This is a genomic window from Bacillus sp. 17RED48, assembly GCF_019837545.1.
Taxonomy (GTDB): domain Bacteria; phylum Bacillota; class Bacilli; order Bacillales; family Bacillaceae_G; genus Bacillus_A; species Bacillus_A wiedmannii.
The window spans coordinates 1-57,671 of record NZ_JADAXG010000010.1 but is presented as its reverse complement, the minus strand read 5'-3'; the positions used below and the strand labels follow the sequence as shown (position 1 = coordinate 57,671).

At 35.7% G+C, this 57,671-nt stretch carries 57 protein-coding genes and 1 pseudogene (1 of these 58 running past the window's edge); 39 read left to right on the top strand and 19 right to left on the bottom strand.

Features of this window, described 5'->3' with window-relative positions:
• Positions 1-412, bottom strand: partial view of a pyridoxamine 5'-phosphate oxidase family protein gene (locus ILT06_RS27370; RefSeq protein WP_048559739.1) — the 5' portion only. The gene continues 5 nt to the left of window position 1, outside the view; the window shows 412 of its 417 coding nt (coding positions 1-412); it begins with the start codon at positions 410-412; its stop codon lies beyond the left edge, outside the window.
• A 179-nt stretch (positions 413-591) separates the two neighbouring features.
• Between ILT06_RS27370 and cax the strand changes: the two genes are divergently transcribed.
• Entirely contained in the window at positions 592-1,647 is a 1,056-nt protein-coding gene (cax, locus tag ILT06_RS27365) for a calcium/proton exchanger (RefSeq protein WP_064477247.1), read from the top strand.
• Between the two features lie 81 nt (positions 1,648-1,728).
• Positions 1,729-2,526: a YfkD famly protein gene (locus tag ILT06_RS27360; protein ID WP_033662157.1), complete on the top strand. Its 798-nt coding sequence runs from the start codon at positions 1,729-1,731 to the stop codon at positions 2,524-2,526.
• A 71-nt stretch (positions 2,527-2,597) separates the two neighbouring features.
• On the opposite strand, the gene yfkAB is transcribed toward ILT06_RS27360, so the two are convergent.
• Complete coding sequence (yfkAB, locus tag ILT06_RS27355; RefSeq protein ID WP_000156029.1) at positions 2,598-3,725, bottom strand: radical SAM/CxCxxxxC motif protein YfkAB; 1,128 nt, start codon at positions 3,723-3,725, stop codon at positions 2,598-2,600.
• A gap of 213 nt (positions 3,726-3,938) precedes the next feature.
• Here yfkAB and ILT06_RS27350 point away from each other — a divergent pair, with 213 nt between their 5' ends.
• From ILT06_RS27350 to truA, 6 genes are all read left to right on the top strand, one after another.
• Positions 3,939-4,121, top strand: a complete 183-nt coding sequence (locus tag ILT06_RS27350; protein WP_000513547.1) for an SE1561 family protein — start codon at positions 3,939-3,941, stop codon at positions 4,119-4,121.
• Positions 4,122-4,327: 206 nt separating this feature from the next.
• Positions 4,328-5,848: a class I fumarate hydratase gene (gene fumA / locus ILT06_RS27345; protein ID WP_088046941.1), complete on the top strand. Its 1,521-nt coding sequence runs from the start codon at positions 4,328-4,330 to the stop codon at positions 5,846-5,848.
• Between the two features lie 126 nt (positions 5,849-5,974).
• Positions 5,975-6,757, top strand: coding sequence for a delta-lactam-biosynthetic de-N-acetylase (pdaA, locus tag ILT06_RS27340; protein WP_064477249.1), 783 nt, complete (start codon positions 5,975-5,977; stop codon positions 6,755-6,757).
• 59 nt (positions 6,758-6,816) lie between these two features.
• Positions 6,817-7,680: a DNA-3-methyladenine glycosylase family protein gene (locus tag ILT06_RS27335; RefSeq protein WP_149173994.1), complete on the top strand. Its 864-nt coding sequence runs from the start codon at positions 6,817-6,819 to the stop codon at positions 7,678-7,680.
• A 10-nt stretch (positions 7,681-7,690) separates the two neighbouring features.
• Complete coding sequence (rlmD, locus tag ILT06_RS27330) at positions 7,691-9,070, top strand: 23S rRNA (uracil(1939)-C(5))-methyltransferase RlmD (protein WP_000615214.1); 1,380 nt, start codon at positions 7,691-7,693, stop codon at positions 9,068-9,070.
• 56 nt (positions 9,071-9,126) lie between these two features.
• On the top strand, positions 9,127-9,864 hold the full coding sequence (truA, locus tag ILT06_RS27325) for a tRNA pseudouridine(38-40) synthase TruA (RefSeq protein ID WP_149173993.1): 738 nt from the start codon (positions 9,127-9,129) through the stop codon (positions 9,862-9,864).
• A gap of 53 nt (positions 9,865-9,917) precedes the next feature.
• Here the strand turns inward: truA and ILT06_RS27320 are convergent, their stop codons facing one another.
• Both ILT06_RS27320 and ILT06_RS27315 read right to left on the bottom strand, forming a co-directional pair.
• Positions 9,918-10,115 carry a hypothetical protein gene (locus tag ILT06_RS27320; RefSeq protein WP_000063919.1) on the bottom strand — a complete coding sequence of 66 codons (198 nt, stop codon included), beginning with the start codon at positions 10,113-10,115 and terminating at the stop codon, positions 9,918-9,920.
• Positions 10,116-10,272: 157 nt separating this feature from the next.
• Positions 10,273-11,676: a sigma-54 interaction domain-containing protein gene (locus ILT06_RS27315; protein ID WP_064477252.1), complete on the bottom strand. Its 1,404-nt coding sequence runs from the start codon at positions 11,674-11,676 to the stop codon at positions 10,273-10,275.
• Positions 11,677-11,950: 274 nt separating this feature from the next.
• On the opposite strand from ILT06_RS27315, the gene ILT06_RS27310 reads away from it, so the two are divergent.
• From ILT06_RS27310 to ILT06_RS27300, 3 genes are all read left to right on the top strand, one after another.
• Positions 11,951-12,205 (top strand): biotin/lipoyl-containing protein, encoded by a 255-nt coding sequence (locus ILT06_RS27310; protein WP_000784766.1) that lies wholly within the window; start codon positions 11,951-11,953, stop codon positions 12,203-12,205.
• Between the two features lie 99 nt (positions 12,206-12,304).
• A complete protein-coding gene (locus tag ILT06_RS27305) occupies positions 12,305-13,726 on the top strand; it encodes an amino acid permease (RefSeq protein ID WP_149173991.1) in 1,422 nt (473 codons plus the stop codon).
• A gap of 108 nt (positions 13,727-13,834) precedes the next feature.
• Positions 13,835-15,109, top strand: a complete 1,275-nt coding sequence (locus ILT06_RS27300; RefSeq protein WP_149173990.1) for an acetylornithine deacetylase — start codon at positions 13,835-13,837, stop codon at positions 15,107-15,109.
• Positions 15,110-15,208: 99 nt separating this feature from the next.
• On the opposite strand, the gene ILT06_RS27295 is transcribed toward ILT06_RS27300, so the two are convergent.
• Positions 15,209-15,862 (bottom strand): DUF1232 domain-containing protein, encoded by a 654-nt coding sequence (locus ILT06_RS27295; protein WP_001136878.1) that lies wholly within the window; start codon positions 15,860-15,862, stop codon positions 15,209-15,211.
• Positions 15,863-15,992: 130 nt separating this feature from the next.
• On the opposite strand from ILT06_RS27295, the gene ILT06_RS27290 reads away from it, so the two are divergent.
• Positions 15,993-16,604 carry a manganese efflux pump gene (locus tag ILT06_RS27290; protein WP_149173989.1) on the top strand — a complete coding sequence of 204 codons (612 nt, stop codon included), beginning with the start codon at positions 15,993-15,995 and terminating at the stop codon, positions 16,602-16,604.
• Between the two features lie 122 nt (positions 16,605-16,726).
• Here ILT06_RS27290 and ILT06_RS27285 read toward each other — a convergent pair whose 3' ends face one another.
• Both ILT06_RS27285 and glsA read right to left on the bottom strand, forming a co-directional pair.
• A complete protein-coding gene (locus tag ILT06_RS27285; RefSeq protein WP_000766602.1) occupies positions 16,727-17,068 on the bottom strand; it encodes a DUF3969 family protein in 342 nt (113 codons plus the stop codon).
• A gap of 175 nt (positions 17,069-17,243) precedes the next feature.
• Entirely contained in the window at positions 17,244-18,173 is a 930-nt protein-coding gene (glsA, locus tag ILT06_RS27280) for a glutaminase A (protein ID WP_001149843.1), read from the bottom strand.
• Positions 18,174-18,242: 69 nt separating this feature from the next.
• Here glsA and ILT06_RS32950 point away from each other — a divergent pair, with 69 nt between their 5' ends.
• From ILT06_RS32950 to ILT06_RS27215, 13 genes and pseudogenes are all read left to right on the top strand, one after another.
• Positions 18,243-18,326, top strand: coding sequence for a transcriptional regulator (locus tag ILT06_RS32950; RefSeq protein WP_081257449.1), 84 nt, complete (start codon positions 18,243-18,245; stop codon positions 18,324-18,326).
• 171 nt (positions 18,327-18,497) lie between these two features.
• On the top strand, positions 18,498-20,000 hold the full coding sequence (gene nagE / locus ILT06_RS27275; protein WP_064477256.1) for an N-acetylglucosamine-specific PTS transporter subunit IIBC: 1,503 nt from the start codon (positions 18,498-18,500) through the stop codon (positions 19,998-20,000).
• 263 nt (positions 20,001-20,263) lie between these two features.
• Positions 20,264-21,502 carry a serine hydrolase domain-containing protein gene (locus ILT06_RS27270; protein ID WP_088046945.1) on the top strand — a complete coding sequence of 413 codons (1,239 nt, stop codon included), beginning with the start codon at positions 20,264-20,266 and terminating at the stop codon, positions 21,500-21,502.
• 135 nt (positions 21,503-21,637) lie between these two features.
• Positions 21,638-22,498, top strand: a pseudogene (locus ILT06_RS27265) (sugar ABC transporter ATP-binding protein).
• Between the two features lie 122 nt (positions 22,499-22,620).
• Positions 22,621-23,022: an LSm family protein gene (locus ILT06_RS27255; RefSeq protein WP_098102473.1), complete on the top strand. Its 402-nt coding sequence runs from the start codon at positions 22,621-22,623 to the stop codon at positions 23,020-23,022.
• A gap of 16 nt (positions 23,023-23,038) precedes the next feature.
• Positions 23,039-23,233, top strand: a complete 195-nt coding sequence (locus ILT06_RS27250) for an LSm family protein (protein WP_064477260.1) — start codon at positions 23,039-23,041, stop codon at positions 23,231-23,233.
• A 13-nt stretch (positions 23,234-23,246) separates the two neighbouring features.
• Positions 23,247-24,794 (top strand): glycosyltransferase family 2 protein, encoded by a 1,548-nt coding sequence (locus ILT06_RS27245; protein WP_103655511.1) that lies wholly within the window; start codon positions 23,247-23,249, stop codon positions 24,792-24,794.
• Positions 24,784-26,028: a nucleotide sugar dehydrogenase gene (locus ILT06_RS27240; protein ID WP_064477261.1), complete on the top strand. Its 1,245-nt coding sequence runs from the start codon at positions 24,784-24,786 to the stop codon at positions 26,026-26,028. The genes ILT06_RS27245 and ILT06_RS27240 overlap by 11 nt, the downstream gene beginning before the upstream one ends.
• The gene (locus ILT06_RS27235; RefSeq protein ID WP_103655469.1) at positions 26,025-26,990 is read left to right on the top strand and encodes an NAD-dependent epimerase/dehydratase family protein; all 966 of its coding nucleotides are present in this window, start codon (positions 26,025-26,027) and stop codon (positions 26,988-26,990) included. The genes ILT06_RS27240 and ILT06_RS27235 overlap by 4 nt, the downstream gene beginning before the upstream one ends.
• Positions 26,983-28,530: a glycosyltransferase family 2 protein gene (locus ILT06_RS27230; RefSeq protein WP_142387398.1), complete on the top strand. Its 1,548-nt coding sequence runs from the start codon at positions 26,983-26,985 to the stop codon at positions 28,528-28,530. Before ILT06_RS27235 ends, ILT06_RS27230 begins: the two co-directional genes overlap by 8 nt.
• A 339-nt stretch (positions 28,531-28,869) precedes the next feature.
• Positions 28,870-31,119 carry a formate C-acetyltransferase gene (gene pflB / locus ILT06_RS27225; protein ID WP_222655674.1) on the top strand — a complete coding sequence of 750 codons (2,250 nt, stop codon included), beginning with the start codon at positions 28,870-28,872 and terminating at the stop codon, positions 31,117-31,119.
• Positions 31,120-31,187: 68 nt separating this feature from the next.
• A complete protein-coding gene (pflA, locus tag ILT06_RS27220) occupies positions 31,188-31,919 on the top strand; it encodes a pyruvate formate-lyase-activating protein (RefSeq protein WP_000589742.1) in 732 nt (243 codons plus the stop codon).
• Positions 31,920-32,331: 412 nt separating this feature from the next.
• The gene (locus ILT06_RS27215) at positions 32,332-33,498 is read left to right on the top strand and encodes a diglucosyl diacylglycerol synthase (protein ID WP_064477264.1); all 1,167 of its coding nucleotides are present in this window, start codon (positions 32,332-32,334) and stop codon (positions 33,496-33,498) included.
• Positions 33,499-33,868: 370 nt separating this feature from the next.
• Here the strand turns inward: ILT06_RS27215 and ILT06_RS27210 are convergent, their stop codons facing one another.
• The 4 genes from ILT06_RS27210 to ILT06_RS27195 form a co-directional block, all read right to left on the bottom strand.
• On the bottom strand, positions 33,869-33,988 hold the full coding sequence (locus ILT06_RS27210) for a YfhE family protein (RefSeq protein ID WP_000358487.1): 120 nt from the start codon (positions 33,986-33,988) through the stop codon (positions 33,869-33,871).
• A 110-nt stretch (positions 33,989-34,098) separates the two neighbouring features.
• Positions 34,099-34,656, bottom strand: coding sequence for a GNAT family N-acetyltransferase (locus ILT06_RS27205; protein ID WP_000914737.1), 558 nt, complete (start codon positions 34,654-34,656; stop codon positions 34,099-34,101).
• A 241-nt stretch (positions 34,657-34,897) separates the two neighbouring features.
• Positions 34,898-36,028 (bottom strand): amidohydrolase, encoded by a 1,131-nt coding sequence (locus ILT06_RS27200; RefSeq protein WP_000698308.1) that lies wholly within the window; start codon positions 36,026-36,028, stop codon positions 34,898-34,900.
• A 140-nt stretch (positions 36,029-36,168) separates the two neighbouring features.
• Positions 36,169-37,074: a TIGR01777 family oxidoreductase gene (locus ILT06_RS27195; protein WP_064477265.1), complete on the bottom strand. Its 906-nt coding sequence runs from the start codon at positions 37,072-37,074 to the stop codon at positions 36,169-36,171.
• An 81-nt stretch (positions 37,075-37,155) separates the two neighbouring features.
• Here ILT06_RS27195 and recX point away from each other — a divergent pair, with 81 nt between their 5' ends.
• Positions 37,156-37,968: a recombination regulator RecX gene (gene recX / locus ILT06_RS27190; protein ID WP_103655467.1), complete on the top strand. Its 813-nt coding sequence runs from the start codon at positions 37,156-37,158 to the stop codon at positions 37,966-37,968.
• A gap of 10 nt (positions 37,969-37,978) precedes the next feature.
• Positions 37,979-38,296 (top strand): YfhH family protein, encoded by a 318-nt coding sequence (locus ILT06_RS27185; protein WP_001057030.1) that lies wholly within the window; start codon positions 37,979-37,981, stop codon positions 38,294-38,296.
• A 64-nt stretch (positions 38,297-38,360) separates the two neighbouring features.
• Here ILT06_RS27185 and ILT06_RS27180 read toward each other — a convergent pair whose 3' ends face one another.
• Together ILT06_RS27180 and ILT06_RS27175 are read right to left on the bottom strand one after the other, a co-directional pair.
• Complete coding sequence (locus ILT06_RS27180; RefSeq protein WP_000122093.1) at positions 38,361-38,513, bottom strand: YpzG family protein; 153 nt, start codon at positions 38,511-38,513, stop codon at positions 38,361-38,363.
• 46 nt (positions 38,514-38,559) lie between these two features.
• Positions 38,560-38,718 (bottom strand): small, acid-soluble spore protein K, encoded by a 159-nt coding sequence (locus tag ILT06_RS27175; protein ID WP_000517891.1) that lies wholly within the window; start codon positions 38,716-38,718, stop codon positions 38,560-38,562.
• Between the two features lie 123 nt (positions 38,719-38,841).
• Here ILT06_RS27175 and ILT06_RS27170 point away from each other — a divergent pair, with 123 nt between their 5' ends.
• Positions 38,842-39,108: a YfhJ family protein gene (locus ILT06_RS27170; RefSeq protein ID WP_000997857.1), complete on the top strand. Its 267-nt coding sequence runs from the start codon at positions 38,842-38,844 to the stop codon at positions 39,106-39,108.
• A gap of 25 nt (positions 39,109-39,133) precedes the next feature.
• On the opposite strand, the gene ILT06_RS27165 is transcribed toward ILT06_RS27170, so the two are convergent.
• The gene (locus ILT06_RS27165; protein ID WP_064477267.1) at positions 39,134-40,114 is read right to left on the bottom strand and encodes a metal-dependent hydrolase; all 981 of its coding nucleotides are present in this window, start codon (positions 40,112-40,114) and stop codon (positions 39,134-39,136) included.
• A gap of 149 nt (positions 40,115-40,263) precedes the next feature.
• On the opposite strand from ILT06_RS27165, the gene mutY reads away from it, so the two are divergent.
• On the top strand, positions 40,264-41,361 hold the full coding sequence (gene mutY, locus ILT06_RS27160) for an A/G-specific adenine glycosylase (RefSeq protein WP_064477268.1): 1,098 nt from the start codon (positions 40,264-40,266) through the stop codon (positions 41,359-41,361).
• Between the two features lie 35 nt (positions 41,362-41,396).
• Here mutY and ILT06_RS27155 read toward each other — a convergent pair whose 3' ends face one another.
• Entirely contained in the window at positions 41,397-41,621 is a 225-nt protein-coding gene (locus ILT06_RS27155) for a hypothetical protein (protein WP_000275431.1), read from the bottom strand.
• Between the two features lie 125 nt (positions 41,622-41,746).
• Here ILT06_RS27155 and ILT06_RS27150 point away from each other — a divergent pair, with 125 nt between their 5' ends.
• From ILT06_RS27150 to ILT06_RS27135, 4 genes are all read left to right on the top strand, one after another.
• Positions 41,747-42,028 carry a gamma-type small acid-soluble spore protein gene (locus tag ILT06_RS27150; RefSeq protein ID WP_000039038.1) on the top strand — a complete coding sequence of 94 codons (282 nt, stop codon included), beginning with the start codon at positions 41,747-41,749 and terminating at the stop codon, positions 42,026-42,028.
• Between the two features lie 188 nt (positions 42,029-42,216).
• Entirely contained in the window at positions 42,217-42,477 is a 261-nt protein-coding gene (locus ILT06_RS27145; RefSeq protein WP_000997573.1) for a YgaB family protein, read from the top strand.
• 250 nt (positions 42,478-42,727) lie between these two features.
• Entirely contained in the window at positions 42,728-43,258 is a 531-nt protein-coding gene (gene ntdP, locus ILT06_RS27140; RefSeq protein WP_000506626.1) for a nucleoside tri-diphosphate phosphatase, read from the top strand.
• 54 nt (positions 43,259-43,312) lie between these two features.
• Positions 43,313-45,073: an ABC transporter ATP-binding protein gene (locus tag ILT06_RS27135; protein WP_098102478.1), complete on the top strand. Its 1,761-nt coding sequence runs from the start codon at positions 43,313-43,315 to the stop codon at positions 45,071-45,073.
• A 15-nt stretch (positions 45,074-45,088) separates the two neighbouring features.
• Here ILT06_RS27135 and ILT06_RS27130 read toward each other — a convergent pair whose 3' ends face one another.
• From ILT06_RS27130 to hemL, 3 genes are all read right to left on the bottom strand, one after another.
• Complete coding sequence (locus ILT06_RS27130) at positions 45,089-46,177, bottom strand: aromatic acid exporter family protein (protein ID WP_064477270.1); 1,089 nt, start codon at positions 46,175-46,177, stop codon at positions 45,089-45,091.
• A gap of 259 nt (positions 46,178-46,436) precedes the next feature.
• The gene (locus ILT06_RS27125) at positions 46,437-50,873 is read right to left on the bottom strand and encodes a glutamate synthase-related protein (protein WP_098102479.1); all 4,437 of its coding nucleotides are present in this window, start codon (positions 50,871-50,873) and stop codon (positions 46,437-46,439) included.
• 199 nt (positions 50,874-51,072) lie between these two features.
• Positions 51,073-52,371, bottom strand: coding sequence for a glutamate-1-semialdehyde-2,1-aminomutase (gene hemL, locus ILT06_RS27120; protein WP_064477272.1), 1,299 nt, complete (start codon positions 52,369-52,371; stop codon positions 51,073-51,075).
• A gap of 127 nt (positions 52,372-52,498) precedes the next feature.
• Here hemL and ILT06_RS27115 point away from each other — a divergent pair, with 127 nt between their 5' ends.
• From ILT06_RS27115 to perR, 6 genes are all read left to right on the top strand, one after another.
• Complete coding sequence (locus tag ILT06_RS27115) at positions 52,499-53,512, top strand: ABC transporter ATP-binding protein (RefSeq protein WP_000843649.1); 1,014 nt, start codon at positions 52,499-52,501, stop codon at positions 53,510-53,512.
• Positions 53,505-54,296 (top strand): ABC transporter permease, encoded by a 792-nt coding sequence (locus tag ILT06_RS27110; RefSeq protein WP_000521517.1) that lies wholly within the window; start codon positions 53,505-53,507, stop codon positions 54,294-54,296. Before ILT06_RS27115 ends, ILT06_RS27110 begins: the two co-directional genes overlap by 8 nt.
• A gap of 4 nt (positions 54,297-54,300) precedes the next feature.
• Positions 54,301-55,086, top strand: a complete 786-nt coding sequence (locus tag ILT06_RS27105; RefSeq protein ID WP_000639385.1) for an ABC transporter permease — start codon at positions 54,301-54,303, stop codon at positions 55,084-55,086.
• Between the two features lie 72 nt (positions 55,087-55,158).
• Positions 55,159-55,563 (top strand): potassium channel family protein, encoded by a 405-nt coding sequence (locus ILT06_RS27100; RefSeq protein ID WP_000964347.1) that lies wholly within the window; start codon positions 55,159-55,161, stop codon positions 55,561-55,563.
• A gap of 44 nt (positions 55,564-55,607) precedes the next feature.
• Positions 55,608-56,063: a thioredoxin-dependent thiol peroxidase gene (bcp, locus tag ILT06_RS27095; RefSeq protein ID WP_222655673.1), complete on the top strand. Its 456-nt coding sequence runs from the start codon at positions 55,608-55,610 to the stop codon at positions 56,061-56,063.
• 298 nt (positions 56,064-56,361) lie between these two features.
• Positions 56,362-56,790 (top strand): peroxide-responsive transcriptional repressor PerR, encoded by a 429-nt coding sequence (gene perR / locus ILT06_RS27090; RefSeq protein ID WP_179876820.1) that lies wholly within the window; start codon positions 56,362-56,364, stop codon positions 56,788-56,790.
• Between the two features lie 197 nt (positions 56,791-56,987).
• Here the strand turns inward: perR and ILT06_RS27085 are convergent, their stop codons facing one another.
• Complete coding sequence (locus ILT06_RS27085; RefSeq protein WP_000025063.1) at positions 56,988-57,344, bottom strand: YgzB family protein; 357 nt, start codon at positions 57,342-57,344, stop codon at positions 56,988-56,990.
• Positions 57,345-57,671 lie beyond the last annotated feature (327 nt).

Here is a 57,671-nt window from a genome sequence, read left to right as displayed (position 1 = left end):
GTCGTAAAAACTCGGGCTCCGTCGTACCAGCACCATCGATGTAATAAATTGTGTCAGGATTGATTTTTATTAATACGTAATTAGGGTCTTCAGGACCAAGTAACCAGCGTTTTAAGCTATTATTCCAAAACTTGTTTTTTAATGTGGAGTCTTCCTCGATGGAAGCTAAGCCTTCAACTTCAATATAATCTTCATCTAATTTTTTTCCTTCTCGTCCAAGTAGTACATGGACATTTGGATTGTTTTCAATGTCTGTTATCTTTTTTGATTTCCGATCTGTTGCAACATATAACACAAAATCTTCGTGGAAAAACATCATAAAGGCGCTATGAGGTTTATTTTCACGTACAGTAGATAATACACCAGTTCGTTGACCACAAATAATAGTTTCAATTTTTTCTTTTAAATGCATGCTTTTAACCCCTGTTCATAATTTATTGTTTTCTCCGTTTAAACAAGATAATTTGAATATCTTTTATACTGTTTTCTTCAATCCGATTTTTTAAACGTAATTGTGATGAAATCGGACAAGTTAGGAGAAGAATAATAATAATATCGAGGAGAAATACATACGATGGAAGGATGAAAAGCATGTTTAATAAAATATTTCTTATAGTAGCGCTAATCGGGGTACCACTTTCTGTACTTGGAAAAACGCTTCATTGGCCTCAAACAATTATGTTCGCTGTGTATTGTATTACGATTATCGCATTAGCAGGCTTTATGGGCAGAGCGACAGAAAGTTTGGCAATTGTCTCTGGACCTAGAATAGGCGGATTATTAAATGCTACTTTCGGTAATGCTGTTGAACTGATCATTTCCATTTTTGCACTTCAGGCGGGATTAATTGAAGTGGTGTTAGCCTCATTAACGGGTTCTGTACTTGGAAATTTATTATTAGTAGGAGGGCTATCCTTCTTTATAGGAGGGCTTAAATACAAAAGACAAAGTTTTAATGTGTATGATGCAAGGCATAATTCAGCTTTATTAATCTTTGCTGTAGTAGTAGCTTTTGTTATTCCAGAGATTTTTTCAATGAAGATGGATGCTGGAAAGACGTATCAATTAAGTATCGGTGTGTCTATTATTATGATTATTATGTACCTTGCTGCATTGCTATTTAAGTTAGTTACGCATCGTGGTGTATATCAGCATAAAAGTGATGAAGTCGCTCATGAGGAAGAACCAGAGTGGTCGAAAGGTAAAGCACTACTCATTTTAGCAATAGCGACAATTGCGGTAGCGTATGTGTCAGAGGCGCTCGTGCATACATTTGAGACAGTTGCAAAGTCATTTGGTTGGTCAGAGTTATTTATAGGAGTTATTATCGTTGCAATTGTTGGGAATGCAGCGGAACATGCATCTGCAATTATTATGGCGTATAAAAATAAAGTAAATATTGCAGTTGAAATTGCAGTCGGTTCTACGTTACAAATTGCCATGTTTGTTGCTCCTGTATTAGTACTGCTTTCTATGTTATTCACGCAAAGGATGCCTTTAGTATTTACAATACCAGAACTTGTTTCTATGATTACAGCTGTTTTCTTAACAATTGCAATTTCAAATGATGGAGATACAAATTGGTTTGAAGGCGGTACGTTATTAGCAGCGTATGTCATTATGGGAATTGGTTTTTATTTATTATGAAAAATAGGCATAACAATTGTATTGAGAGAAAACAATAAACAAAGTAGTATATATACCTTTACGTAGGAAGGAGCCAGACAGGTGAAACGAGTATACAGCATATGTCTTTCAACTATGGTCTCGTTTATTCTATTATTTCCTAACATGAGTTTTGCAAAGACAACGGTAGAAACAAAAATGCCTTCATCTGTTTTAAATATTTCTAAAGACAATACGTTTCCAAATGATGCGCAAGATTTGCCGCGCTTACAACCGAGTAAGTTTGCTCAAGAACTATTGAAAACAGCAAATATTAAAATTGAAAATCCGGACTTAATTCGAATGTTTAATGAAACGACAATTTCGAATGCTCCGCTTGCGGTAGGGTACCGAGCGAAGATTTATTTAGGTCAATGGGCTTTAAATTATGAATCGGTTGATACATCGATTAATTGGGAATATAAACAAGTAAATCGTAATGTGTACGATAATCGCGGAGGGGATCGCTTATATCCGCTACGCTATAAGCAAGAAACGCAAAAGACGGTTGAAGGTGATTTAACAGCAGATATGAAAAATACTGCGGATGTGAAAAAAATGATGCTTCTCAAAGCACTTGAAAAAGTACAATTGCCGCTTTCATTTAAAACGACCATTGGTTATGGTACTGGACATGAGCGTGTGTATAATATTAGTCCGAGTCAACTTGGATATTTATACGCTTATACACCAGCAGTAAATGAAAAAGGAAAAGTAACGTTTGGAGAAGTGTACCTTGTGTTAAAAGGAAATCAAAAGAGGCTTGTAGTGAAAAATATTACCTCACAAGGAATTGGAGCGGCGATTCCAATTCATGATCATTTATATTTTAAATTCATTTCATCTTCTCACTCGCAATAATATGAAAAAAACGTCAGCTTATAAGCTGACGTTTTTATTTATCCCGCTAGTTGTGGGCAATTGGTTCAACTTTAAAATGTTATGTTTGCTGTTTTTGATAAGAAATCTTCTGTCGGATAGTAGCTATTTTTTACAAGAACATTTGGTCCAAGGCATTTTACTGCAGGACAGTGACAGCTTAATGATTGTGCTGTTTTTGAAGCACTCCATTTGTCATACGCTTCTTGTAGTGTGTTTGTTTGTACGTTACCTAGAAGGGGAACGTCACCGAAATCAGTTACAATAATATTTCCATCGAAAATGTTGACGTTTAAACGAGAACGACCATCTGGATCGTTACGAACTGTTACATTTTTGCTTTCTTGTAATTTCTTAAATGTGGCAATGTCTCGCTCGTCATCGCTACAAGCGTAGAAAGGTAAAGTTCCAAATAACATCCATACATTTTCATCGCGAATTTCTAGTAAATGCTCAATTGCATCACGAATTTCAGCTTTTGTTAAAATCTCTAGATTGCTCGCAAAATCACTCGGATACATCGGGTGAACTTCATGACGTTTACAGCCCATCTCTTCGACAATTTGACGATGAATATGTTCAATATGTGGTAGAGTTCTTTTGTTTAACATTGTTTCAGCTGATACGAGTACACCTGCATCTGATAGAGCTTTACTATTTGTAATCATTCGTTCAAATAGTTTTGCACGTTGTTCATAAGTAGGTTTACGTTCCATCATTGCAAATCCACCTTCAACGAAGTCATCAATTGTTCCCCAGTTATGGGATATATGCAATACGTCTAGATAAGGAATAATTTGTTCGTAACGTGCTAAATCTATAGTTAAGTTTGAGTTGATTTGAGTGCGAACGCCTCGTTCATGGGCGTATTTTAAGAGTGGTGTTACATAGTTGTCGACGGATTTCTTTGAAAGCATTGGTTCTCCGCCAGTAATACTTAAAGAACGTAAATGAGGAATCTCATCTAATCTTTTTAATAAAAGCTCCATCGGAAGCGGATTTGGATCTTTCGGCTGTAATGTGTAACCAACAGCACAATGCTCGCAACGCATATTGCATAACGTTGTCGTTGTAAACTCAACGTTTGTTAATAGTAGTTTGCCGTACTCTTCAAGGTCCATATACGCTTCCCATGGATCGTAAGAAGGAGTAATCGGCTTCATTTTTTGTGATATCGTCATATGAAATACTCCTTTGACTATTGAAATAACAATTTGTCCATTCTCTATAATAGAAGAATATGTACTTTTTATAAAGTGAAACTTTTTTGTGAAAAAAGAGAGAGGGCTTACATTTGAATGAATGACTGTGATAAAATTGATGAAATTTCATGCCCATAGCAATCATTTTTGCGGTATAATAAAAGCAACTCGAATTAAAAGGAGAGTGCCTTCATGGGAAAAGCAATTGAAGATAAAGATTCACAACTAGTATATTTAAAAGAACGTTTAAATATGTTCATTGAAGTAATTGATACAATTGAACCTGAAGAAGTAGAGTTAGAGGATGTAGATCGTCTTCTTGCGATGTTAGATGAATTAGAATTAAAATGTGAGCAATTTAAAAAAGACGAATAATATATTAAAAAGGCTGCCAATGCAAAATTGGCAGCCTTTTTCTGTATGGATAATAGAAGGACGGTAGAAAAAAAGGTATAATCAAGTTGTGAAAAATTTCATTTATGCTTTAATAGCGTGAAACAAATAAAAAGCTGAAGAGCATAACAATGGAATTTTCAGCTCATAACGTTTTGGTAGCGTTCACAATTGAGGGGGAAGTAACAATGGAAAAGCTTCAAGAAAGCATGTATCAACTAATTGTTGAAACGTCAACGAACTTACCGAAAGATGTTCGTCGTGCGATTCAACAAGCGAAAGAACGAGAAAATTCAGGGACTCGTTCTGCGATGGCACTTGGCACAATTACGAATAATATTAAAATGGCTGATGATAACATCTCGCCAATTTGCCAAGATACAGGGATGCCAACGTTTAAAATTTATACACCAGTTGGTGTGAATCAATTAAAGTTGAAGGAAGCTATCTATAATGCGCTTGAGCGGGCGACAAAAGATGGTAAACTTCGTCCCAATTCTGTTGATTCTCTTTTTGGAGACAATAGTGGAAATAATTTAGGACCAGGTACACCGGTTATTAAGTTTGAACAATGGGAAAAAGATTATATTGATGCACGCTTAATTCTAAAGGGTGGTGGCTGTGAGAATAAAAATATACAGTATAGCTTACCGTGTGAATTAGAAGGACTTGGACGCGCTGGTCGTGATTTAGAAGGAATTCGTAAATGCCTTCTTCATGCTGTATATCAAGCGCAAGGTCAAGGTTGTAGTGCAGGTGTAATTGGTGTTGGTATCGGGGGAGACCGCACATCAGGTTACGAATTAGCAAAAAATCAATTATTCCGTACATTAGATGATGTCAATCCAGTACCAGAGTTACAAAAACTTGAAGAGTACGTATTAGAAAATGCGAATAAGCTTGGCATTGGTACGATGGGATTTGGCGGAGAAACGACTTTACTTGGTTGTAAAATTGGCGTGTATAATCGTCTGCCCGCTAGTTTCTACGTATCTGTTGCGTATAATTGCTGGGCATATCGCCGCCTTGGCGTAACAATCGATCCTGAAACAGGTGAAATTATGGACTGGCTATATCAAGAAGGTGAGGATACACTTCAGCAAGAAGCGCAAGAAAAAACAGAGCAACGTGAGATTGTATTACAAGCACCAATTACAGAAGAGCAAATTCGAGAACTTCGCGTTGGTGATGTTGTAACAATTAATGGCATGATGTATACAGGTCGTGACGCAATCCATAAGCATTTAATGGATAACGATTGTCCAGTAGATTTAAAAGGACAAGTTATTTATCACTGTGGTCCAGTTGTCGTGAAAGATGAAAATGAAAACTGGCAAATTAAAGCGGCAGGTCCAACGACAAGTATTCGTGAAGAACCGTACCAAGGCGATATTATGAAGAAATTCGGTATTCGTGCTGTCATTGGAAAAGGTGGTATGGGTGCGAAAACATTAGCGGCTTTAGAAGAGCATGGTGGTGTATATTTAAATGCAATTGGCGGTGCAGCGCAATATTATGCTGAATGTATTAAAGAAGTGAAAGATGTTGATTTCTTACAATTTGGTATTCCAGAGGCAATGTGGCATTTACGTATCGAAGGATTTAAAGCGGTTGTAACGATGGATTCTCATGGTAATAGCTTACATGCAGATGTTGATAAAACATCACTTGAAAAATTAGCTAGCTTTAAAGAGCCAGTATTTAAGTAAACAAAAATGCATCTCGAATCATTCGAGATGCATTTTTTTGGTATATATAGAAAAACATGTTCAGCATGAAAGAATGCACGGCAACAGAAACTACAAGTACGATTATATATGGAAAGGAGACTATTTATGAAATATAAATGGTTATATATCGGTCTCATTTTTTCAATTATGATGGCACTTGTTCCAGTTTCAACATTAGCTTATACAAATACTCCACATAACTGGGGAATCCCGCGTCCTAAAAATGAAACAGTACCAGATGCAGGGAAGCTATATACAGAATTACTACAAAAAAATGGTGGGTTTTATTTAGGGGATACAAAGAAAAAAGATATTTATTTAACATTCGATAATGGGTACGAGAATGGATACACAGGGAAAATCTTAGACGTATTAAAAGAGAAAAAAGTACCGGCAACTTTCTTTGTAACGGGTCATTATATAAAAACACAAAAAGATTTGTTATTAAGAATGAAGGATGAAGGACATATTATTGGAAACCATTCGTGGAGTCATCCTGATTTTACAACGGTAAATGATGCGAAACTTCGTGAAGAATTAACGAGTGTAACGGAAGAGATTAAAAAAGTAACGGGGCAAAAAGAAGTAAAATATGTACGTCCGCCGCGCGGCGTATTTAGTGAAAGAACATTGGCTCTTACGAAAGAAATGGGCTATTATAATGTATTTTGGTCACTTGCATTTTTGGATTGGAAAGTGGACGAGCAAAGAGGATGGCAATATGCACATAATAATGTAATGACGATGATTCATCCAGGATCTGTTTTATTACTTCATGCAATATCAAAAGATAATGCAGAAGCACTTGCGAAAATCATTGATGATTTGCGCGAGAAAGGGTATCATTTTAAAAGTCTAGATGACTTAGTAAAAAGCAATCAACCGTAAGCATGTATGCTTGCGGTTTTCTCATGCTATAATGATGTGTAAAAAGGATGGGGAAACGTATGTGGAGCGAACATGTTACGTTAGAGTATCCGTATCATTTTGAAGAAGTATTAAAACGTTTATCTTTTGATCCTCTTAACGTCATTCAATTAGATGAGAAAGTCATTTATGTCCCGCTTTGTATAGACGAGGAACAGATTGTTGTTCGCTTGCAAGGGATTGGTACTGTTCAAAATCCACAGTTTTGGATCTCTAGTCAGGCAGGAGATCCGGAGAAAGTCATGAAACGAATGAGGGCCATTTTTCATTGGAATGAACCGTTTCAAGATATACAAAATCATTTTTTAAACACATCATTACGTCCACTATTTGAAACATATGCTTATACTCCAATTATTTTAGAGTTTGATTATTTTGCTTGTCTTCTTCGCTGTATCATTCATCAACAAATAAATTTGAAATTTGCTACTGTGTTAACAGAACAGTTTGTGAAACGGTATGGAACAGAGAAGAACGGTGTATTCTTTTTCCCCACTCCAGAAATATTAGCAAATATTTCAATAGAAGAATTGAGAGAGCAGAAGTTTAGTCAGCGAAAGGCTGAATATATAGTAGGGTTAGGTCGAAGTATTGTCAGCGGTACATTAAATTTAGCGAGTATAGAAACCAGGGCGGATGAAGAGGTTTCCGCACAATTGTTACCAATTAGGGGGATTGGTACATGGACAGTGCAAAATTTTTTAATGTTTGGGCTTGGACGGAAAAATATGTTTCCGAAAGCGGACATTGGGATTCAGCGTGCAGTGCAAGGTGTATTTCAATTAGATGATAAACCTGATGATGCATTTTTAGAAAAAGTGAAACAAGAGTGTGAACCATACTGCAGTTATGCAGCGTTATATTTATGGAAAAGTATAGAGTAGAGGTGTAATAATGATACAAAAGCAACATGAGAGTAAGTTGGAAGTTGGTCAAACGTTTCCTGTGACAATTAAACGTCTTGGGATTAACGGAGAAGGCGTTGGTTATTTTAAGAGACAAGTTGTTTTCATTCCAGGGGCATTACCAGGAGAAGAAGTTGTTGCTGAAACAACGAAAATTCAGCGTGGCTTCGCTGAAGCGAAAGTGAAAAAAGTTCGTAAAGCTTCACCACATCGTGTGAAAGCACCATGTCCGGTATATGAAGAGTGTGGCGGTTGTCAGCTGCAACATTTAGATTATAAAGAACAATTAAATCAAAAGCGTGATATCGTTGTACAAGCATTCGAGAAGTATATGAACAACAGTTTGGAAGAAAAAATTCGTCCAACGCTTGGTATGGAAAACCCATGGCATTATCGTAATAAGAGTCAATTACAAGTGGGACGTAAAGACGAAAAGGTTATTACAGGGCTGTATAAGCAAAACTCACATCAGTTAATTGATATTGCTCACTGTATGATTCAACATAAAGCAACGAATGAAGCGACAAAAGTTGTAAGACGTATATTAGAAAAATTAAATGTTTCTATTTACAATGAGAAAAAACAAAAAGGTTTAGTACGCACAATTGTGACACGTACTGCAGTTCAAACAGGGGAAGTACAAGTTACACTTATTACAACAAAAGAAGAATTACCAAATAAAGATCAATTTATCGCAGAAGTACAAAAACAGATGCCAGCTGTTAAATCAATTATGCAAAACGTAAACTGGCGTAAAACATCTGTTATTTTCGGTGATAAAACATTTAAATTAGCTGGAAAAGAAGTAATTCAAGAAACACTAGGTGATTTATCATTTGAATTATCAGCACGTGCATTCTTCCAGTTAAACCCAGAACAAACAGTTGTTTTATACGATGAAGCGAAAAAAGCAGCTGCTTTAACAGGCGATGAGAAAATTGTAGATGCGTATTGTGGTGTTGGTACAATCGGTCTTTGGCTTGCAAATGATGCAGCGGAAGTACGTGGTATGGATGTAATTCCAGAAGCGATTGAAGATGCAAGAAAAAATGCGAAGCGTCACGGATTTACAAATACGAAATATGAAGCAGGTAAAGCTGAACAATGGTTACCGAAATGGGTAAAAGAAGGATGGCGTCCAGATGTAATTGTTGTCGATCCACCTCGTACAGGTTGCGATGATAAATTACTGGAAACAATTTTAAAAGTGAAACCAAAACAAGTTGTTTACGTATCTTGTAATCCTTCTTCATTAGCACGTGATGTACAAGCATTAATGAAGAGTTATGAAGTGGAATATGTACAACCAGTTGATATGTTCCCACATACAGCTCATGTAGAAAATGTAGTGAAGCTTGTTAGAAAGTAAAGTGTATTCATATTCCCTCACGATATGAGGGAATATTTTCTATGAAGGAGAGTAAAATGAATAATTATAAATTAACGATTCAGTACGATGGTGCACGTTTTAAAGGATGGCAACGTCTCGGTAATAACGATAATACAATTCAAGGAAAAATCGAGAGTGTCATATCTGAAATGATCGGAAAAGAAATTGAAATTATCGGTTGCAGTAGAACAGATGCGGGTGTACATGCTTTGAATCAAGTTGCTAACTTTCAAAGTGATGAGAAGTTAGTGGAACATAAAGTGAAAAAATATTTAAATCAATATTTACCCAACGATATTAGCATTACGAGTGTAGAAGAAGTACAAGATCGCTTCCATGCTCGTTACAATTCTAAAGCAAAAACATATCTTTATAAAATTTGGAATGAAGAGCATACAAATCCATTTATGCGTAAATACAGCATGCATGTGAATAAAAAATTAAATATGAAAAGCATGAAAGAAGCTGCGAAACATTTAGTTGGTTCACATGATTTTACTGCTTTTTCAAATGCGAAATCAAAGAAAAAGTCTATGGTTCGAGAAGTATATACACTTGAAGTGATGGAAGAAGCAGGATTTGTACAAATTAGAGTAAGTGGTAACGGATTCCTTCATAACATGGTAAGAAAAATTGTTGGAGCATTAATTGAAGTTGGATTAGGACAATTAGATGCGGACACAATCCCAAATATTTTAGAGGAAAAACAACGTAATCAAATTAATTGTCTTGCTGAGGCAAGTGGTTTGTATTTGGAGAATGTTGAGTTTTAATAAACAGTAAAAAAATCGAGCTGTGTAAGCTCGATTTTTTTATTGTTTTGGCATTAAGAAGATTTTTCTTTCTTCATACGTATCTTCAAATTCCAAAAAGCAGCAAGCATAATAGCTGCAAAGGAGCCGCTAATTGTTGCTAATAGTTTTGCATAAGGATAAGCATTCATATCAACTAGTAACATCATACATACAATGGTAGGGAAGAAGGCTAAGTATTGTAATAACTTTAATTTGTTATCATTACTCATATATATCGTTCCTTTCTAGTATGTTATATGTTTATTGTAGCATATTTTTCCAATTTATATTTGCGCTTGGAAGCAGATTTATCCTGCATTAACAGGCAATAAAAGTCCAATTGGTGAGGGTAGACAAAACCTCCACAGATTAAAGCTTCACTTCATTTCATATGTGTAAATGCAATTTTTTAATTCGATATTGTAAGTTTTGCCTACTTAATCCTAAAAACTTTGCAGCCTGTGAGATATTACCGTGATACTCTGTCAGAATTTGATTGATGTAGTTCTTCTCCATTGCCTCTATTGTGTGCTTTAACGTTTTAGGTGCATCAGCATCGTTATTAGTTAGGGAAGGTTGCATATTGAATTCTTTTTTTATTTGTTCACGAAAGCGAGTGGGAAGATGAAAAGCTGTAATGATATTTTCATCTTCAACTAAATTCATTGAACCTTCAATGATATGTTCCAATTCTCGTACGTTTCCAGGCCAATCATATGCATACAAGAATTCTCTTACATGTACATCTAGATCCGTTACGCCAAGTCCAAATTGAATGTTGTACTTTTCGATAAAGTGCTGCACAAGATCAGGAATATCTTCTTTTCGTTCACGTAAAGGCGGGAGACATAAAGTAACGACGCTTAATCGGTAATATAAGTCTTTCCGTAATCGATTGTGTGTAATAGCTTCAAGAGGATCTTCATTAATAGTTGCTATAATACGAACATCAATTTCTTTTTCTTGTGTGCCTCCGATTCTTCGTATTGTTTTTTCTTGTATAGCTCGTAGTAACTTCGCTTGAAGTGCTGGACTTAATGAGTTGATCTCATCTAATAACAAAGTTCCTCCATTTGCTTCTTCAAATAAACCAGCTTTATCGATAGCTCCTGTAAATGCACCTCGGTTCGTACCAAATAATAAGCTTTCCATGAGTGTATCAGGTATAGCGGCACAGTTTTGTGAAATAAATGGTTTTGTTGAACGTTGACTTTCATTATGGATACTTTGTGCAAATAGTTCTTTACCGGTCCCTGTTTCTCCTACGAGAAGTATGGATGAGGATGTACGAATTACTCTCTTTGCTTCTGTAATGACAGATTGAAGAGCATTAGAATCACCGATTATGTGATCAAAGGTAAATTTATTATTTTGTTTTCGAGAAAGGTTCGTTTTCATCGTTTGTTTGAAATGGCTAATCTCTGTTGAAATTTCAATAGCGCCTTTAATTTTTCCGTTTTCTATTATAGGGAAAGTATTGTTAATCGTTGTAATTTCTTGCCCTTTATTGTTAAAATACGTTTGTTTTATATTTTTGTTTGTTTTTCCTAATTTTAATGCCTCTATAAGAGTACTATTTTTATTTTCTTCAAATGCGAATACTTCTATAGGACTTTTATATAGCACATCTGAGCGTTCCATTGATTCAATTTCCATCATTTTGCGGTTATAGATAATCGTTTTACTTTCCTCATTAATAATATGAATCCCGATATCGAGCTCATTAAGTAAAGTTTCATATAGCATATTCATTTCAATGATCTGTTTAAAATTAATTTCTTCTGTACGCATAGATTATCTTCTCCTCATTTCACCCTATGAAGACTGACTTTTTATAATTTTATTAAAATTCTTATAAAATCGCAAAATTTTTTTGCTATTTTCTCTTTAAAATTTCTCAAATGATAGAAAAATTTTGCGGTTATGAAGATTTTTTTTTGAGAAACCTTCATTTTAAATAGGAATTGGAGATTGGTACGCATTTTGCATAAATAATAGTTGAAATCTCTAAAGGAGGGATATGCAACGTTTCAGTACCAATTAATAAGAAGGAGGAGTTTATAAAGTGAAGATGGTTATAGAAGGCGTGTATAGTCCTTGTTATGGGAAAGTAGAGAAGTTATTTGTTACGGAAAGTTCTTACGTATACGAGTGGGAGAAATTAGCGTTAATTGAAACAATAGATAAACAGAAAGTAGAAATTAAAGTAGGGATCAGTGGATATATCGAATCATTAGAAGTAGTAGAAGGACAAGCTATCGCTGATAAAAAGTTATTAATAACAGTGAGGGATGATCTTTTAATAACAGGTAGTGATTGATACTATGTATTTTGCTCTTTTCAATAATTATTCTTATTATGAATATTTTTAAAAACGCTTACATGAAATGGGTTTCCAAAGGGAAAAGGGGGGATTTATATGATGGATCAAAACCAAGGGTTAAAACGGGAATTGAAAAGCAGGCACATATTTATGATTGCACTTGGAGGAGTTATTGGTACCGGTCTTTTTTTAGGATCTGGGTATACAATTCATGAAGCTGGGCCTGGAGGAGCGATTGTAGCGTATCTTGTTGGAGGATTTGTTATGTATTTAACGATGCTCTGTCTTGGAGAGTTAGCTGTTGCGATGCCTGACGCAGGATCTTATCAAACGTATGCTACAAAGCACATTTCCCCTGCAGCGGGTTATGTAGTCGGCTGGATGTCGTGGCTAAACTGGTCTGCTACGATAGGTATTGAACTGATTGCAGTTAGTATTTTAATGAAACGATGGTTTCCTGATGTACCGTCATGGATTTGGTGTGTAGTGTTTGCGGTGCTTCTTTTTGCTATCAATGCGTTATCTTCAAGAAGTTTTGCAGAAGTTGAATTTTGGTTTGCAAGTATTAAAGTAATTACAATCATTGCATTTATTATTTTAGGCGGGGCAGCAATGTTTGGTTTTCTAGATATGAAAGGAAACGAACCTGCACCGATGTTCTCTAGCTTTACTGATTATGGTGGGTTGTTTCCAAATGGATTATCAGCCATTTTAATTACGATGATTGCAGTTAATTTTTCCTTCCAAGGAACGGAACTAGTTGGTATTGCAGCTGGAGAGAGTGAAAATCCAGAGAAAACGATCCCGAAGGCAATTAATAATACAGTTTGGCGTATACTTGTGTTCTTTGTATTATCTATTTTCATTCTTGCAGGCTTATTCCCTTGGCAGCAAGCAGGAGTGATAGAAAGTCCATTCGTAGTTGTATTTGATAAAATTGGCATTCCTTATGCAGCCGATATTATAAATTTCGTTATTATTACAGCGGTTCTATCCGTTGCGAATTCAGGATTATATGCAACTTCTCGTATGCTATGGTCTATGTCTAACCAAGGCATGATTAGTCCAATTTTCGGTAAGTTATCTAAAAATGGTGTTCCTATTTATGCATTGATTGTAAGTACAATTGTAGGTTGCCTTTCATTACTATCAGGTATTTATGCGGAAGATACAGTTTATTTATGGCTACTTTCTATTGCTGGGTTTGGGGCGATATTAGTTTGGGCATCTATTGCTCTATCTAACTTATTGGCTAGAAGGTCATACATTAAGCAGGGCGGGGATGTGAAGGACTTGAAATTTAAAACACCGCTGTATCCATTTGTACCACTGCTTGCGTTAGTATTAAATGTAACAGTAATTGTTGGTATGGCTTTTATTCCAGAACAAAGAATGGCATTATATTGTGGTATTCCATTTATGATTGTTTGTTTACTGTTTTACCGTGCGACAAGAAATCAGGCACGTAAGGTAGAACATATTGAAAAAACAAATAAAACAGAGGCAGAAAGTTTATAAATATATTAGAAACTTATGCTAAAAAAAGAGACTGTAAAATTGTAAACAGTCTCTTTTTTTGTGACAATAAAGCTGGAAACATACTATGTATGCAAAGGGGAATTAGCGATGAATCAAGAAGTTTCACAGCTATTAGAACAGATTGATTTACGAAAAGATGAGTTACTAGAGCTTACAAAAACTTTAATTCGCTTTGAAACACCAGCACCGCCGGCGAGGAATACAAATGAGGTGCAAGAATTTGTTGCAGATTTTCTAAGAAAACGAAATTTTAGTGTTGATAAATGGGATGTATATCCGAATGACCCGAACGTTGTTGGGGTGAGAAAAGGGATAGAAAGTGACACACATAAAAGTCTTATTATTAATGGACATGTGGATGTAGCTGAAGTGTCAGCAGATGAGGCGTGGGATACAAATCCGTTTGAACCATTTATAAAAGATGGTTGGTTAGTTGGACGTGGTGCGGCAGATATGAAAGGGGGACTGGCTGGAGCGCTATTTGCTATTCAGCTTTTACAAGAAGCTGGTATTGAATTACCTGGAGATTTAATCTTTCAATCCGTAATTGGGGAAGAAGTGGGAGAGGCAGGTACACTTCAATGCTGCAAAAGAGGTTATGATGCTGATTTTGCAGTCGTAGTGGATACAAGTGATTTACATATGCAAGGACAGGGCGGCGTAATTACTGGATGGATTACTGTGAAAAGCCCCCAGACGTTTCATGATGCAACACGCAGGCAAATGATTCATGCTGGAGGACGTTTATTCGGAGCGAGTGCAATTGAAAAAATGATGAAAATTGTGCAAAGTTTACAAGAATTAGAGCGTCATTGGGCAGTCATGAAAACATATGAAGGCTATCCATCTGGAACAACAACAATTAATCCAGCTGTTATTGAAGGCGGACGTCATGCAGCGTTTATTGCAGATGAGTGCCGGTTATGGATAACGGTGCACTTCTATCCGAATGAAACATATGAACAAATAATAAAAGAAATTGAAGAGTATATTGAGAAAGTAGCGGCTGCCGATCCATGGTTAAGTGAAAATCCACCACAATTTAAGTGGGGCGGAGAATCAATGATTGTGGATCGTGGCGAAATTTTCCCTTCTTTAGAAGTAGATTGTGAACATGCAGCAGTAAAAACGCTTAGCTCAGTGCACGAATCAATTCTATCTAAAAATGCAATTTTAGATATGTCTGCAACGGTAACGGATGGTGGTTGGTTTAGTGAATTTCATATTCCAGCTGTTATTTACGGACCAGGTACATTAGAAGAAGCTCATTCAATAAATGAGAAAGTTGAAGTAGAACAGTTAATTGAATTTACAAAAGTAATAACAGCATTTATATATGAATGGTGTCATACAAAAAAATAGATTAGTGTGTTGAAATCGTACAGGTATGTATACTTGTACGATTTTTTAGTGAACTATTTCAGAGTTGAACAGAAACAACTGAAATAGTTCTTTATTTTTCTATGTCTTTCGTTTTAGTTCGATTAATTTCTCTTTCGCTAATTCAACAGCAATTGCATCATCTAAATAGCCAATTGGAAAGAGATAGTCGGGAATAATATCTGTCGATAAAATGAAATACAGTAATGCGCCTCCAAGAACTGCACGTTCTTCTTTTGAGATAGTTTCATTGCAAAATTGTTGATACATATCGGTTAATTGTTCAATAAAAGGACCAGCGCTATCAATTTGTTCTAATTTACTGGCGAAACTTTCATGAATACGTTTTTCGCCTTCTGTTGTCTGAGCATAGCGTTCATAGTTTTCAAGTTCTTGTTTTACGCGAGTTGTTGTATAGTCGAAATCGAATAAGTTAGAGGATTGCAGCGTTTGCTGAATTGTATCAAGAGACGTGTACATATCCGTCTTCTCTTTATTAATGTGAGGAGAATCAGGATACATTTCATCAAATAACAATTGGGGTGGAACTTGCAAACATTCTGCAAATTTTTGTAGATGTTTTTGTTTTGGCGGTTGTTTACCATTCATAATTCTTGAGATTGTTGCGGGATCAATATTTGTATGCATTCCTAATTGGCGCATGGATAAGGCACGTTCTTTTAAAAGTTTTTTTATTAATGTACTAAGCCGCTCATTTGGATTTTCTCTAGGCATAGTGAAGGCACTCCTTTTTTATTGTTGAAAAAATGTTGAGCATTTATTACATGTATATGAAACAGACAGGCACAGTTGCTCAACATTTTCATAAGATGCATGGAAAAGTGAGAAAAAGGGGTGGCTGTTTATGAGTACGGCAGGTCTATTTTCAATTTTTTTAATCGGGATTGCTTCTAATTTAGATAATGCAGGTGTTGGGATTGCATATGGCATTCGTAAAATTCGAATTTCGTGGCTTAACAATTTTATCATCGCATTTTTGGGGTTTTTATTTACTTTGTTAGCTGGATTTTTTGGGAACTGGATAGCGTTACTTATTTCAGAGTTTACTGCAAACCTGATTGGAGCAATCGTTTTAGGAATAATCGGGATGTTTATTTTGTGTCAGCCTTTCTTGGGGCAAAGAAATACTGTAGGTTCTAACGATGGTAATGTACTTATGGGAATTTTACGTGATCCAGAAAAAGCAGATTTTGATGGTTCTAAAACAATTAGTTTTTCAGAAGCAATTGTTTTAGGGATTGCATTGTCTATTAATAATATTGCAGGTGGATTTGATGCTGGGGTAACAAACTTGAATCTGTGGCTTACAGCAACTATTTCTGGGGTGTTTAGTTTTATTTGTATTAGTGGTTTTGCGTATGTAGGAAAAAGATTTTTAGCAGCATACTTAGGGAAATGGGCTACTGTTATTGCGGGCATGCTATTAGTTTTTATTGGGATAGATCAGTTATTGTAACATACAATGTTCGAGCATTTCCTCGGAAATATTCGAATGAATTGCATATATCGACACCGGATGCGCAATTACCGAAACGTTACTGTTTTTATAAATATTAAAGCACCTACATAGGTGCTTTTTTAACGTATATCTTCAATTAATTGTTCCGATTCTTCATGCATACTGTACTCACTTAACACTTGAATGCAAAGCCACTTTAATTCTTCAATAGTATGTTCAAGTTCTTCAGGAAGCACATGATGAATGTCTTCAAGTCCCATTCCGAAGTGGATGAGTTCAAGTACTTGATCATCGATGTTTCGATCCATTAGTAGTTCAAGCACTTCTAAATTGAATATGTATCGGTGAGCTTCATCGAGTGAAACAACTTTTAACTTCAAGCTTTCTACAATACTCAATATAAAAAGGAGAATTGTTTTTTCAAGAACAGGCTGTTTTTCCATTTGAAATATTAGTTTCATCTTTCACACCTCCACATATAGCGCTAGGTTGTACTATATTATTCAGGAGGGGGGAGCAAATATGCATGATATAGAGAAACTTTCAGTACGGTTTTTGTAAGGATATGGATAGCTGATAAAATTGAGGGTTTTATGAAATAAAAAAATCCTGCTAGTATAGCAGGATAACTCTGAATTAAAAAATGCTCCAACCTTCTTGAGCAGAAAGAAGTTCAAGAATTTTAAAACCGGCGATACTATTTCCGTTTGCATCTAAAGCTGGTCCGAAAATACCAATTCCCATTTCTCCTTTTACGCAGCCGAAAATACCACCAGCTACACCACTTTTGGCTGGAATACCAACACGAATCGCAAATTCACCAGACTCGTTATACATACCGCATGTAACCATAAATGTTTTACAGATTTTTGTAATATGTTTAGGGATAATTTGTTTTTTCTTATATGGATCATAGCCATCCATCGCAAAAATTAAGCCGATACGCGCTAAATCGATACAGTTTACTTCAACTGCACATTGACGAGTGTATAAATCCATAAGTTCTTCGATGTCACAATCGATAATTCCGTTTTGTTTCATATAGTAACAAAGTGAACGGTTTAAGTAAGCTGTCTCTAATTCTGAATTGGCAACTTTAGAAGAATAATTAATAGTAGGATTATCTGTTATTTCACGTACAAAATGAAGGATGCGCTCCATTTTTTCTTCATTATCGTTTCCGGTTAACATACTTGTAATAGCTAGTGCCCCTGCATTAATCATTGGATTAAGTGGCTTAGAAGGACTTGTCGTTTCTAACTTAATAATAGAATTAAATGGGTCACCAGTTGGTTCCATTCCAACTTTAGAAAATACATATTCTTCACCACGATCTAAAAGGGCAAGTGCAAGTGTAATTACTTTTGAAATACTTTGAAGAGTAAATAGTGTTTGTGAGTTGCCAGCATGGATGTATTCTGTTTCTTTATGGAAAATGGCAATCCCTAAATCAGCCGGATTTGCATTTCCTAGTTCGGGGATATAAGTAGCAAGCTTTCCTTTTTTCGTATATGGTTTTACTTGTTCTAACAACTGTTGTAAGTTGTTTGTTTCAATGCACTGCATAGTACCAACGCTCCTATTTCGAATTAACTACGTTTACTTTTCCCGATATGCTCGGAAATAAATAATAACATGAAAAGGTGGAATGATAAAACGAAAGTTATATGTACTATAGTAGGTATTTCGTTTCGAGTATTCTATATTAAAAAAGGATAATTTTCCTTTTATATAACAGTTTGGAAATAGGAGATTTATCCATAAAAAATTCGAAAATAAAAACTACACATCTATACAACTATATGTTATTATGGTTATGTAAATAGAAAGCGTTTTCTAAGGCGTACTTATAATGATAACGATTTCATAAATTTGATAGGGGGAATTAAAATGTTGCAGTTTTTACAACGTATTGGTAAAGCGTTAATGCTTCCAATCGCCGTACTACCAGCAGCAGGATTATTGCTTCGTTTAGGGCAACCGGATGTATTTGATATTCCTGTTATGGCACAGGCCGGCGCAGCGGTTTTTGATAATTTAGCACTTATTTTTGCAATTGGTATTGCAATCGGTCTTTCAGTTGATGGTAGTGGTGCAGCAGGTCTTGCAGGTGCAATTGGTTATCTGGTTATGAAAAACAGTATTGATGCACTTAGTAAGGGATATTCTACTGTAGAATTACAAGATAAATTAGGTAAAGTTCAAGATTTAATAGGCAATAGCGCAAATGTAGATCCATCTAAGCTGGCAGATACAATGACACAAGTATCTAAGGCCGCCGAATTATCGACTAAAGTGGATATGAAAGTTTTAGGTGGTATTATTGTCGGCGTTATAGCAGGATTCCTTTATAATAAATTCCATAAGATTAAACTTCCAGAATGGTTAGGTTTCTTTGCTGGAAAACGTTTCGTTCCGATTGTTACATCGGTTGTGATGCTAATATTAGGAATTCTATTCGCTCAAATTTGGCCAGCAATTCAAAATGCTATCGATGCATTAGCTCATGGAATTGTTAATTTAGGTGCAGTTGGTTCAGGTCTATTTGGTTTATTAAACCGTCTATTAATTCCAATTGGTTTACACCACGTGATGAACACATACTTCTGGTTCGTATTTGGTGACTTTACAAATGCAGCAGGTAATGTTGTAAATGGTGATATTGCTCGCTTCCTTGCAGGGGATAAAACAGCAGGTATGTTTATGACTGGTTTCTTCCCAGTTATGATGTTCGGTTTACCAGCAGCATGTTTCGCAATGATTGCAGCTGCTAAACCAGAAAAACGTAAAATGGTTACAGGTATGTTAGGTGGTCTAGCATTAACTTCATTCTTAACTGGTATTACAGAACCAATTGAATTCTCATTCATGTTCTTATCACCAGTATTATATGGTATTCATGCCGTGTTAACAGGTATTTCTTTATTCGTAACAACATCACTTGGCATTCACGATGGTTTCACATTTAGTGCCGGTGCAATTGATTACTTCTTAAACTTCGGTATTGCAACAAAACCAGTATTGCTAGCGGGAATCGGTTTAATTTACGCAGTAATTTACTTTGTAGTATTCTACTTCTTAATTAAGAAATTCGACCTAAAAACTCCTGGTCGTGAAGATGACGATGAGTTAGCTGAAGAGGATGATGCGCCAGTTGCAGGTTCAATTGGTGAAACTTACGTAGCAGCTTTAGGTGGAAAAGAAAACTTAACAGTTATTGATAACTGTGCAACACGTCTACGCTTACAAGTGAAAGATGCTGGTCAAGTAAACGAAGCAGCATTAAAACGTGCTGGTGCAAAAGGTGTTATGAAATTAAGTAACACGAGTGTCCAAGTTATCGTAGGTACAAATGTTGAATCCGTTGCCGATGATATGAAAAAACACGTATAAATAATGAGATAAGAGGATATCCCAAAAGATTGATAACATCAATTTTTTTAGAGGATATCCTCTTTTTTTGTTAACAATTTAACGGGAATCTTACTTTTGTAAATTTTCTTTTTCTTTTTCATACATATAGGTTGGTAATATGTGTAGTGCGTGATAAAGTAGGGATGACGTCGAATGGAATGTCAAAAATCTATGAAAAAGATCCGGAATGAATCTTGTGTAGTGGAATTAAATTATCGGTAAATAAGGGGAAAAAAGCAATCATGGATCAGGAAAAAAATAATGCGAATGGGAAAGCACGTCGGCCGATTGTATACATAAAAAGAACAATCATTCTCGTCTTACTATTTTCAGTTGTATATTTCATGTATACAAAAATTGTTGCGCATAATAAGAAAGAAGAAACTTTAAAAGCAGCAGAAATGAAGAAACAAGAAGAGCTAAAAAAGAAAGAAGAAAAGAAGAAGCAAGAAGCACAAAAACAAAAAGAGCAGGAAGAACAAGTAAAGCAAGTACAAGCTGTGGAAAAGCCTGCTGAGGGACCACCTCAAGAAATTAATGAAAACGCTCAATTAGATCAATATTTACAAAACGCAGGATTTAGCGGGACGGCTGTTATTGTGAAGAACGGAAAAGTTCTTTTAAATAAGGGATACGGTATGGCGAACAAAGAGAAACAAGTACCGAATAATTCAGAGACAACTTTTTATATTGGTTCTATTTCAAAGGCATTTGTAGCGACTGCTATTATGCAATTAAAGGATCAAAATAAATTAAACGTAGAGGATACGGTTGCAAAGTATATTCCAGATTTCCCTCAAGGTAATGGTATTCAGTTAAAACATTTACTAACACATACATCAGGAATCCCAGAGTATGAGCAGGGAACAGAGGATATTTCTCATGAAGAATTGATAAAACGAATAGGAAAGCAAAAGCGTGTTGGGGGTCCAGGAGAGAAATGGAAATATTCCGATTCGAACTATTCGATACTTGCCTACATCGCTGAGAAGGTAAGTGGACAACCGTTAGAAGAATATATTAAACAACATATTTTTGCTACTGCGGGTATGAAACATTCTGGTTTCGGTAAAGCGTTAGAGCAAACAAGGTTTCCATCGACAGGTTATAAAATAGTAAATAACAATATGACAACACCTAATATTCCAAGTATGTCACAACTATATGGTTGTGGTGATATATATACAAGTGCACATGATTTATATTTATTTAATGAAGCACTCTTCTCTGGGAAGTTAATTTCAAAAGAGAGCTATGATCAAATGTTTACAGGCGGAAAAAAAGATTACGGATTTGGTTGGTACGTAGACCCAGGTAGTTATTCAAATCACGGTGTAATGCCAGGATGGAATTGCTTAAATGGATTTAGTAAAAACGGAAGTGTGTATGTCGTTTTATTATCTAACATTCAAAACAACATTAAATCGTTTGGTAAAGTGAATAACGACATTTATACGATGTTGCGAAATATTGAAGTGTAAGAGGCTATCCTATTGGATGGTCTTTTTTTATTGAGGAAGTGTAGGGGGCAATGAGATAATGAAATAAAGTGAAACTTTAATCAGTGGGGGTCTTACTGCCAGTTAATGCGGGATAAATGGAAAAGGGGGAGGGACATGAGTATACATAAGCATCACGCACGTAATGCAAAACGCATATTTTTTGTATCTGTCATTGTATGGATTATCGTCGCAATTGTATTAGTGATGGAATATAAAAAAGGGAGGCTGTTCACTTCGGAGAAAGAAAATCTGAAATTAATAAGTGTTGTACTACCAGCATTTGGATTATTAATATATAGTTTTATGGAAAAACGAAGGTCAAAAATGCTTAAACAGGAAAATTATAATATAGAGACTTCTGAATTATTTGAGCAAAAAAAATTTGTTGTTCGCAAAGAGGTAGGTGTATTTCAAGTAATAACGTACTTTGGATTAGATGGCAGTGCATTAGGATTTTTAAAAGAAGAGTATGATTTGGTTATCCAACGTGTATGGCAAGCTGTACTTTCGTTTCTTTTTAAGGGACTACATAAGCAACAATTTTATTTGTATAATCACTCGGGAGAAAAATTATTGCGTGTTCAAAAGGAGAAGGGATTACGCAATTTCTATACTTTTTCTAATGTAGATGGAAAGAAAATTGGAGAGTTGAAACAAGTACTAAGTTTAACAAAGTGGGAATGAATCTTTTTAGGGATGGATGGTAAAGAATTTGGTAAAGTGACTGGGGACCTTTCAGCAACAATGCAGAAAATAGATTGGCGAGATGGAACGCATATTGATGTAAAAGAAGATGGTATTCCTTTAGAAGCTGTTAAGTATTTCTCGGTAAGTGGTGGTTCACTTGTTACAGCTTCTATAAGTGAGCAGGCAGAATTACCACGAGCGGTTTATTATAGTGTAGCTGCTATTGTTATAATTAAAATTAAAATATACAAAAAGATAGATGGAATACCATCTATCTTTTTTATGTGACTAGAAAAGATTGTTTCTTTGAAAATGTATGCCTTACCTATCACAAAAAAAGCCTGCTCTGTATACATTAAGATGTATGGATGTAATTTTTAAACTTTAAAAAATAATAGGAGGAGAAGTATATGTGTCTGTTCAAAAAATATTGGCATAAATTATCTCGATTATTTAATAGACAATTAGGCTATTTTTTAGATGACAAATTATTACCTGCTGTGGAACGAATTTTATTTTCGCAAAACTTTGCAAGGTTTATTCAAAGAAATTCAAAGAAAGCTACGGAAGAATTTATTGAATCAAGTCAATTTCAATCTATTATTTGTAACATATTAAAAGAATGTAATACATCACCGTTTAAAGAAATTGCAAAGCAATATTTAGGTAAAAACGTCGAAATTACTGTGACGGTTGGACAGCTAACAGGTGTGATTGTAGCAGTTGGTGATGATTTCTTAACACTGCAAGAAGGAATCGGAACTGAAGTTTTAGTACCATTTACAAGTATTATATCAATTAAAGAAGCGTAAGAAAGGAGATTTATATATGTTATTTACTGATGAATTGCGTAACCATGTTGGTGAGTTAGTGCAAGTTGTGACAGCTGTTGAAATTGTTGCAGGTATTCTGTTATCTGTGACAGACGGGGTAGTAAGTGTTCGTACTTCTCCTTCTTATGGACCACCGGAAGATGTAGTTGTACGTATTCCTATTATTTCTTATGTTCGCTTGGAAGGGTAAGCGTGATACAAGTATGAGAGTATCAGTTGTTATTCCAGTGCATAATGAAGCGAGTACTTTATCACAAGTTTTAGTAGAAGTGGAGAAGCTTGAACCATATGAAATTATCGTAGTAGATAATGGATCGACAGATGGGACGAAAGAAATAGCGTCACGACATCATTGCCAAGTAATTTATTATCAATATTCTTTTGGCAATGATGTTGGACGGGCAATCGGAGCAAGAGAAGCGAAAGGTGACATTGTTTTGTTTTTAGATGGTGATATCGTCATTGATAGCAAAGAGTTGCAACGTTTCGTAAAAGGAATTCAGCAAGGCCACCAAATTTTTGTGAATAATTTAACATGGTCCGTTTATTTAAAGATGAGACCGCATTATACGACAGTTGGCAAGTGTATGTTGAATCGTTATTTGAATAAAAAAGATCTTGTTGTTGGATCTTTAATCGCAATTCCACATGCAATGAGTAGGGACGTTATTCAGAAATTTGGTTGGTGGAATTTAGCAGATCCAGCGCTGTTTCAAGCGATGGCGATGTCTAGAGGAGTAGATATTGTCGATACGGCTTCGGTCGATGTTATTCATACAAATAAAGTGCGTCCTGTGCATACTGGTACATCACCCGATTCGCCTTATCCGAAAGCGACTAGTCGTATTATGGGAGATCATTTACGTGCTTTGCAATACGTAATCGAAATATATGGTAAGCGTGGTGGTTTTTCGGAAGGAAATAGGGATAGAGGGTTTATAGGAAAGTATAAACCAGTTGTATTACAAAAGAAAAAAGCGAAATATAGTGCGATCATCCCCGTATCAGAAGAGAAAATGACGATAAGGTCTGTTATACAAGAAGTAAAAAAAGCAGGTGTAGATGAAATTATAGTGGTTGCGAATGGAGCTGATATTGAGACAAGTAAACAAGCAAAGTTAGAGAATGTGATCGTTATTGAATTCGAGGAAGCTCTCGGGCATAATGTGGCCCGAGCGATAGGCGCTATGCATGCCACGGCCGATATTTGTTTATTTGTCGATGGTGATTTTGTTATTCCGGGAAAAAAACTAATTCCATTTTTACATGCTATTGAAGATGGGTATGATGTGGCATTAAATGACTTACAGTGTTTATTAGATATGTTTCATCCGGCAGATCCAATTAGCATGGGGAAATATTTTGTGAATTTAGTAGCAAAACGACCAGATTTATGGAATAACTCATTAACGGCAGTACCACATGCTATGCATAAAAAGGTAATAGAACAAATAGGATATGACTCTCTCGTTATTCCTCCATTAGCTCAAATGAAAGCTATTTTGGAGGGATTTTCTATTACAGCAGTAGAATTTGTGGATGTAATAAAAACAAATCGAGTACGCCCAGAGCAACATGGATTTGTAAATGGACGTATTCCGGCATTTGACCGTATTTTCGGTGATCAACTTGAGGCGATTGCACATTTATTACAATCCACAGACGAACGCGGGAGTTTTACAGATGGAGAGCGGGATAGAAATATAATTCAACAATTGAGAAAGGAAGAAGAGAATACAAATGAATGTTAGTAGTACAGTTGCCATTATCGGATTAGGATATGTTGGCCTTCCTTTGGCAGTCCATTTTGCAGAGAGAGGACATACAGTACTTGGATTAGATAAAGATACTAGAAAAATAGAATCAATTGTAAAAGGAGAAAGTTATATTCCGGATGTTTCTTCTAAATTGTTACAAAGTTTATTGGCTAAAAAAAAATTAATAGTAAATACACCGGATCAAGGTATTGCTGATTTTCAAAATAGTGATTATGTTATTGTCACTGTCCCGACTCCAATTAATGAACAAAGAGAACCAGACTTAAGTGCCCTCATTTCAGCTTCGCATTATATACAACAAAACCTTCAAAAAGGACAAACCTTCATTTTCGAAAGCTCCACATATCCAGGTACGCTCGAGGAAGTTATTATTCCGATTGTTTCTCAAGGCGGCCAAAAGGTAGGAGAAGATTTCTATATCGGATATTCTCCTGAGAGAATTGATCCAGCAAATAGTCAATATTCCGTTCAGGATATTCCAAAGGTTATTAGTGGACAAACTGAACAGTGCAAACAAAAGGTACAGGATTTATATAGCACAATTTTCGATGTAGTCGTTCCTGTTAGCTCTCCAAAAGTAGCGGAAATGTGTAAGTTATTTGAAAATATTCAGCGCCTAGTCAACATTTCATTAGTAAATGAGTTAAACACACTATGTGAAAGTTTAGGAATTGATTTTTATGAGGCGCTTGAAGCTGCATCTACAAAACCGTTTGGATTTACCCCATATTGGCCAGGACCAGGAATAGGGGGACATTGTATTCCAGTAGATCCTTTATATTTCCAATGGAGAATAAAAAAGAATGGGACAATTAGTAAATTAATTGAAGCAGCACATGTGATTAATGAAGAAATGCCAGAGAAAATAGTCCGGAAAGTAAAAGGCATGGTGCAATCACCTGCATCAGTTTTAATTGTAGGAATTGCGTATAAGAAAGATGTAAATGATTTGAGAGAATCACCGGCTTTACCAATTATTGAATTGTTAATAAAAGAAGGATATGAGATAGAATATCACGATCCATATATTTCTTCTGCAAAATTTGGAGATAAGTTGTACCAATCTGTTTCTTTGGATGAACAAGTCATTAAACAAGCGGATTGTATTTTAATTTTAACTGATCACTCTAATATCGATTGGAAGCTTTTTAAAGGAATGAAGCGAGTAATAGATACACGTGGAATTATAAAGAAGGTGAGTGTATGAGTAAGAAATGTTTAATTACAGGTGGAGCAGGATTCATTGGATCGCATCTAGCCGAAGAATTGGTGAAAAGAGGAAATGAAGTCACGATTGTGGATAACTTCTATAAAGGAAAAAATAAATATCATGATGAGTTAATGAAAGAAATTCGGGTTATTCCAATAAGCGTTTTAGATAAAAATTCTATTTATGAATTAGTAAATCAACATGATGTAGTGTTTCATTTAGCAGCAATTTTAGGTGTGAAAACGACAATGGAAAAGAGTATAGAGCTTATTGAAACGAATTTTGATGGAACGAGAAACATTTTACAAGCAGCGCTAAAAGGAAAGAAGAAAGTAGTCTTTGCGTCTACTTCAGAAGTATATGGTAAGGCAAACCCACCTTTCTCTGAAGAGGGGGATCGATTATACGGGGCAACTTCTAAAATACGTTGGAGTTATGCAGTGTGTAAAACGTTAGAAGAAACATTATGTTTAGGCTACGCATTAGAAGGTTTACCGGTAACGATTGTTCGTTATTTTAATATTTATGGTCCAAGAGCGAAAGATGGTCCGTATGCAGGGGTAATCCCACGATTTATCAGTGCGGCCCTGCAAGGAGAAGACATTCTCGTATATGGAGATGGAAAGCAGACACGTTGCTTTACGTATGTAAGTGATGCGGTGGAGGCAACGATCCGGGCAATGGATGAGAAGGTAAATGGTGAGATTATTAATATAGGTTCTGAGAACGAAAAGAGTATAAAAGATGTAGCAGAAGTAATTAAAAAGCTAACGAAATCTTCTTCAAAGATTGTCCAAGTTCCTTTCGAAGAGGTATACCCACATGGCTTTGAAGAAATTCCAAATAGAAGACCAGATGTAACGAAATTAAAAGAACTTGTGCAGTTTCAAGCGACAGTAACGTGGGAACAAGGATTGAAAGAAACTATTAAATGGTTTCGTGAAGAAAACAATGGCTAAGTCGCTGTCGGTTATTATACCTGTATGTAATGAAGCGGATACGATTTCGGACGTTATTCAATCGGTAAAAGGATTAAATCCAGTAGAGGTTATTGTAGTAGCAAACGGTTGTAAGGATGGTACAGAAGAGGTTGCTGATCGTTTAGGGTGTAAAGTAATCAAGTATACAGAGCTACTAGGGAATGATGTTGGCCGTGCGGTTGGTGCAAAACATGCGATAGGTGATGTATTACTATTTATAGATGGAGATTTTGCTATTCAAACTTCAAAATTACAATTATTCCTGAATCCAATTTTACATGATCAGGCCGACATCGTTTTAAATAATTTGGACGCATTATTTTTAAAGAAACAAAAACCGCACTCTGTGACAGTATGGCGCCAAATATTAAATGCAATGTTAGAGCGTGAAGAGTTAAAAATTGATTCTTTATTATCTGTACCTCATGCGTTGACGAAAGAAGTTGTTCAAAGCATTGGATATGAATGTTTCGTTAATCCTATTGTAGCTCATTTACGCCTAGTACAAAGCAAATGGAGAATGAGTCGTCATTGTGCAATTGACGTTATTACGCCGAATAAATTTCGGCCAACCGAGCATGCTGCGTATGGAACGGGTCTTTCTCAATCTGAAAAACGGATGATAGGTGATCATATAGAAGCTGTAGCGGAGCGAATAGTAGGCAGTGATGAGCGCGGAGGGTATTATGATGGAAATAGGAAAAGAGAGTGTGTCTATCATACTTTAAGTTTCGAAGATTTTTATCAAGGATGGGGCGTTACATCTAAGTTGTATAAAGGAAAGCAATTATCGGTCATTATTCCTGTACAAGATGAAGAGAAAACAATTGGAAACGTAATAGAAGAGCTTCGCAAAATTGAACCTTTTGAAATTATCGTTGTTGTAAATGGTTCATCTGATAAAACAGCAACGATTGCAAAAGACAAGGGAGCAACAACAATTGTATATAAAGAAGCACTGGGTAACGATGTGGGGCGTTCACTTGGAACTTATTTCGCCAAAGGAGAAATTGTGTTATTTATAGACGGTGATTTTGTTATTCCAGCTAGTGAGCTATATCCATTTGCAAAAGCTATTGCAGATGGAATGGATGTCGCATTAAATGATCTAAATCATTATTTAGATTTAAGAGTACCGCTTCATCTTGTAACTGCATTTAAATATGCATTAAATTTAGCTTGTGATAGAAAAGATTTAGGAGTAGGCTCTCTTATCGCTGTACCGAATGCGTTTAGCCGTAAGTGTTTGAAAGAAATCGGGTATAGATCTTTACTGTCACCTTGTGTAGCCCAAGTGAAAGCTATTCTGTCAGGATTCGAAATTGCGTGTGTAAGTCGTGTAGAGGTCGATAAGATGAACCGCATTCGTCCCAGTGAACATTTTGCAAAAATAGGTCATCCTCCAGCTGTTTTGCGAATTATAGGTGATCATATAGAAGGATTAGAGCAATTAATTGTATTAGAAGGCAGCCGTGGTGGATTCTATGATGGGAATAGAAAAAGAGATGTTTTAGAGTAGTAACAAAAAAAGTGTACAACATATGTACACTTTTTTGTTCTGTTATAAAAACTATAACAGATTAGGAGATAAGAGTATTACAGCTCTACAATGGGTATTGTTCTTATATTACAAAATAGGACTCGTATATAAGGATACCAAAAAAATACAATTAAGGAAAGGGTTAATTATAAAGACTTTTAAGTGAAGTTAACACTACGCATATAGTAGTTTGCTCAACTTTTCACAAACATGTCACAACTATTTCGTTCACTTTAGCAAAAAAGTAGTATTCTAAGTGTGTAAGCTGTTATATAAAAAATCTTAGTCCTGTACTAATCAAAAATGGAGGAGATTAGGATGACTCAAGTATTAGAAAATGTTAAAAACGCATGGGAAAACTTTAAAGGTGAAAAATGGAAAGCAGAGATTGATGTTCGCGATTTCATTTTAAATAATGTAAACGTTTTCGAAGGGGATGAATCTTTCTTAGCGGGAGCAACTGAAGCAACGAAACAACTTTGGGATCAAGTAATGGATTTAACAACGAAAGAACGTGAAAACGGTGGCGTTCTTGATATGGATACAAAAATTGTTTCTTCTATTACATCACATGAACCAGGATATTTAAATAAAGATATTGAAAAAGTAGTTGGTTTCCAAACTGAAAAACCATTTAAACGTTCTTTACAACCATATGGTGGTATTCGTATGGCGGAACAAGCTTGTGAATCTTATGGATACGAAATGGATAAAGAACTTAGCAGTATTTTCAGAGACTGGAGAAAAACGCATAATCAAGGTGTATTTGATGCATATACACCAGAAATGAAAGCGGCTCGTAAATCAGGTGTAATTACTGGTCTTCCAGATGCATACGGACGTGGACGTATTATCGGTGACTACCGACGCGTAGCATTATATGGTATTGATCATTTAATTGAAGTGAAAAAAGCTGATTTGAATTTAACTGGCGGTGTAATGAGCGAAGATACAATGCGTTTACGCGAAGAGTTATCTGAGCAAATGCGTGCACTTCAAGAGTTAAAACAAATGGCTGCTTCTCATGGCTTTGATATTTCTAAGCCTGCAAAAAATACACAAGAAGCATTCCAATGGTTATACTTCGCATATCTTGCAGCGATTAAAGAGCAAAATGGAGCTGCAATGAGTCTTGGACGTACTTCTACATTCTTAGATATTTATATTGAAAGAGATTTAGCAAATGGTACTTTGACAGAAGAAGAAGTACAAGAAATTGTGGATCACTTCATTATGAAATTACGTCTTGTGAAATTTGCAAGAACACCTGATTATAATGAATTATTCTCTGGTGATCCAACTTGGGTAACTGAGTCTATCGGTGGTATGGCATTAGATGGACGTGCATTAGTAACAAAGAACTCATTCCGTTTCTTGCATACATTAGATAATTTAGGACCAGCTCCAGAACCAAACTTAACAGTTCTTTGGTCTAAACAATTACCGCAGAACTTTAAAAACTACTGTGCAAAAATGTCTATTAAAACATCAGCAATTCAATATGAAAATGATGACATTATGCGTGCTGACTACGGTGATGACTACGGAATTGCTTGTTGTGTATCTGCAATGAGAATTGGTAAACAAATGCAATTCTTCGGCGCACGTGCAAACTTAGCAAAAGCATTACTATATGCGATTAACGGTGGTAAAGATGAAAAATCTAAAGCACAAGTTGGTCCTGAGTACGCACCTATTACTTCTGAAGTATTAGATTATGAAGAAGTTATGCATAAGTTTGATATGACAATGGAATGGTTAGCGGGTCTATATTTAAACACATTAAATGTTATTCATTACATGCATGATAAATATAGCTACGAACGTATTGAAATGGCACTTCATGATACAACTGTTCTTCGTACAATGGCAACAGGTATCGCGGGTCTATCTGTAGTAGCAGACTCGTTAAGTGCAATTAAACACGCAAAAGTAAAACCAATTCGTGATGAAAGCGGTATTGCAGTTGACTTTGAAATCGAAGGAGATTTCCCTAAATACGGTAACAATGATGACCGTGTAGATGAAATCGCTGTAAATCTTGTAAAAACATTTATGAATAAACTTCGTAAACATAAAACATACAGAAATTCTGTTCATACAATGTCGATCTTAACAATCACATCTAACGTTGTATACGGTAAGAAAACTGGTAACACTCCAGATGGTCGCCGTACTGGAGAACCATTTGCACCAGGTGCGAACCCAATGCATGGCCGTGATACAAAAGGTGCATTAGCTTCATTATTATCTGTAGCTAAATTACCATATGAAGATGCACAAGATGGTATTTCTAATACATTCTCTATTATTCCAAAAGCACTTGGTAAAGAAGATGATGTACAAGTACGTAACTTAGTATCAATGCTTGATGGTTATGCAGTAAAAGAAGGCCATCACTTAAATATTAACGTATTTAATCGTGAAACATTAATGGATGCGATGGAACATCCTGAGAAATATCCACAATTAACAATTCGCGTATCTGGTTACGCTGTAAACTTTATTAAATTAACTCGTGAACAACAAATCGATGTAATTAATCGTACAATGCATGAAAGTATGTAAGTGAAAAAGTGTCCCTCTGCTTTTTATAAATAGCAGAGGGAGGCTGCTTCAATAAAGGAGGAAGTAACATGATAAAAGGAAGAATTCATTCTGTAGAGTCTTGTGGTACTGTTGATGGCCCAGGAATTCGTTATGTCATATTTACACAAGGGTGTTTATTACGTTGTCAATACTGTCATAATGCTGATACGTGGGAGATCGGTAAAGGAAAAGAAATAACAGTTGAAGAAGTAATGCAGGATGTGACATGTTACCTTCCTTTTATTGAAGCTTCTGGAGGCGGTATAACAGTTAGTGGTGGTGAACCATTATTACAGCTAGATTTCTTAATTGAATTATTTAAGAAATGTAAGGAAGTTGGAATCCATACCACAATTGATTCTTCGGGTGGTTGTTATTCTGAAGAACCAGAATTCCAAAATAAGCTAGATATTTTAATGGATTACACAGATTTAGTTTTATTGGATTTGAAACATATTGATTCAAAGAAACACCGTAAATTAACAGGGAAACCAAATGAACATATTTTACAATTTGCTCGTTATTTATCGGATAAAAATAAACCAATTTGGGTAAGACACGTATTAGTTCCTGGTGTTACGGATAATGAAGAGGATCTACAAAAATTATCTAGCTTTATTCAAAGCCTGTCTAATGTTCAGAAGGTTGAAGTGCTACCATATCATAAGCTTGGTGTATATAAATGGGAGGCACTTGGGCATAAGTATCCACTTGCGAATGTAGAACCACCTACTGAAAAAAATGTAGAGCAAGCAAGACATATTTTACAAGCAGTCTAATCCAAATATTGGATTAGGCTTTTTGCTTTCTTTACAATAAAACCTAGAGTATGTATATAGAAAAGAGTATACTGAAAATAGAATATCCATATTTTTGTAAGGAATAAGTGGAGAAATTTACATAATTGTAAAGGGAAATCAAAATAGTAAAAAGAATTAAGAAGTAAAAGAGTGAGTATCATGGAATAGAGAACATTTGTAAGTTATTGCGAAAGCTCTTATAGGAAAGTATAATGTAAAGATATGAGCACAGATAGGATTAAGGGGTCAATCTTATATGCTTTGCATATCCACGACAGGTACATAGCTGAAAGAGAAGTATTAGAATCTGTTTATGTAATTTTTAAGGAAAATGTTTTTCCTATTGTCGTATATGCAATATGGAGAAACAATAAGCTAGGAGTGGATTTGTTTGATAAAAAACCCCAAGGTTTTAATATTAACTGCACATTACGGTAATGGTCATGTGCAAGTAGCGAAAACATTAGAACAAACATTTCGCCAAAAAGGAATTAAAGATGTAATTGTATGCGATTTGTTCGGAGAATCACATCCAGTTATAACCGATATTACAAAATATTTATATTTAAAAAGTTATACAATAGGAAAAGAATTATACCGCTTGTTTTATTATGGCGTAGAAAAAATTTATGATAAAAAAATAGCATCTTGGTATGCGAATTTTGGAAGAAAACGTTTGAAATTACTTTTACAAGCAGAGAAACCGGATATTGTTATTAATACTTTTCCGATCATAGCTGTACCAGAGTTAAAAAAGCAAACAGGTATTTCAATTCCTGTGTATAACGTATTAACGGATTTTTGTGTGCACAAAATATGGATTCATCGGGAAGTAGATCGTTATTTTGTAGCAACTGATCACGTAAAAAAAATTATGATTGATATTGGTGTGCCCGCGGAGCAAATTGTTGAAACTGGAATTCCGATTCGTAGTAGTTTTGAGCTGAAGATCAATCCAGACATTATATATAATAAATATCAGTTATGTAAGAATAAAAAGATTTTACTAATTGTAGCAGGTGCTCATGGGGTATTAGGAAGTGTAAAAGAACTATGCCAATCATTTATGTCAGTACCTGATTTACAAGTAGTTGTCGTTTGTGGAAAAAATGAAGCGTTAAAACAGGATTTATTAGGGGTTCAGGAAAAAAATCCTGATGCATTAAAAGTATTTGGTTATGTTGAAAATATCGATGAATTATTCCGTGTTACTTCTTGTATGATTACGAAGCCGGGCGGTATTACGTTAAGTGAAGCGGCAGCATTGCAAGTACCTGTCATTTTATATAAACCTGTTCCAGGACAAGAAAATGAAAATGCGATGTACTTTGAAAGAAAAGGCGCTGCAGTTGTCATTCGTGATGATAGTGAGGTTTTTGCAAAGACAGAGGCGTTATTGCAAGATGATATGAAGCTTCTTCAAATGAAAGAAGCGATGAAAAGCATTTATCGTCCGGAGCCAGCTGGTCATATTGTGGATACAATTTTGACAGAAAACCATGTAGAACCGAATCATATACCTATTAAATCACCTGCTCTTGCACAATTATTTACTTAATATGAAACCCTCTTTTATATGTTTAAAGAGGGTTCTTTATTGTTTTATAAGATAAAGTGGTAACTTATCCACATGAAGATTACGCTTTCATTAAACAGTAAAGTCGAAATATTAACAACTATATCCACATTATCCACAATTTTTAGAAAACTATCCACAATTCTAACATTTACTATGCGTCACAACATATAAACTTGTGAAGGGTTTGTTGAATTTATTCACAATTCTATAAATTGTGTGGATAACGTTATCCACACAAAAAAGGTTCCTTATTTATAAGGAACCTTTTTTGTCTATTCTATCACGTAGAAAAAATATGTAATGAGAATGAATAATTAGGGGGGAAAACGTCTAATTATTCATTCTCACTTTAAATACTTTTCGAGCGATAACCCGCTGCGCGATCTGCTTTGCGAAATTCTCGTTGGTAGAGAACTTCTTGTGTACTAGATAATGTGTTTTTTGTTTTGTCACGTTTCTTTTTATCCATTACAAATCACCTCGTGTCCTAAAGTCACTATCTATCGTTTCCAAAGACATGGGGTGATATACGTATATGGCAAAATGTTAATGATTAATTATCTTTTCTGAAAATTTAGATTACGCTTCTTTTAATTGGTGAGCATCTTGGAACGTTGTATCTCGCATTGTAGCAAGTGTATATTGATCTTTTGGGATTTCATATAAGTTATATACTTCTTCATTTGCGTTAATTTCATCATAAACGGCTTTTCTTGTTTCGTTTGCTAGATTTACATATTGTAGTTTTTCGGCAGCTTTAATAGAACGAATATTTATTTTACGAATACGCATAAAGATTGTTTCAATATCTAATTCATAGAAAAGTTCACTAAAAAATGAATCTTTCGCCAATTTATTATAGCCTTTTCCATGATAGGGTTTGCCAAGCCATGTTCCGAGAAATCCGGCTTTTTCTTGCACATCAAATAAAGTAATTGTTCCGATAGGGTTACCCCATTCATCTAAAATTGTGCGTGAAATTAATTCCCCACGCTCTTCAGCTTCAATCGTTTGTTTCGTTAAAAATAAATACTCCTCATAAGAATAAGCCTTTTGACGCACAAAAGGGAAGACAGCTGGGTCCACCATTAACTCGTATAGAACGTGGCTGTCGTGTAAGTCGCGTTTTTTCAACATACTAACTCCTCCTCACACGAGGGTAGCATGACGAAAAAACACCCCACCCTCGAAATTTTTATATCAATCTTTAAAAAATTTCGGGGTGGGAATCGAACCCACTAGAACCAGTTTCTAACGCTGGTGGCGCACCATTTGCCTTCCCCATTCATCAATTTGAAAATGATAATCACGACACAAATTGATTATGGTTTCATTCAGTTTATAATCGTATAATACTTTATCTAGTCAAAAAAATAAACTAGTTTTTTTTATTTTTTTTGTAAATTATTTTTCCGTCAATCATGGTTAGTACAGGCTTGGCTAAATAATGGAAAGGATGATGAGTCCATAACACGAGATCAGCGTCTTTTCCAACCTCAATGCTTCCAATTCTATCCTCTAAACGTAAATTTCGTGCTGGAAATATAGTGATTCCTTCTAGTGCAGTTTTTTCGTCTAATCCTTCTCTTACTGCGACAGCAGCACAAACATTTAAATATTGAATTGGTGTATAAGGGTGATCTGTTGTTATAGAAACTTCCACTCCATTTTTCGATAATATATGGTAAGTATCCCATGTTTTGTTTTTAAGTTCGATTTTAGAACGGCGTGTAAGAGTGGGGCCAACTGAAACCTTCAAATTGTGTTTCGAAAGCTCTTCAACAATAAAGTGTCCTTCTGTACAATGTTCAATGCGTAAATCGAGATTGAACTCTGTTGCAAAGCGTAGAGCAGAACTAATATCATCTGCTCGGTGAGCGTGTATACGTACAGGTATTTCGCGGCGTAATGCTTTTAAGATAGGAAGCATTCGAAAATCAGCTTCATGTCCGTAGTGCTGTGCTTCATAGAATGATTCCCGAAGTAACCCCATAATTCCCATACGTGTTATGGATTCTTTTGTTCCATTACTATGGACCTTTTTAGGATTTTCTCCAAAGGCAATCTTTAAGCCGGCAGGTTCTTGAATAATCATATGATCAATACAAGTTCCAGCTGTTTTTATTACACAAGTCGTACCACCGATAATGTTTTGACTTCCTGGCATAACGTGAACAGTTGTGATTCCGTTTTGTACAGCATCTTGAAATGCAATATCAAAAGGGTGGATTCCGTCCAAAGAACGGATATGTGGTGTTGAAACTTCAGATGTTTCATTTGCATCATTGCCAGCCCAACCAGTACCTTCATCATAGAGACCAAGATGAGTATGGACATCAATAAATCCAGGTAAAAGATGAAGAGCACGAGCGTCTATAACTGTCATATCTTGAGTGGGTTGAATGGAAGGCTTGACCTCGGCAATTCTTTCTCCTATAACGAGTACATCCCCTTGAAATTTTTGGGATGTAATAGGATAGACAATGGCTTGTTTGAGCAATATTTTCATAGGTACCTCATTTCTGTTACTTTACAATGTTAATGGAATTTAAGGGAAAGTAACTGAAAGGTTATTTGTGTAATAATGCTCCGGATTCTAGAAAATGAAAGTTTTGAAAGGGGGCCCTGTAAAACTGTGTTTTAGAAGTACTACATTGTATGCGAAAGTACATTTTGTAATGCATGGTCTATTGCCGGAAATGTGTATTGATACCCATGTTCAATTGCTTTACTAGGTAATACATGTTGTCCTTCGAGTACAAGTATACTCATCTCACCCAATAAAGTGTGAAGCATAAATGAAGGGACAGGTAACCAATGAGGTTTTTTCATTATAGTTGCAATGGTTTCTCCAAATTCCTTCATTTTTATAGGTAGGGGAGCTGTGATGTTAAAAGGGCCATCAATTTCTTCTTTGTGTATGATGAAATCAATTAGGCGAACGACATCGTCTATATGAATCCATGATAACCATTGGTTTCCAGATCCAATTGTACCTCCAATATAGAATTGATAGGGGAGTAGCATTTTGGGAAGAGCTCCTCCGTCTGCGCCTAATACAACTCCAAGTCTTGCGTAGATTGTTCGCATTCCATGAGAACGTGCTTTAGATGCTTCTTGTTCCCATGAATATACTGTATTTGCTAAAAAGTCATTTCCAGGAATCTCATGCTGTTCTGTAAAAGACTCAGTTTCAGACGTTCCATAGTATCCAATAGCACTTGCGTTAATAAATGTATTTGGCTTTGTACCAAGTGTTTGCAATTGTTTAATGAGTCCTTTTGTTGTTTGAATTCTACTGTTTAAAATGGATTCCTTTTGTTTCTTTGTCCATCTACTATTAATAGACTCTCCAGCTAGGTTAATAACTACATCGATAGAAGAGAGGGGGAAGGTTTGTAAATCTGGTGTCCATTGTACATACTGAAGGTTAGGGTGGGAAGTTTCAGTAGTTTTGTTTCGAGTAAGAATGTAAACATTATATCCTTTTTGAATAAAAAAAGTAGAAAGGTATTTACCGATAAAGCCGGTACCACCAGAAATTGCGATTCTCACAATTATTTCCTCCTCATTATATATATTCTTGAAAAGCAAAAACGTTCCTTGACTATGTTAAAATAATAGAGAGGTGAGAGTATGGCTGTCATTACAAAAATAGAAGTGCAAAAACGATCGAAAGAACGGTTTAATATTTATATTGATAAAGGTCAAGGTGAAGAATACGGATTTAGTGTGGATCAAGTAATCTTAATGAAACATGGATTACAAAAAGGGTTAGAAATTGATGAACTAGCGTTAGGAAATATTTTATACAATGAAGAGGTACAAAAAGCATATTTACAAGTAATTTCCTATCTATCCTATCAAATGAGAACAAAAAAAGAAGTAGAAGACTATTTACGAAAAAAAGAAGTGGGACAGGCCGTCATCTCTGAAGTCGTTTCGAAATTATTACATGATCGATATATTAATGATAAAGAGTACGCTGTTTTATATACGCGAACGCAAAGTAATGTGAATCGAAAGGGTCCAACTGTTATTAAAAGAGAGTTATTAAATAAAGGTGTTCAGGATCTAATCATTACACATAGTTTACAAGAATATCCGAAGGAAAAGCAAATTGAGAATGCTTTACTTCTTATAGAAAAGAAGAAAAGGTCTTATCAAAAGCATTCCTTTTTACAAATGAAGCTAAAGTTAGAAGAAATGCTTGTTCGTAAAGGATATTCTAGAGATGTGATTCAAATTTGTTTGGAAGAATTGAAAGACGAAAAAGATGACGAACAGCAACAAGAAGCGTTACACTATCATGGGAATAAATATTATGAGAAATATAAGAAGTATGATGGATGGACATTTGAAAATAAGATGAAACAAGCGTTATATCGCAAAGGATTCTCTATTGATGAGATAGATATATTTTTGCAGATGAAACGTGAAGAGGGATGAGGGGAATAAGATGAATATGCCAAAGCGCTACAGCGAAATGACACCACATGAGCTAAGGGAAGAAATTGGGGTTTTGAAAGAGCAAGCAATAAAGGCAGAGCAGCTTGGTATTGTAAATGAGTTCGATGTATTAATGCGAAAGATGGCAATGGCTCGTGCTTATATGACTGATATAAATAAATTTCATATTGGTGAGACATATGAATTAGTAGAAGAACCTGGTATATTATTTGAAATTACGTATTTCAACGGGGTATTTGCTTGGGGACATAAGCAAAATGATAATGAAGAGATTGGAATACCGATTTCTTTATTACAAGAAAAATGAAAACCAGAGAGCGAATATCTCTCTGGTTTTCATTTTTGGTAGGCGTTACAGGAGATAGGAGATTCTAAAATTGGCGTTTTTTACATTCATTCGCCAGTATAATGAGAGACTGGGTTTGTTGCGTCTGTCCGTTAACTTGCGCTTTTGCATGTTTCGGACGAGTCCACGTATGGTTAAATAATTCAGAACGACTATCTAAGCGATCACGGTAGCTCATCTTTATCACCTCGTGTAGGAAGTTAATTTTTTAGGTTGTACCTGTACTATTCTTCCTGCTGATTTGCAGCACGCATACGTTCTTGTGGGTGCGTGTTAATTGTGCCGTTAGGTCGTTTCGAAGCGAAGCGTGATTTCGCTTTCGGTTGACCATCGATTTTGCTGTTGTTTTTTGACTCAGACCAAAATTCGGCTTGTTTACCCATTGCGAACGCCCTCCTCATCATCAGTTGATACCTCTTTAAGAAGTATCACTTATAGAATGTGCAAAATAGAAGAAACTATCCTTTAGAAATTAAGGGAATAAATAGGTAAAAGGAGAATGGAATATGAATGATATTCACGAAACATTAACAAAAGAACTATTAGACAAAAATGACAAACTTTCTTACGCACAAGCTCGTGCGTGGGTTGAATTATTGTGGGAAGACTTTCAAACAACTTATGCTAAATCAGGTCGTTATCAAGGTGATGAAATGACTGAACAAGTGGTACGAACATGGATTAATAATCATGGAGGTCGCCTTCATGAAATGCGTACAAATAATCCGAAATATAGCCATTTAATCAATCAAGAAGATCATTTGAAACATTAAAAAAAGCGACTTAAGTCGCTTTTTTTTAATGTGGAAGTAATTCCAGTTTTTTTCGAAGTTTTTCTTCACTAAAAATCCATCCTGTATAGGAACTAATAATATTTAAATTGTGGTCGAGTTGAACGATTGCAACGAATGGATAATAATCTTTACTGCGATAGCGCAAATCAATGAAGCGAACTTCGTAATAATGATCATAATCGAAAATGTCCCAGCGATACACAGGAGAAAAAGATAGAAATGCTGAGATGTTTTCATCTTGTTTAGCTGCGCGCATAATAGCATTATCTGGGAACGGTATCCGGTCGAACTTATCATAGACCATGATGTTACCACGATGCCATCTAGCAACGTAGTAATAATCAGTTGTAACGATTGCTAAATGATAATGATAAAATCTGTAAGAAGGGGAAATGATTATTTTCTCCACATGATTGAAACGTTTATATACGATGCTACGTATGTTTCTATGCATCATAATCCGTCCGATATAGTAAACAATCATCAATATATACGCTGCTAAAGCAGTATACCCTTTATGGGAACCTACGAGCATACAAGCAATCGCGAGTAGGTGGATAAAGAAAATGACGGTATCAAATGTATTAATGATGCCGAGTGCTACCCATTTTTTTGTGAAGGGCCGTAATGCCTGTGTACCGTAGGCGTTGAAAATATCTACAAAGACATGAAGAAAGACGGCAATAAATGACCAAAGTAGTAGATGCAAATATGGAGCGTCTGAAAAGAAGGCGAAAGAGATGCCACTTATAAGGAATGACCAAAGAATCACTGCAGGAATGGAATGAGTAATCCCGCGATGATTTCTTATATATTTAGCGTTATTACGCAATTTTAAAACTGTATCGATGTCAGGAATATTGGAACCGGCAATTGTAGCAAACATAACTGCTTGTGGCCCAATATCACTTTGTGCTATGGCTGGATCTAACGTTGCCAAACTGCCTAGAGTAACGCCCATAACAAGGTGAGTGGCTGTGTCCATAGAAATTCACCTCCGTTTTTTATTAATGTAACTCTTTTTATTCGATACCTCAAGTCCTTTGCCTTCTATTTCCTATGTCATCTTACTTAAATTTTTTCCTAAAATCTTTATAATAGTACTTATATGCAAAAAAATGAGGGGGATCAAGTTTGACACTTGAAATATTAAATAATTTTAACATAGAGCAGTTTCAAAATGATTTAATTGGTTGGTTTGAAAAAGAGCAACGCGACTTACCGTGGCGTAAAAATAAAGATCCATACCGCGTTTGGGTTTCGGAAATTATGTTGCAGCAAACAAGGGTAGAAGCTGTAAAACCATATTACGCGAATTTTATGGGGAAGTTTCCTACTCTAGAGGCTTTGGCAAATGCTGATGATGAAGAAGTGTTAAAAGCATGGGAAGGTTTAGGGTATTATTCTAGAGCACGAAATTTACATGCGGCTGTAAAAGAAGTGAAAGAAGTATACGGCGGGATAGTACCGAGTGATGTAAAGAAAATTGAAAAGTTAAAAGGAGTTGGCCCATATACAAAAGGTGCTATTTTAAGTATCGCATATGGTATACCAGAGCCAGCAGTTGACGGAAATGTTATGCGTGTATTATCTCGCATTTTATCAGTATGGGATGACATTGCAAAACCAAAGACTAGAAAAGTGTTTGAAGAGATTGTGCGTGAAATTATTTCAGCTGAAAATCCATCTTATTTTAATCAAGGTTTGATGGAGTTAGGTGCACTAATTTGTATTCCCAAAAATCCAGCATGCTTACTTTGTCCTGTACGTGAACATTGCAGGGGATATGCTGAAGGTGTTCAAAAAGAACTACCAGTAAAAAGTAAAGCGAAAGCTCCTACAATGGTACCGATTGTTGCAGGAGTACTTCAAACAGAAGATGGTCGTTACGTCATTAATAAACGTCCAAGTACCGGGTTATTAGCTAACATGTGGGAGTTTCCAAATGCTGAACTTGGGGAAGGGATTCGGAATCAGAAAGAGCAGCTTATAGATTATATGAAGGAAAAATTTGAGCTCTCGATTTCTATTGAAGAATACGCAATGAATGTACAACATACATTTACTCATCGTACTTGGGATATATTTGTATTTTACGGAAAAGTAACCGGTGATATTGTTGAAACAGATACATTGAAATTTGTATCGAAAGAAGCTTTTGAACAGTTACCTTTCTCTAAATCGCATCGTACGATTTATGAGAGTTGTGTTGAGAAAATTACAATGCAATAAACAAAAAAAGTGTTCCCTAGATTGGGAACACTTTTTTAATCGTAAGAAATTTTTGTCCCATGAGTCCAACTAGCATCACCTTCTTGTAAGCCGCCCCTTGATTCGATTTCTATCACAATTTCTTTATAGATACTTTGACCTTCTGCATTTAAATACGGCAAAATCTGTTGTAATGAATGATGAAAATAAGCTAATTCATCTTCTTTCCATTCATTTTTTGAAATCATCGTTAGTTCAGTCATATCGCGTCCTATATACATATTTCCACCTCCATTTTCTATAGTTTGAATGAGTAACAAGAGATATATGCGGAATTTTTTCAAAAGAAAATTACGGATAGCTTCTAGTTGAATTGGTTACATTATTAATTGTGGAGGTGAGAAAGATGAGTAAAAAACAACAAGGTTATAACAAGGCAACTTCTGGTGCTAGCATTCAAAGTACAAATGCTAGTTATGGTACAGAGTTTGCGACTGAAACAAATGTACAAGCAGTAAAACAAGCGAATGCACAATCAGAAGCAAAGAAAGCACAAGCTTCTGGTGCACAAAGTGCAAACGCTAGTTATGGTACAGAATTTGCAACTGAAACAGACGTGCATGCTGTGAAAAAACAAAATGCACAATCAGCTGCAAAACAATCACAATCTTCTAGTTCAAACGAGTAATGAAAGAAAAACACTTCTCCATTTCGAGAGAAGTGTTTTCTTTGTGTGCGGGTCATTGTAATGAAAAGAAAGCGGACGACATAACTTCTAATAAGTCAACAAATGTAGTCAAAGGAGAAGGAAGTTAAAGATTAGAAATATGTAATGAGGAATAATAACTGATGAATAAATCTAAAAGGGGGTAAGTAATGAACGATTTTGATAAGTTGGTAGGAGAGCAATTGGAAACGATGGATGAGTTGTTAAAGTTACAAGCTCATCTAGAGAAATATCAGCAAATTGAAATCAGCGAAAAGGATACGTGCGATAAAAAGGAATTACATTTTATCCGCCAAGAAATATATAGAACAGAATTAGCGTTAAAACTGTTACATGAGAAATTTGAAGAGCAAACAAATAGTGTGATTCAATCTTTTGAAACTGAAAAAATGATTTCGAATTTAGGGTAAGGCATATTGTTACCTTCCGGTGAAAGGCCCTTCTTTAGATAGAAATAAGGAAGGGCTTTTTCTATTCCCATTTCCTCGTTTGTAAATCATTCAGCGAAGGCCCCGTCTCCTAAGAAGATTAGGGATATAGTATTCGGTGTGAAAAATAGAGTCTTGTGGCTTTAGTTTTAAAATTTCGACAAAAAAGTTATAATAGAAAAAAAGTGAATGCAGCTCAAAGGGCATTTGCAGTTGAAAGAAGGGAGCATATATGGGATTTCCCAAAGAAGGAGAAAAAGTACAAATACATAGTTATAAACATAATGGCTCCATTCATAGAATGTGGGAAGAGACAACAATTTTAAAAGGGACACAGAGTCTTGTTATCGGAGCAAATGATCGTACAGTAGTGACAGAATCAGATGGCCGAACATGGATTACTCGTGAACCAGCAATTTGTTATTTTCATGCAAACTATTGGTTTAATGTGATTGGGATGCTAAGGGAAGAGGGAGTATATTATTATTGTAATTTAGGCTCACCTTTTGCATATGATTCTGAAGCATTAAAGTACATTGATTATGATTTAGATATTAAAGTATATCCAGATATGACATATACGCTTTTAGATGAAGATGAGTATGAAAAGCATAGTCAAATTATGCAGTATCCACCTGTTATTGATACTATTTTAAAACGAAATGTAGCACAATTAACACAATGGATTCATCAAAGAAAAGGGCCATTCGCGCCAGATTTTGTAGATATGTGGTATGAAAGATATTTAATGTACAGAAATTAAAACAAACCTGCAGGGGATTTCCCGGCAGGTTTGTCCTATTAGAGGGGGGATTATGTGCAAGGTATAAAAAGATATTTGCACTTTGTTAAACCATATCGATGGCTTATTGCTATTACGATTATGATTGGTCTAGTTAAATTCGGCATCCCGCTTATTATGCCGTGGTTATTAAAATATATTATCGATGATGTAATTCAAGGTGGAGGGTCACTTCAAGATAAAACATCCCAATTAGTAACAGCCGTTGGGATTGCCTTTTTTATTTTTGCAGTAATAAGACCGCCAATTGAATATTATCGTCAATATTTCGCGCAGCGTATCGCAAATACAATACTATATGATTTGCGAAAACATATTTTTGGTCATTTGCAAAAGTTGAGTTTACGCTATTATTCGAACACAAAAACAGGGGAAATTATTTCACGTGTAATCCATGATGTAGAACAAACGAAGGATTTTGTAATTACTGGTTTGATGAATGTTTGGTTAGATACGGCAACAATTGCAATTGCTATTATTGTTATGTTTTCTATGAATATAAAATTGACATTTGTTGCGCTATTAATTTTACCTATTTATGTAGTGGCGGTGAAATATTTTTTCGGACGTCTTCGAAAATTGACGAAAGAGCGTTCACAAGCGTTAGCAACGATGCAAGGGTATTTACATGAACGTATTCAAGGGATGCAAGTGACACGTAGCTTTGCATTAGAAGAATATGAGGGTAAGCAGTTTGAAAAAAGAAATAATGAATTTTTGACGAAAGCGTTAACGCATACGAGTTGGACTGCAAGGACATTTTCAGCAGTGAATACGTTAACCGATTTAGGCCCGTTACTGGTGATCGGCTTTGCAGCATATGAAGTAATTCAGGGGCAGTTAACATTAGGGACTATGGTTGCCTTTGTTGGATATATGGATAGTTTGTATAGTCCGCTTCGCCGCCTTGTTAATTCCTCCACAACATTAACACAGTCTTTCGCATCGATGGATCGAGTGTTTGAATTGTTAGATGAAAAATACGATATTGTCAATGTGCCAAGTGCGGTACAAACGACAAAATTAAATGGTGAAGTGATATTTGATAATGTATCTTTTCGTTACAATTCGGATGAAAAAGAGATATTACATAACCTTTCGTTAACTATGTTGCCAGGAGAGAAGGTAGCACTTGTAGGAGCGAGTGGGGGAGGGAAGTCATCTCTTGCTAGCTTAATCCCACGTTTCTATGATGTTTCTTCAGGTGCAGTTTATGTAGATGGGATAGATGTTAGAAAGTATGATATGAGAAATTTACGTAGTCATATTGGAATTGTACTGCAAGATAATTTGTTATTTAGTGATACAATCGGGGCAAATATTTTATATGGAAATCCGAAAGCTACAGAGGAAGAAGTGATTGCAGCTGCTAAAGCTGCGCAAATTCATGATTTTATTATAGAGTTACCTGATGGCTATGATACTGTCGTTGGGGAACGCGGTGTGAAGTTATCTGGTGGGCAAAGGCAACGTGTAGCGATTGCAAGAGTGTTTCTAAAGAATCCATCGTTACTTATATTAGATGAGGCGACTTCCGCTTTAGATTTAGAAAATGAACGGTATATTCAGCAGGCGCTTCAGACGTTAGCTGCTGATCGGACGACGATCGTAATCGCACATCGATTGGCGACGATTACGCATATGGATACGATTATTTACATTGAAGATGGTGAAATTAAAGAAACAGGTTCTCATGAAGAGTTAATGAAAAAAAGAGGGTTTTATTACAATTTATATCAACTTCAACATATAACAGAAACAGCTCCTTTAGCGTAAAAGGAGCTGTTTTCTTTATTCGTCTTCTTTTTTATCTTCGATTTGGAGTTCTGCTTCTGGTTTATGGTATGTGTAGAAGCTATCCACAAGTAAATCTAAATGCTCTACTTCTTCACTATAGTTAATAATGGCAGAAATAAGAGGGAAGAGGTGTAGCCATGTTTTATAAGCTTCCTCATCGTCCTTGTTTTGATAATCCATAAAGATATCAATTAATTCTTGTTTACCTGTTTCAACTTCATCAAGCATTTCAACGGATTGTTGTTTTTTTGCTTTACCAATAAATTTTAATAAAACTTGTTCATGGTAATGGGTTAATGAGTCAAGTTCGTTTTGGATAGATTCCTGAAATTCTTCTGGCATATAGCGCAGTTCATTTTCAGTACGATGTAATGATTTTAACGTACTTAAAGCACGGCTTGTCGTCGCTAACATTTGTCTGAATAAAACGAGCTTACGAATTTTTGCGAACTGTACTTTTTTCGTGTAGCTTCTTTCTTCTTTATACAGCAAATAGTAATGGTTTAGTTTGATCATCTTTTCTTTCATACGATCAATATCAGTTTTTAGCGTTGTAAAATCAGAAGCTTGCCTACTATTCATTCGAATCCATTTTACAATTTCTTCTGTATTATCAACGATACGGTGATATAGTTTTGTTTCGTATTTTGGCGGCATAAACACTAAATTTACAAGTGAAGCCGCAATAATTCCAATCATAATCGTCGCAAAGCGAAGTAAGGCAAAACTAAAGAAATCGTCGCCTTGATACTCCATAATGGCGATAACTGTTACTAAAGCAATTGATATTGTGTTTTCTAATCGTAATTGTAACGTAAGCGCAATTACTAATATACATGTTAATCCAATAATAAAAGGATTATGTCCAAAAGCAGTAGCAAATACGATAGCGAATACCGCACCAATGACGTTTGCTTGAATTTGCTCAAGAGCTGTTAAATATGAGCGGTATACAGACGGTTGAACAGCGAATATAGCTGAGATTCCCGCGAATACTGGACTCGGTAATTGAAGTAAAATACAAGCAAATAAAGCTAATGTGATGGCAATACCCGTTTTTAAAATGCGAGCACCAAGTTTCATACCCTTAATAAGATCCTTTCTCTTGTCATAATGAATGTACAACATGGTACTATACATTCATTACAATATGTTAGCAAGTGATATTTTAGTGACGTTAATAAGAAATTAAGATTCATTTTATACTTTTTCCTAATTCTTTTTAAACATCAATTTTTAGTGAAAAAACCTGCTGAATTTCAGCAGGTTTCAAATTGTTACTATAGATTACTATGAGAAGTGTACTTCGTCAATTTTTTCTTGAGAATGAAAAGTTGGTATATCACTCTGTGGAGATAGATGGATCAGCCTGCTCTTTTTTCGGGATAATTTCAAAAAACTGTTGCTGCATATCATCGAGTAACGGTGTTAATAAAGCAACTTCCTCGTATTGCTCATGTTCATTTAATACACGAATATAATCTAGCAATAACTCAGTCACATCTTGCACGCCATTTTTACTAATTGGTTGTAATGTAACATTTGCCCCTTTTGCGATTCTTCTTTTTAAGGCGTTTTCTGTTAAACCCGAGCTTGAATCATGACGTAAATAAACAACACCACCAGTCATACCAGCACAAATCCATGGACCAGGATCCCCTAAAACAAGCGCTCGCCCATTTGTCATATATTCAAAAGCGAAACCTTTAATATTAGAGTATACACCTATATTCCCTTGCTCTTTTTCACGGAGTGGCTTTGTCATTCGCCCTCCAATTATCATGTCTGCTCCAGAGAGGCGAATGCCGGCGCGAGCATCAGCGTTACCTTGAACGTATAGCGATCCTTTTTGTGCACCGTACCCAAAACCTTTTCCGACAGAACCGTTATAATATATGCCGTCTTTTCCTTTTGCTTTCGTTATATAAATACCACCACCAAAGGAAGTTTTACCAATACCATCTTGTGCACCGCCATTTACGTGTATAAATAAGTTCTCACTATTATAAGCACCTAATCCATTTCCAGGAATAGAGCCATTCGTATACTTTAATGTAAGTGGTTCAAGCTTCGTGTCTTCATATAATTTACTACGAACGCGATAGCAAGATTCTAGACCACCCATAACGCGTTGCTCTACGCCAACGCCTACTAATTCTTTTGAATGAGGGGAATGAACTGTTTCAAATTGTTTTTCCGGTACGTATTCTGTTTTTGTAACAGATGGGTGTTCTATCGTTTGTAGTAAATTACATAAGTTTAATAAATTTTCGCCTTGAACTTGTTCTAATAAATCGGAATGTCCAACAATTGCTTGTAAATTTGTATAACCAAGATTTCCTGTTAATCGTTTTAGTTCTACGCCAAAAGTGGTGAATAAATGTAATAATCCAGCAACGGCGCTTTCTAATTCGCGCGGGACGAAGCGGCGTAATCCGTGTTCTTTCGCCTGAGCTTCAGACTCAATTTGTGTTGCAATTCCAACGTGACAAGTATCTAGATGACATCCGCGGCAAGTTGTACAGCCGATTGCAATCATGGATAATGTACCAAACCCAATACGGTTTGCTCCAAGGAGCATGATTTTCAAGGCATCATTAACACTTCGAATACCACCGTCAGCCCAAATTTCTACTTTATGTCTCATATTTGCTTCTAATAAAGCATTGTGAGCGGCTTTCACACCAATTTCTACAGGAAGCCCTACATGTTGCAATGCGTGAATACGTGCAGCACCTGTACCACCATCAAATCCGCTAATGTTAATAAAGTCAGCACCAGCTTTTGCGATACCGACAGCAATTGTTCCAATGTTAGGGACGACAGGGACCTTTACAGCTACTTTCGCAAGTTGATTAGCCGTTTTAATTTCTGTAATCATTTGAGCTAAATCTTCAATGGAATAAATATCATGGTTGTTAGAAGGTGAAATTAAATCTGAGCCAATTGTAGCATTACGTGCTTCAGCGATTTTTGCTGTTACTTTTGAACCTGGCAAATGTCCACCTTCACCAGGCTTTGCGCCTTGCCCGATCTTTATTTCAATTAAGTTTGATGAATTTAGTAGTTCGGCATTTACGCCAAATCGCCCAGATGCAACTTGTTGTCCACGTGTATGTGGATATTTTCCAATCATATCTTTAATTTCGCCGCCTTCACCGTTTAAACTAATCATATTTAGCTGATCGGCCGCTTCTGCATATGCACGGAAGGCAACTTCATTTTGAGAACCGAATGACATGGAACTAATAATAAATGGTAAATCATGATTTTGAATGCTGATGGACACTTCTTCAGTTGGAACTACATGTTTTGTTTCTTTCGTTTGAACAAGGTGTCTAATTGCGATTGGATTATTTTCTTCTAATTCACTTAACTTGTCACGGTAATCATCATAAGAGTTTCCTTTTGCGACATCGCCGATTGCTTTCCAAATTCGCGGGAATATATGAAAAGATTTTCGCATTCTAACTTTAGGATTGTTATAATCATCCGCTCGCAATTGTGCATCTTCAGCAAGTGATTCAAGCGAAAAAGCTAAATCATTTGAACCGAAGAAATTCGTAATTTGTAATATATTTGCGATTTCCTCATGTAATCCGATAGAAGAATAGAGGCGACCGTAACCACGTAATTCATGAATTCCAATTGTTGAAATGACTTTTTCTAGTCCTTTATTAAGAGCAGTATACAAATTCGTAATTGGCGTTTTTGTTCCATCATTTACGGTTGCAAATAATAAATATGGATTCATACCATCTGCTCCTAATCCATACAGTGTGACGATATCATGTAAGGAGCGAAGGGCACCAGAACGTATAACGAGAGAGCAGTTTCGGCGTAATTTATTTTCGCTTAATACTTGATGTACTTTAGCGGTAACTAAATGCGGATCAATCCATAACTGTTCATTTAGATGAGCGTTGGCATCGTCTATTAATAGTAGGGAAGCTCCATCGTTCACGGCCTTTATCGCTTCAGAACTAATTCGATTTAAGGCGCATTGTAAAGTTTCTGTCGGACTGAATGTAGCAGAGATTGTAGCGATAGAGCTATGAGTATTGAATAGCTGTATAAGTTGTTCGTACGTAATTGTGTGTAATTCCTCTGTAATAGATTGTGCTACACTTCCTTCTAGAATAATGGGGGAAAGCATCTCAACTACAAATGGCTGTTTAGCTCCGCTTAATAAACTTGGGCGCTCTCCAAGTATTGTTCGTGTGGAGAAGTGCTCGACCTCTCGATCACGATCGATTGCTGGATTTGTAACAACGGCTACACTTTCCTTAATGAAATCAGCGATATTTCGTCTATCAGTATCGAGTGCTGCAAGTGGTGAGTCATGCCCAAGTGAGCGAATTGGCTCGACGCCTTTTGTTGCCATCTGTTCAAGAAGCTGAATATGTTCTCGATCCCACCCGAAAGAAACGTACTGTTTCGTTTCAACTTGAACAGAATCACATAATCCTTGGATTTCTTTCGTTTCAGGGATAGATAAGTTTAAATGATAATTGCTAACATCGATTCGTTTTTGGAAACGATTATATACTTCAATTTGGTATTTGTCGTATTCATAAAGAACAAGTTCATCTTGTTCATTCCATTTTAATCCGACCTTTTCTCCAGGAGCGAGTGGTTTCGGTTCTTCTACATATTCGGTTGGTGATACAACTCCAGGTTCAGAAGAGAAAACATAAGAACTCACTGTCTCTACTTTCCATACTGGTCGTAGTCCAAGGGAATCAACGCTGAAAACAGCCTCATCTTTATAACGTGAAATAATACCAGCTGGACCTTGCGCAAAATGGCCCCATGCTTCACGTATATACGTATATAAATCTTGTAAATGCGGTTCATAAAGTTTAATTTCATTAATAATTGGTGGGAATAGTATATCCATTGCTTCAAATAAACTGTAGTCGTATTGAACAAGTAGGGTTTCTAGGGTGCGGTTTAAATCTTGGGAGTCACTTCCCCCAACAGTAAGTGGAACATGAATCATGTCAGCTTGATCGCGTAATTTTGCAATTGTGTTAATTTCACCATTATGTCCGAGAATGCTAAATGGTTGTACACGAAAAAAATTAGATAATGTATTAGTAGAATAGCGGTTATGTCCTAGTGTCATAGTTGAAGCGATAAGTGGATGTTGTAAATCATTGTAATAGGCAACAAGTGTATCCCCAGCACCTAGAACTTTATATACAACATGGTCACGACTTAATGAAGCAACATGAATCGCTTCGTTTTCCTCTATTTTTATCGTTACTGAAAATAATGTTTGCTCAATATTTTCAACTTTATTTTCTGCGATAAGAGCAACTTGCCAAAATAAAGGTTCTTCCTGTTTACCAAGTGGACCGAGTGCATCGGAATTTATTACATCATCACTTTCAAAAATAATAGTAAAATTTTCGTTATTTAATTGCGTACGAATATGATTTTTTAAATTAACGATATTTGCGTTTTTGTTTAGAAAAAAATGTCCAACGATAAAGTGGGGATGATCCACAATCGTTGGATTGTATCCGTTATTTTTCAGCTTTTCATTCCAAAGTGCTTTTGGGACATCAATGTGAATTCCGATACCATCTCCTTCACCATTAATGAAACCAGCTCGATGATTCATTTTGACAAGTGATTGTATGCAAAGGTCGATGTTTTCTTTTGTAGGAATTTTTCGTTTCTCCATAACGGAAACGATTCCACACGCATCATGTTCTGCATTTTTATAATCTCGAAATAAAGACGGTGTCCATGTATTTGTTTTATTGAGCATCCGTCAATCCCCCCTCTTATTGAAGTTTGAATAATCTTACTATTCAAGGCGTGAGCAGCCTTATATACAAGGATAGTAAGGATATAAAATAAAAATAAAACAGATAATTATGAATAATTATACTATTAATGAGGGATTTATGAAATAGAAAAAAGGAAAAAAGAAAGATGTGCTTTCTTTTTTCCTTTTAATGACGGGATTATTTATTATCCGCTAAAGCAGCAAATGCTCTGCCTACAGCTTCAATTGTATATTCAATATCTTCTTTTGTATGTTCTGTCGTTAAGAACCATGCTTCGTATTTAGAAGGTGCTAAGTTAACTCCTTCTTGAAGCATAAGCTTGAAGAATTTACCGAACCTTTCACCGTCTGTATCTTGTGCTGCATCGTAATCTTCAATTGTATTTGTTGTGAAGTATACAGTTAAAGCACCTTTTAGTCGGTTTAATGTAATGTCGATATTATGTTTTGCAGCTTGCTCTAAAATTCCCTTTTCAAGCATCGCACCAAGTTCATCTAATTTCTCATAAAGACCTTCTTGTTGAAGAACTTCTAGACAAGCGATACCGGATGCCATAGAAGCAGGATTTCCTGCCATTGTACCAGCTTGATATGCAGGTCCGAGCGGAGCAACTTGTTCCATAATTTCTTTCTTACCACCATAAGCACCGATCGGAAGTCCGCCGCCAATAACTTTACCAAGCGCTGTTAAGTCTGGTGTTACGCCAAGTAAGTCTTGAGCACCACCGTACATAAAGCGGAAAGCAGTAATAACTTCATCATAAATTACTAGTGCACCAGCTTCGTGAACAAGTTCATTCACTTTCTCAAGGAAGCCAGGTTTTGGCTCTACAATACCGAAGTTTCCAACAATCGGTTCTACAAGGATAGCTGCTACTTCATGTCCCCATTTATCTAAAGCTTCTTTTAAAGTTTCTACATTATTAAATGGAACGGTAATAACTTCTTGAGCGATACTTTGTGGTACACCGGCTGAGTCAGGAGTTCCTAGCGTAGAAGGGCCAGATCCAGCTGCTACAAGTACTAAATCAGAATGACCGTGGTAACAACCAGCAAATTTCATAATTTTTGTGCGGCCTGTGTAAGCACGAGCGACGCGAATTGTTGTCATTACTGATTCAGTACCAGAGTTTACGAAGCGGACTTTATCTAATGCAGGCATTGCTTCTTTTAACATTTTTGCGAATTTTACTTCTAGTGCTGTTGGTGTTCCGTAAAGTACACCATTTTCAGCAGCTGTTGTAATTGCTTTTGTAATGTGCGGGTGAGCATGTCCAGTAATAATAGGACCGTATGCTGCTAAATAATCGATATATTTATTTCCGTCTACATCCCAGAAATAAGCACCTTTTCCACGTTCCATAGCAACAGGAGCGCCGCCGCCAACTGCTTTAAAAGAACGAGAAGGACTATTAACGCCGCCAACGATATGTTCTAAAGCTTCTTTATGTAATGCTTCTGATTTTGTGAATTTCACTACAATTCATCTCCTTACAAAAATCTATGTATTATTCTAACATGTTTTTCGAAAAGACGTATTGTTTGTGATAGAGAAGGCAGTTGGGTAAACTATTCGTTGTGACATTTAGGAAGGGGGTCCGATTATGAAATCGGTAATTGAGGTACAAGGGTTACGTAAAGAATTTACAGCCTATTCAAGTCGTCCGGGATTAAAGGGTGCTTTTCGCGATTTATTAAATCGTAATTATAAAATAGTACCAGCAGTAAATGATGTATCTTTTACTGTGAAACAAGGTGAAATGGTTGGGTATATAGGTGAGAACGGTGCTGGTAAATCAACAACTATTAAAATGCTTACGGGGATTTTGACTCCGACATCAGGAGAAATTTTAGTAAATGGGATGAACCCGCATAAGCAGAGAGAAGAATTCGTAAGAACGATTGGTGTTGTTTTCGGTCAACGCTCACAACTTTGGTGGGATATTGCTGTACAAGAATCTTTTCGTTTATTAAAAAAAGTGTACGGTGTATCAGACGCTCAGTATAAAGAGCATATGGAACACGTGATTGAAACGTTAGATATTGGTCCTTTATTAGATAAGCCAGTTCGAAAGTTATCTCTAGGTCAAAGAATGCGTTGTGAATTAGCGGCAGCATTAATTCATAATCCACCGTTATTATTTTTAGATGAACCAACAATTGGGTTGGATGTTCTTGTGAAATTAAAAATACGTGAATTTTTAAAAGAAATGAATGAACGTTATAAAACAACAATCTTATTAACAACCCATGATATTACTGATATTGAAGCTTTATGTGAGCGCGTTATCATGCTGGATGAAGGAAATATTATGTATGACGGTTCTTTAAATAATCTTCGTACACAGTGGGGAGCAGAGAAGGAAATCCATTTTCAATTTATTGCACCAGTTTCCTATCAGGCTTTATCAATGGTTATGCCAGATAGTCATGTCGTTTGGTCGAAAGCGAAAGAGGAAAACGCGTGGGTTGCAAAAATACCGAATGAAGAAGTTATCATTTCAATGCTTATTTCTAAAGTAGTACAAGCCTTTCAAATTAAAGATTTAAAAATTAACGAAGTATCTACAGAGGAAATTATTCGTAACATTTATGAAGAAGGTATTAAACATGGGTAAGTACATTGAAATGATTCGGATTCGCTTTTTAATGATGCTTGCGTATCGTACAAACTATTATAGTGGGATTTTAATTTATACAATTAATATCGGTGCGTATTATTTTTTATGGCAAGCAATTTATAGTGGAAAAGAGAATATTGAAAGTTTATCTATTTCGCAAATGACTACTTATATCGCAATTGCGTGGATGGCACGTGCTTTTTATTTTAATAATATAGACAGGGAAATTGCGATGGAGATTCAAGAAGGACGTGTAGCAGTAGAACTCATTCGTCCATATAACTATTTAGGCATGAAAGTGATGCAAGGTCTTGGTGAAGGAATATTTCGTTTTGCTTTCTTTTCAATTCCAGGTATGGTTATCGTTACCTTATTATTTTCATTGCAAATTACAACGAATTTTCAAACGTGGTTATATTTCTTCTTATCTTTAATATTTAGTTTTATTATTAATACACAAATTAATTTAATGACGGGAATGCTCACGTTCTTCCTATTTAATAATAGTGGAATTATGTATGCGAAACGTGTCGTTATTGATTTATTTTCAGGTCTATTATTACCAATTAGTTTTTATCCGTTATGGGCCCAAAAGGCAATGATGTTTTTACCGTTTCAGGCAATTAGTTATATTCCGAGTATGATTTTTTCAGAAGGTATACAAGGAAGTAAATTGTATGAGGCATTATTATTCCAAGTAATTTGGGCAATTGTACTTATTATTCCAATTGTACTCATGTGGAGAACGGCGAGAAAACGTCTAATTGTACAAGGGGGATGATGAGATGATATATATAAACCTATTTTTGCAATATGCAAGCCAATATATAAAAACAAAATTGGAGTATCGGGGCGATTTTATCGTTGGATTACTTTCTGATTTAGCACTACAGGCTGTTAATTTAATCTTTATTCTCGTTGTGTTTGGGCATACACAAGCATTAAAGGGCTGGAGTAGAGAAGAAGTAATCTTTATTTATGGTTTCTTTTTAGTGCCGTTTGCCATTTTCTCAGCTTTCTTTAACATATGGGACTTTAATGATCGTTACATTATTAAAGGAGAAATGGATCGTATATTAACGAGACCGATTCATAGTTTATTTCAAATTATATTAGAAAGAATGGAACTGGAATCTTTAATTGGAGCGATTACAGGAATAATTGTAATGGGATATGCAGCAGTGGAGCTGCAATTATCTTTTTACTGGTACGATTTCTTCTTATTCTTACTGATGGTAGGAGGAGGAGCACTTGTATACGGAGGGATATTTGTTACGCTTGCGAGCCTTGGTTTTTGGTCGGATGCGAAAAGTTCAATTATGCCGCTAATGTATAACATAGGTAACTATGGTCGCTATCCTGTTAACATTTATAACCGTGTGATTCGCTTCATTTTAACGTTTGTTTTACCATTTGCGTTTGTCGGAGTGTATCCAGCAGCATACTTTTTAAGAAAAACAGAGTGGAATAGCTATGCATTTGCAACACCATTCGTTGGTGTTATCTGTTTTACGATTGCAATTACTCTTTGGAATCAAGGGGTAAAAAGGTACCGTGGTGCTGGGAATTAATTATAGAAGCTTGTTTGTTTCTAAGGGATAAATCCAATGGCCGTCTCATACATATAAAATGAGGTGGAGGACATGTTATGGGGATTTATTCTATTAATTGCAGCAATTGCTATTTTGAGAAGTGTCCAATTGTTATGGAGTTCATATTCAGATTCTAGGCGTTTCTTTTCGCTTTATAATTTAGCCTCCTTATTTTTAATTTATACAACGGTATTGATTGCGTTTGGGTTAAGTTATGTTGTATTAGAAGAAATGGGTTTTGCAGTTTTGAAAGAAGATGGAGAAAGTTTGCATGCCCAATCTTTTCAACTTGTAGAAATTTGCTTATATTTTAGCGCAGTTACTTTATTGTCCGTTGGGTACGGTGATATAGCTCCGATTGGAATAGGGAGATGGATTGCGATTGCAGAAGCGCTAATTGGATATACATTACCGTTTGCTTTTGTAATGAGGTCTGTAATAGACAATGAAAAATAAGATAGCATTTGATATAGTAAAAGAAAAGAGTAGGAGTGATAACAATGATCACAGTAGGAGAAATGGCTCCAGAATTTACATTAGAGGGAAGTAACGGGGAACAAGTTCGCTTAGCTGATTTTCGTGGTAAAAACGTAGTGCTATATTTTTATCCGAAAGATATGACTCCAGGGTGTACAACTGAAGCATGTGATTTTCGCGATGCGTATGGATTATTTCAAGAGAAAGATACAGTTATTCTTGGTGTAAGTCCTGATTCAGCGAACAGACATCTGAAATTCATTGAGAAGCATGAGCTTCCATTTGTACTTTTAGTAGATGAAGGTCATAAGGTAGCGGAATTATACGACGTTTGGAAATTGAAAAAGAACTTTGGAAAAGAGTATATGGGAATCGAGCGTTCTACATTCCTTATTAATAAAGACGGTGAGCTTGTAAAAGAGTGGCGTAAAGTGAAAGTGAAGGGACATACTGAAGAGGTTCTTTCTTATATAAAGTAAATTCATTGTGGAGATAAAATATATAGAAGTAAGGCGAGTGTCTATACATATTTTATCGTCTTACATAAAGTGAAGTGTAGGGCATACCTCCTCAGATGATAGTATTCCAAGTGCGATTATGTCGCACTTTTTTTCTATGTAAATGTATAGAAAATGGGGAAGGATATATAAGAATAAGGCTATATACAAAAATAAACCACATACTTATAGTAGAAATATTGACGATTTATAAGAAAAGGAGTACACTCTTTATAAGAATTATAAAATAATAATCCGTATAGAATCGGGGTGCATGACGGTGGTCAAAGAAGAATTAAAAGAAGCGCTAGAAATGCTGAAAAATACGGGTGTACGCATTACTCCACAGCGTCATGCTATTTTAGAGTACCTTGTGGAATCTATGACGCACCCAACAGCGGATGACATTTATAAAGCATTAGAAGGTAAGTTTCCAAATATGAGTGTTGCAACTGTCTATAATAACTTACGTGTATTTAAAGAGGTTGGACTTGTAAAGGAATTAACTTATGGAGACGCTTCAAGTAGATTTGATTATGTTACAAGTCAACATTATCATGTGATTTGCGAAAAATGTGGTAAGATTGTTGATTTTCCTTATGGAGGTTTGGAACAGCTTGAAGAGGAAGCTGCGAAAACGACAAGCTTCGTTATTAATAGTCATCGCTTAGAAATTTATGGCGTTTGTCCAGAGTGTCATAAGGCGTAATATATAATAAAGAAAGAGGGAGACGTAAACGTCTCCCTCTTTCTTTATTATATATGGGAATTACGTTAGGTTCAGGAGGATTTAAAACGTTCAGTGAAGAACCTAAAATTAAAACTAAACGTTAAAAGGTGATTTCTTTGTTAAGAAATCACCTTTTAACGTTTAGTTTTGTAAGGGCACATTGTACCTATATATGCCTATGATTTATAGCTCTTCTTATTATATTTTTCATCAAATTCTTTTCCTTCTAGATTTCGATCCATTGTTAAAGGTTGGTTGCAATGCATACATGCGTCGACACGACCGAGCATTTTGGTCGGCTTATCGCAGCTTGGACAAATAATTTGTACAGTTTTAGTAGATAACATGCCAATCCAAAAGTAAACGACAGTACTAGCGATAACAGCTAAAAAGCCAACCATCATAAATGTCGTCATAATAATAATGTTTTCACGGAAAAAGACACCTAAGTATGCAATGAAGAGGCCGATAAATACTAAACTTAATGCAAAGGTCCGGATTTTATTGATTTTGTTTGAATACTTAATGCTCATTCTCACCACTCCCCTATAACAATAATATAACATAAAATTTAGAATTTTCACTCGTCCGTAAACGTGATAAACCGATAAGATATGAAATATGGAGTATAATGAAGAATGAAGGGAGGCTATAATGATTTTTGGAACATATTTTTAAAGTTTTAACGGGATGTGAAATTTTTTTGTAAAAAGTATTGACCCTTTATATACTGCATGATATATTAATAACCGTCGCTGATGCGGAAACGCAGAAAACGACAAAAAAGAAATTGAAAAACTTAGTTGACATCGAAAAACGAAGATGTTAACATAAGGAAGTCGCAAATGAGCGACTAAGTA

Bases quoted from the DNA above. Each gene is read 5' to 3' on its own strand.
- cax (WP_064477247.1), top strand. From the start codon at position 592: ATGTTTAATAAAATATTTCTTATAGTAGCGCTAATCGGGGTACCACTT.
- yfkAB (WP_000156029.1), bottom strand. From the start codon at position 3,725: ATGACGATATCACAAAAAATGAAGCCGATTACTCCTTCTTACGATCCA.
- ILT06_RS27350 (WP_000513547.1), top strand. From the start codon at position 3,939: ATGGGAAAAGCAATTGAAGATAAAGATTCACAACTAGTATATTTAAAA.
- fumA (WP_088046941.1), top strand. From the start codon at position 4,328: ATGGAAAAGCTTCAAGAAAGCATGTATCAACTAATTGTTGAAACGTCA.
- pdaA (WP_064477249.1), top strand. From the start codon at position 5,975: ATGAAATATAAATGGTTATATATCGGTCTCATTTTTTCAATTATGATG.
- ILT06_RS27335 (WP_149173994.1), top strand. From the start codon at position 6,817: ATGTGGAGCGAACATGTTACGTTAGAGTATCCGTATCATTTTGAAGAA.
- rlmD (WP_000615214.1), top strand. From the start codon at position 7,691: ATGATACAAAAGCAACATGAGAGTAAGTTGGAAGTTGGTCAAACGTTT.
- truA (WP_149173993.1), top strand. From the start codon at position 9,127: ATGAATAATTATAAATTAACGATTCAGTACGATGGTGCACGTTTTAAA.
- ILT06_RS27320 (WP_000063919.1), bottom strand. From the start codon at position 10,115: ATGAGTAATGATAACAAATTAAAGTTATTACAATACTTAGCCTTCTTC.
- ILT06_RS27315 (WP_064477252.1), bottom strand. From the start codon at position 11,676: ATGCGTACAGAAGAAATTAATTTTAAACAGATCATTGAAATGAATATG.
- ILT06_RS27305 (WP_149173991.1), top strand. From the start codon at position 12,305: ATGATGGATCAAAACCAAGGGTTAAAACGGGAATTGAAAAGCAGGCAC.
- ILT06_RS27300 (WP_149173990.1), top strand. From the start codon at position 13,835: ATGAATCAAGAAGTTTCACAGCTATTAGAACAGATTGATTTACGAAAA.
- ILT06_RS27295 (WP_001136878.1), bottom strand. From the start codon at position 15,862: ATGCCTAGAGAAAATCCAAATGAGCGGCTTAGTACATTAATAAAAAAA.
- ILT06_RS27290 (WP_149173989.1), top strand. From the start codon at position 15,993: ATGAGTACGGCAGGTCTATTTTCAATTTTTTTAATCGGGATTGCTTCT.
- ILT06_RS27285 (WP_000766602.1), bottom strand. From the start codon at position 17,068: ATGAAACTAATATTTCAAATGGAAAAACAGCCTGTTCTTGAAAAAACA.
- glsA (WP_001149843.1), bottom strand. From the start codon at position 18,173: ATGCAGTGCATTGAAACAAACAACTTACAACAGTTGTTAGAACAAGTA.
- ILT06_RS32950 (WP_081257449.1), top strand. From the start codon at position 18,243: ATGAAAAGGTGGAATGATAAAACGAAAGTTATATGTACTATAGTAGGT.
- nagE (WP_064477256.1), top strand. From the start codon at position 18,498: ATGTTGCAGTTTTTACAACGTATTGGTAAAGCGTTAATGCTTCCAATC.
- ILT06_RS27270 (WP_088046945.1), top strand. From the start codon at position 20,264: ATGGATCAGGAAAAAAATAATGCGAATGGGAAAGCACGTCGGCCGATT.
- ILT06_RS27255 (WP_098102473.1), top strand. From the start codon at position 22,621: ATGTGTCTGTTCAAAAAATATTGGCATAAATTATCTCGATTATTTAAT.
- ILT06_RS27250 (WP_064477260.1), top strand. From the start codon at position 23,039: ATGTTATTTACTGATGAATTGCGTAACCATGTTGGTGAGTTAGTGCAA.
- ILT06_RS27245 (WP_103655511.1), top strand. From the start codon at position 23,247: ATGAGAGTATCAGTTGTTATTCCAGTGCATAATGAAGCGAGTACTTTA.
- ILT06_RS27240 (WP_064477261.1), top strand. From the start codon at position 24,784: ATGAATGTTAGTAGTACAGTTGCCATTATCGGATTAGGATATGTTGGC.
- ILT06_RS27235 (WP_103655469.1), top strand. From the start codon at position 26,025: ATGAGTAAGAAATGTTTAATTACAGGTGGAGCAGGATTCATTGGATCG.
- ILT06_RS27230 (WP_142387398.1), top strand. From the start codon at position 26,983: ATGGCTAAGTCGCTGTCGGTTATTATACCTGTATGTAATGAAGCGGAT.
- pflB (WP_222655674.1), top strand. From the start codon at position 28,870: ATGACTCAAGTATTAGAAAATGTTAAAAACGCATGGGAAAACTTTAAA.
- pflA (WP_000589742.1), top strand. From the start codon at position 31,188: ATGATAAAAGGAAGAATTCATTCTGTAGAGTCTTGTGGTACTGTTGAT.
- ILT06_RS27210 (WP_000358487.1), bottom strand. From the start codon at position 33,988: ATGGATAAAAAGAAACGTGACAAAACAAAAAACACATTATCTAGTACA.
- ILT06_RS27205 (WP_000914737.1), bottom strand. From the start codon at position 34,656: ATGTTGAAAAAACGCGACTTACACGACAGCCACGTTCTATACGAGTTA.
- ILT06_RS27200 (WP_000698308.1), bottom strand. From the start codon at position 36,028: ATGAAAATATTGCTCAAACAAGCCATTGTCTATCCTATTACATCCCAA.
- recX (WP_103655467.1), top strand. From the start codon at position 37,156: ATGGCTGTCATTACAAAAATAGAAGTGCAAAAACGATCGAAAGAACGG.
- ILT06_RS27185 (WP_001057030.1), top strand. From the start codon at position 37,979: ATGAATATGCCAAAGCGCTACAGCGAAATGACACCACATGAGCTAAGG.
- ILT06_RS27180 (WP_000122093.1), bottom strand. From the start codon at position 38,513: ATGAGCTACCGTGATCGCTTAGATAGTCGTTCTGAATTATTTAACCAT.
- ILT06_RS27175 (WP_000517891.1), bottom strand. From the start codon at position 38,718: ATGGGTAAACAAGCCGAATTTTGGTCTGAGTCAAAAAACAACAGCAAA.
- ILT06_RS27170 (WP_000997857.1), top strand. From the start codon at position 38,842: ATGAATGATATTCACGAAACATTAACAAAAGAACTATTAGACAAAAAT.
- ILT06_RS27165 (WP_064477267.1), bottom strand. From the start codon at position 40,114: ATGGACACAGCCACTCACCTTGTTATGGGCGTTACTCTAGGCAGTTTG.
- ILT06_RS27155 (WP_000275431.1), bottom strand. From the start codon at position 41,621: ATGTATATAGGACGCGATATGACTGAACTAACGATGATTTCAAAAAAT.
- ILT06_RS27150 (WP_000039038.1), top strand. From the start codon at position 41,747: ATGAGTAAAAAACAACAAGGTTATAACAAGGCAACTTCTGGTGCTAGC.
- ILT06_RS27145 (WP_000997573.1), top strand. From the start codon at position 42,217: ATGAACGATTTTGATAAGTTGGTAGGAGAGCAATTGGAAACGATGGAT.
- ntdP (WP_000506626.1), top strand. From the start codon at position 42,728: ATGGGATTTCCCAAAGAAGGAGAAAAAGTACAAATACATAGTTATAAA.
- ILT06_RS27130 (WP_064477270.1), bottom strand. From the start codon at position 46,177: ATGAAACTTGGTGCTCGCATTTTAAAAACGGGTATTGCCATCACATTA.
- ILT06_RS27125 (WP_098102479.1), bottom strand. From the start codon at position 50,873: ATGCTCAATAAAACAAATACATGGACACCGTCTTTATTTCGAGATTAT.
- ILT06_RS27115 (WP_000843649.1), top strand. From the start codon at position 52,499: ATGAAATCGGTAATTGAGGTACAAGGGTTACGTAAAGAATTTACAGCC.
- ILT06_RS27110 (WP_000521517.1), top strand. From the start codon at position 53,505: ATGGGTAAGTACATTGAAATGATTCGGATTCGCTTTTTAATGATGCTT.
- ILT06_RS27105 (WP_000639385.1), top strand. From the start codon at position 54,301: ATGATATATATAAACCTATTTTTGCAATATGCAAGCCAATATATAAAA.
- ILT06_RS27100 (WP_000964347.1), top strand. From the start codon at position 55,159: ATGTTATGGGGATTTATTCTATTAATTGCAGCAATTGCTATTTTGAGA.
- bcp (WP_222655673.1), top strand. From the start codon at position 55,608: ATGATCACAGTAGGAGAAATGGCTCCAGAATTTACATTAGAGGGAAGT.
- ILT06_RS27085 (WP_000025063.1), bottom strand. From the start codon at position 57,344: ATGAGCATTAAGTATTCAAACAAAATCAATAAAATCCGGACCTTTGCA.